This is a genomic window from Kitasatospora sp. NPDC048286 (genome assembly GCF_043201735.1).
GTDB lineage: Bacteria > Actinomycetota > Actinomycetes > Streptomycetales > Streptomycetaceae > Kitasatospora.
In genome coordinates this window covers 281,786-322,560 of sequence record NZ_JBICZE010000012.1, presented here as the reverse complement: position 1 = coordinate 322,560, position 40,775 = coordinate 281,786, and the positions used below count along the sequence as shown (strand labels likewise).

Sequence of the window (40,775 nt, the reverse complement as noted above, 5' to 3'; positions counted from 1 at the left end):
GCTTCCACGACGGTGTCCGGGCGCTGGAGGCCGCGGGCGTCACCCGTTTCGTGGAGCTGGGCCCCGACGCGGTGCTGACCGGGCTGGCCCGCGAGAGCGTCCAGGCGCCGGACACGGCGTTCGTCCCGCTCGGCCGCCGGCTCGGCTCGGAGAGCGTCACCCTGCTGACGGGGCTGGCCCAGCTCTACGTGGACGGCCTGGCTCCCGACTGGCAGGCGGTCTTCCCCGGTGCCGGGCGGGCGGAGCTGCCGACGTACGCCTTCCAGCACCAGCGGTACTGGCTGGCGGCGGACGTCCCGCTGGTCGTCGGCGCGCTCGACACCCCCGACCAGCAGGCCGGGGCGGGGGAGGTGGCGCCGCTGCGCGCGCGCCTCGCCGGGGTCGGCGAGTCCGAACAGCAGGAGCTGCTGGTCGAGTTGGTCCGCTCGCAGAGCGCCGCCATCCTCGGCCACTCCTCCGCGGAGGCGATCGAGCCGGAGGTCGGCTTCCTGGAGGCAGGGATGGACTCGGTCTCCGGCACCGAACTGCGCATCGCCCTCTCCGCGGCCACCGGGCTGGCCCTGTCCGCCGGCGTGGTCTTCGACCACCGCACCCCGGCCGACCTGGCCGCCCACCTGCGAACCGAGCTGGCCCACGGCGGGTCCGGGCTCGCCGGGGCCGGCGCCGACGGCGCTGTCGACGGCGGCGCCGAGGACGCTGCCGAGGACCTGGAGTCGATCAGCGGGCTGCTGCGCCGGGCCGCCGCCGAGGGCCGGATGACGAAGGGGATGGCGCTGCTCGACGCGGTCGCCGAGATCCTGCCCGACTTCTCCTCGGCGGCCGAACTGGAGCGTCTGGCCGAGCCGGTCCGCCTCGCCCAGGGGGAGCGGGGACCCAAGCTGATCTGCTTCCCCTCCCCGATGGCGCTCGGCGGCGCCCACCAGTACGCCCGGTTCGCCTCGCACTTCCGTGGCCGCCGCGAGGTGGTGGTGCCGCCGGTGCCGGGGTTCGGCCCCGGGGAGGCGCTGCCGCGCTCGGTGGACGCCGTGCTCGACGTCTTCGTCGAAGGCCTGCCGGCCATGGCGGCGGGGGAGCCCTTCGTCCTGGTCGGCTACTCGTCCGGCGGCCAGTTCGCGCACGCCACCGCCGAGGTGTTGGAGAAGGCGGGCACCCCGGCGGCCGGGGTCGTCCTGCTGGACACCTACCTGCCCGGCGGCGAGGGCCAGGACGAACTCTGGCCGCAGATGTTCCGGGGCATGCTGGACCGGGAGTCCTCCTTCGGCCGGTTCAGCGCCGCCAGGCTTGCCGCGATGAGCCGCTACAGCGACCTGATCGTGGACTGCCTGCCGGGAGCGCTGTCGGCCCCGGTGCTCTTCGTCCGCCCGGCGCAGTCCTTCACCGACGCGCCCGGCACCGAGGACTGGCGAGCCTCGTGGAGCGGCGAGCACCTGCTGCGGGAGGTGCCCGGCACCCACTTCACCATCCTGGAGGAGTCGGCGCCGGTGGTGGCAGAGGCGGTCGACGACTGGCTTTCGACGCTCGGAACCCTCGAAAGCTGACCGTTACTCGCCGGCCCTGCCGTCAGGGGCCCGGTGACCAGGGGCGCGGGCCATCGGTTCCGCGCCCTTGGTGTTCCCGGAAGCGGCTTGCGGTGGTGGTAGAACATCCGCCACCGAGGGGGAGAAAGTTCTACCTCGGATACGCCAAGCAATGCCAATGTGCCGAACCGCCGCCGCTTCTACCGTTGATACCAGTTCGCGTGAGGTGCGTGATTAACCGGGTGGGAGTTCCAGTGCAGACTCAGGAGAGCGGTCAGCAGGCAGTGGCCGTCCGGCTGGAAGCGGTCGAGAAGATCTACGGCAAAGGCGACAACGAGGTGGCCGCGCTCAAGAGACTGAGCATGACCTTCGACACCGGCAGCTTCACGGCCGTGATGGGCCCCTCGGGATCGGGCAAGAGCACCTTCCTGCACTGCGCCGCCGGTCTGGTCAAGCCCACTTCGGGCAAGGTGCTGGTCGGTGACACCAACCTCGCGGACCTGGACGAGGTGCGGCTCACCAAGCTGCGCCGCGACCGGATCGGCTTCATCTTCCAGTCGTTCAACCTGCTTCCGGCCCTGACGGTGATGCAGAACATCGTGCTGCCGCTCCAGCTGGCCGGCAAGCGTCCGAACAAGAGCCAGATCCTGATGGTGGTCAACCGGGTCGGTCTGGCCGACCGGCTCGACCACCTGCCCGGCCAGCTCTCCGGCGGCCAGCAGCAGCGCGTGGCGATCGCGCGAGCCCTGGTGACCCGGCCCGCCGTGGTCTTCGCCGACGAGCCGACCGGCGCCCTGGACACCCGTACCGCCGCGGCCGTGCTCGGCCTGCTGCGCGAGTCGGTGACCGCCGGCGGGCAGACCCTGGTCATGGTCACCCACGACCCGGTGGCCGCCTCCTACGCCGACCGCGTGGTCTTCCTCGCGGACGGCCGCTTCGTCGGCGAGCTGTACCAGCCGACCGCCGAGGCCGTCGCCGCGCGGATGACCCGGCTCGGCGCCTGGGACGACGAGAACTTCGAGCCCTCCTCCGCCCTGTCGGGGGGTGGCCGCTGATGCTGCTACTGGCCCTGCGCACACTGAAGTTCCGTAAGACCGGGTTCATCGCCACCTTCGTGGCGATGTTCCTGGGTGCCGCGATCGTGATGGCCTGCGGTGGCCTGATGGAGACCGGCGTCCGGATGGCGGCCCCGCCGCAGCGCCTGGCCGGGGTGCCGATCGTGGTGACCGGTCAGCAGACCTACGACGACACCGCGCTGACCGAGCGCAACCGGATCGACCCGAGTGTGCTCGACACGGTCAAGGCGGTTCCCGGCGTCGGCAGCGCGATCACCGACCTGTCCTTCCCCGCGACCGTGGTGGTGGGCGGCAAGGCGGTCGACGCCGGCTCGAAGGGCCACAACTGGTCCGGCGCCGGGTTGACCCCGTTCACGCTGACCCAGGGCGTGGCCCCGGGCAACGGCCAGGTGGTCCTCGACGCGAAGCTGTCGGCAGATTCGGGCGCCGGCGTCGGCTCCAGCGTGCAGCTGACCGTGCACGGCGCTGCCCGGACCTTCACGGTCTCCGGCATCGCCCACCAGACCACCGGCGAGACGATCCAGCCGAGCCTGTTCTTCTCCGATGCCCAGGCGCAGCAACTGGCCGACTCCAAGGGCAAGTTCGACTCCATCGGGGTGCAGCCGGCGGCCGGTGTCGACGTTGCTGCGCTGGAGCAGGCCGTGAGTTCGGCGGTCAGCGGCAAGGCGATGGTGCTCACCGGCGAGCGGCGCGGCCTGGCCGACCTGCCGGGCACGCTCTCCAGCCAGCGGACCGTGACCATCCTGGCGGCGATCTTCGGCAGCTGGGCGGTCCTGATCGTGATGTTCGGTGTCGCCTCCACGCTCGGGCTCTCGCTCCAGCAGCGGGCGCACGAGATGGCCCTGCTGCGGGCGATCGGCACCACCTCCCGGCAGGTGCGCCGGATGATCCTCGGTGAGACCGCCGTGCTGTCGGTGATCGCCACCGCCCTGGCGATCGCCCCCGGCCTCGTCGTCGGCAAGCTGCTGTACGGGCAGCTGACCGGCAACGGCGTGGTGTCCAAGGAGATCATCTTCCGCGAGGGCTGGATCCCGATCACGGTCGGCGCCTTCGCGGCGATCGCGGCCGCCATGGGCGCGGCGCTGTTCGCGGGGCGCAAGGCCGCGAAGACCGAGCCGGTCGCGGCGATGGCCGAGAGCACCCTGCAGACCAAGTGGCTCACCACCACCCGCCTGCTGCTGGCGCTGTTCTTCATGCTCAACGGCGTCACGCTGTCGGTCGTCACGGTCACGGTGATGACCGACGGTCCGACCCTGGCGAGCACCGCGGGACCGGCCTCGGTCCTGTTCGCGATCGGCGTGGCGCTGCTCGCCCCGGGGATCACCAAGGCGATCGTGGTGGCGCTCCGTTGGCCCGTCCGCGCGTTCTCCGGACTGTCCGGGTACATGGCGCTGCGCAACGCCACCACCAACAACGTCCGGATGGCGGGCGCGGTGGCTCCGATCATCCTGCTGATCGGCATCGCCAACGGCACCCTGTACATGCAGGCCACCGAGGACACCGTCTCCGCCAAGAGCTACGAGAGCAACGTGCTGGCCGACTACGTGCTCGACTCCTCGACCGGCGGCTTCGCGCCGGGCGTGGTCGGCTCGGTCAGCTCCATCCCGGGCGTGTCCGGCGTCTCCGAACTGGTCAGCTCCATCGGCTTCGTGGACGCCGCAGGCAGCGGCAACACCATGGACCTGCGTGGCGTCTCGGCCAACGGTGTCCAGCAGACCATCGCGCTCGACTCGCTGAACGGATCGATCGGCGACCTGAAGGGCAACACGGTTGCCCTGTCGGACAAGCAGGCGAAGGACTTCGGCGTCCGCATCGGGGACAACCTGAAGATCCACTTCGGTGACGGCACCGCCGCCGACCCCAAGGTCGTGGCCACCTACGCCGACAACCCCCAGGAGCAGTACCTGCTGCTGCCCTCCGACGTGCTGGCCCCGCACACCACCACCGGCCTGCCGACCAAGATCCTCGTCAAGGCGGACGGCAGCGCCGACCACGCCCAGATCCAGTCCCACCTCGACGGCGTGGCGGCCACGGTGCCCGGCACCGCGATCGCCGACCGTTCCACGCTGACCAGCTCCAACAACCAGATCCAGCAGATCCTGGTCTCCTCGAACTACACCATCGTCGCCATGATCGTCGGCTACGCGGCGATCACCGTGATCAACAGCCTGGTGGCGGTGACCCGCAAGCGCCAGGGCGAGTTCGGTCTCCAGCGTCTGACCGGCTCCACCAAGGCCCAGGTGCTGGGCATGCTGAGCGTCGAAGGCGCCCTGGTCGCCGTCATCGCGACCATCCTGGGCACCATCTCCTCGGCGACCACGATCGTCCCGTACAGCCTGGTGAAGGCCGACTCGATCCTGCCGAAGGGCTCGATCGGCATCTACCTCGCGATCATCGGCGGCGCGCTCGTCCTGATCTTCGGCGCGACCCTGTTCCCCTCCTGGAGGGGCATGCGGACGCCGCCGATCGAAACGGCCAGGTCCGCCTGACCGGCACGCCGGGGCCGCTCTTCCGTCACCCCCGGACGGAGGAGCGGCCCCACAGCCGTTTCCCGGCCGACCGCCGGTCGGTCAACTCGTCACGGCTCGTTGAGTTTTAGTAACGTGGCGCCGATCGAAAAAACCCGCGAGCACGACCGGTGGCTACGTCCTGTACGTACTTGTCGGACGGGCTCGCGGGATCACTGCTGTCACGGATGGACGATCGCTCAGGTGTACTTCGCTTACCGCCCTTCCTTCGACCCATCCATCGACCGAGCCGCGGATCCGGAGGCCTTGCCCATATCCCGCCGGGCCACATCCCTCTGCGCGGGCCTGAGCGAGACCTGGTGAACATCAGGAACGGCCTGCACGAGTTCCCCGCCCGACTCCGCCGGGCCGGCACCGACCTGGTGGTAGGGGTGCTGATCGCGCTGGGCGCCATGCTCTCGGTCTGCCTGTTCCTGATCACCGCCTATTTCGTGATCCTCTTCGTCATCGGTATCGGCGCGGTGATGCTGCCGATCGTGACCAAGTGGGTCCGCTGGCTGTGCAACGCCAACCGGCGGGTGGCCGCCCGATCGGGAATCGAGATCGCCGTTCCCTACCGGCCGGAGCCCCAGGAGTTCGAGAAGGACATCGTCGGCTGGATCCGCCGCTGCAAATGGATTCTGACCGATCCGGCCAGCTGGCGGGACCTGCTCTGGCTGCTGCTCAACTCGGTCGTCGGCATGATCGGTTTCCTGCCCGCCGTGGTGCTCTACTACGTCCTCGAGGGGTTTGCGCTGGCCTGCGGCCTGTGGCGGCCCATCCTGCGGGCGCAGGGCACCGGGCGCGAGTACTTCTTCGTCCCGATCCAGAGCCAACCCACCGCCGCCCTGGGCGCGCTGGCGGCAGCGGCGCTCTTCGTCGTCTGGGTGTGGTATAGCCCGGCCTTCCTCACCGCGCACGCGTACTTCACCCGCCTGCTGCTCGGCCCCACGGAGCGCTCCCGACTCACCGTCCGGGTCCTGCACCTGGCCGAGACCCGATCCGGTGCCCTGGACGCGGCCGCCGCCGAACTGCGCCGGATCGAACGCGACCTGCACGACGGTGCCCAGGCCAGGCTGGTCAGCCTCGGCATGACCCTCGGGGCGCTCGAACGCCATCTCGGCAGCGAATCGGACGAGGCCCGCAGGCTGCTGCGCGACGCCCGCACCTCCTCCATCTCGGCCCTGCGTGAGCTGCGCGACCTGGTGCGCGGCATCCACCCGCCGATCCTCGCCGAACGCGGCCTGGCCGACGCGCTGCGCGCCCTCGGCCTGGCCAGCCCGCTCCGGGTCGAGGTGACGGTGAGCATCCCGGGCGAGGTGCCGCCACCGCTCGAATCCGCCCTGTACTTCGCGGTGTCCGAGCTGCTGACCAACGCCCTGAAGTACTCCGGCGCCGAGCACGTCGAGGTCAGCGCCTGGCACGACGGCGCCGTGCTGCACGCCCGGGTCATCGACGACGGCCGCGGTGGTGCCGACGCCACCGCGGGAACCGGTCTGCACGGCATCCGCCGGCGGCTGGCCACCTTCGACGGAACCCTCGACATCAGTAGCCCGCTGGGTGGTCCGACCGCAATCAAGATGGAGATACCGTGCGTGTTGTCCTCGCTGAAGACCTCTTCCTCCTGAGGCAGGGGCTGATCCAACTCCTGGACGCCTACGGCTTCGAGACCGTGGCGGCCGTCGACAACGGTCCCGACCTGCTCGAAGCCGCCGCCAGGCATCGTCCCGACATCCTGATCGTCGACGTCCGGCTGCCGCCGACCTTCACCACCGAAGGCCTCAAGGCCGCCCTGCAGGCCAGGCGTGAGATCCCCAAACTCCCGATCCTCGTGCTCTCCCAGCACGTCGAGCAGATGTACGCCAGGGAGCTGCTCGCCGACGGCACCGGCGGCATCGGTTACCTGCTCAAGGACAGCGTCTTCGACAACGAGCAGTTCATCGACGCGATCCGCCGGGTCGCCGCCGGCGGTACCGCCATGGACCCCTCCGTGGTCTCCCAACTGATGGTGAGCCACGCACGCGACGAACCGCTCGCCGCACTCACGGTACGAGAGCGCAGCGTCCTGGAGCTGATGGCCGAGGGCTGCTCCAACACCGCCATCGCACAACGTCTCGTCATCACCGAGGGTGCGGCGGCCAAGCACATCTCGAGCATCTTCGTCAAGCTCATGCTGCCCCCGGACAGCGACAGCAACCGGCGCGTCCTGGCGGTCCTCGCCTACCTCAACGCCTGAGTGGACGCACGAGGCCCTGTCCGGCCGGTCGCGCCGGGAGGAAGCTGGAGTGGCCGCCGCTGCTCGGTCGCCGCTCACCGGCGTGGAGGCGATCGCCAACGGGATCGCGTCCGGACGCTCAGCACGGCGCGCTTCCGGCGGAAGCTGACGCGGGCCCGAACGGTGCGAACACTGATGGCCGGCGAGGGCTTGCTGCCCTCGCCGGCCATCGACGTCCGTGACGGTTACCGCGCGCCCCACTCCTGGTCGGTCGGCACGATCTCGCGGCCGAGCGGCATCAGCGAGACCGGGATCATCTTCAGGTTGGCCCACCCGAAGGGGATGCCGATGATCGACAGGAACAGCGGGATGCTCGTGATCAGGTGCCCGAGAGCCAGCCACCAGCCGGCGAACACCAGCCAGATGACGTTCCCCACGCAGGACGCCGGCCCCGCGTCGGGCCGCTCCACCGCCGTCCGCCCGAACGGCCACAGGATGAACCCGGCCAGCCGGAACGACGCGATGCCGAACGGGATCGTGATGATGAGTACGCAGCAGATGATTCCGGCGAGCACGTAGGCAAGAGCCATCCAAATGCCGCAGAAAATCAGCCAGATGACATTGAGGATGAACCTTATTGCACTCATGCTGGATACCTTCTCACGGCTGATGGCGTTGCACTACGACCGTGCCATGCCCGTCGGCGAGCGTGTCCACGCCCTTAGGGGCCGTTCCTCAGGGATCGGTCCGGGGCGTAGTCCCGGACAGAGACTCCGCTGGTCTCGGCGCTTGCCAAGGAGGGCCGGGTGTGCGGCGGCGACTGGTGTCGCGGTTCCCGGTGCTGCTGGTGCCGGAGCGCTTCGGGGCGGGGAAGTCAGCACCCGGGAGCTGATGGAGCTGACGGAGGAACAGGCGCTCGCCACGACCGCAGCACACGAGTTGGGGCACGCGCTGCTGTGGCTGGCGGGAGGGCTGCACATCTCCGGGTCAGCATCGTCCCGGACGCTCGGCGGGGTGGGCACGCCATGGCGCTGCCGACCGGGGTGGCATGGGAGGCGGAACACGCCAAGCCGGCGCTGGGAACCAAGGCTGTGGTCTACAGCGGCAGGGCCGTAATGCTGTACCCGGCGAAGGTGGCGTGGCAGGCGCGCCACACCGCGTGCGACCCCGACAGTACCGGGGACCTCGACTCGATCCCCACGAACCGATTGATGTGGGCCGACCTGGTCGAGTGGACCGGACACATGATGGAGAAACCCTGGCGCGCGCACACGGATTGGGCTCAGCTGATCCGTGATGTTGCGGCCGCCGAGTCGGAGCTCATCGTGCCGGTGAACAGGCCCACGTTGAACGCCTAGGTGGTGTGGCTGGCCACCTGTTCGGCGGCCGGCCGTGGGGTAATCTCCAATCCCGATATCGTCGATGAATGTTTCCCGGAATCCATCCTGTGCGAAGGCTCCCGGGCCGATAGCTCGGACGATCTCTTTCGCACCCCTTGCGGCAGCCAGCCACTCGCCAGCCCTCGGTATTGGGCTCCAGGGAGCCGGCGGCGATGGCGGGGTGGGTGTAGGTGCGCCAGGCGGCATTCGACAGGTGGCCGAGCGCGCGGGCCAAGCCCAGCAGGACGGAGGTGTCGGCCTCGGTCGGGAGGGCGGCTACCTGGGTGGTGAGCGAGCCTTCGCTTGTTGCCCAGGTGGTGAGCAGCTCGTGCCGGTCGGGGTGACTGCGAGAACTCTATTGGGGCAAGGCCAAGAGCGCACCTTGCCCCAATAGAGAGCCCAGAGAGGGGCTCGGTCCGTCCGTCCAGCAGTAGCTGTTGTAGAGAAAATCTACAAGCAGCCTATTGCATCAAGCCCCTCTGGCGGCCACTAAACGGCAATGGTGACTCGCGGTAAATGTGGGGCAAGATATATCAGGGTGAAGCTAGACAGTTAGGAGAATCATATGCCACAAGGATTTTTGAGACGATGCAACCTTGGGGTCATGCATTGCGATGAAATCGAAAAAATCTTGCAGGCAGGCGTGGCGTTCGATGCTGTCCTCGGCGTAAACGATTTGTGAGATTCGATACCATCGCCACGATGATTCAATGTAGCCCGCGATTGAAGAATTAATGAAATAGTCGACCGGAAACCAGTCGATCAGCGGCAGGCCCCAGACCTCTCCGGAGGGGCTTGCTGCTACCACTTCGAAGTTGGTGAAGGTTCCGAGACTGTAGTATTTTCGGCCGTCATCCAGCTCTTCTGGCTGGCCTCCCTCGTGAATATGAGAAACGAGGTGGTAATCTTCCAGTAGTGGCAACCCCCATTCCCGAAGGGCCTTGAGATCGGGCCTCGGAACGACCCACTTGTCCAGGGCTGTTGTGTCTTTGACCATCTCCTGGTCCGCCGAGGCAACGACCCTATCGAGGGGTAGTGCCAGGATCTCGCGTGTCCGGTCTCGCATGGTGCCCATGCTTGATTAGCTCCTTCTCTCCGGCTATGCCGTTCTTGCGCTTCCCTCTGGGGCGGCGTCTCTGGCGTCGCGCTAGCCACCTCTTTGTTTGTTCATGAAATCTAGCAGATCTACTGTGTTCTGCTCTGTGCTTCCGGTCAGGCTGTATGAAATTTTGGCGACTGGATAGTTTGCTCCGATGCCAGGCCTACAATTCGAGCAGGGGATCCTTTCTGAATAGATCGCCTTTATTGATTTTGGGTCAATTCCAGCCCCTTGCAGATATTTGTGGATCACTAGCTCTGAATGGTCGCTGCCGGATATATTTGGCGCCACCAGGTAGCCGGGACCCGCCCCGGTTTCATACTCAAAGACTGCGATGTTCTGGCTGGCAGAAATACTGTTCTTCATTCGATATGACGCTGCCATCTCGGCAAGCTCGTTTCCGGTGCCGAGAGCAACTCGACCACATGAACCATTGTGAACCAGCACCAGCGTGTCGCCAGCGACCACATAGTACGTGTGGAGGTTTGCGACGGTGAGGTTGTAGGCCAGCCGTGGGCTCGTGCGGTAGTTGCGGACCTGGAGGATGGAGGCGGTTTTGCCGTCCGGGGTTCGGAGAAGTTCTCCGATCCTCAGGTTGTTGGCGTTGGTCCAGTTTTGGGTGGTCTCGTTCCAGTAAGGGTGCTTCTGGGTGGATGTGATGGTGGAGGACTTGGACGAGTCGGAGGGGGCGGTAACCGTTACGTCGCTGAAGTCGCGGTCGTCCGATCCGACGATGATGTCGGTTACGGGTTCGGCACTTGTTGTGTCGGTTTCCGGGTCGGTGGCGACGACCTCGTCCCCAGATTGGACCTCGCTGATGGGTTTGACGGTTCCGTCAGCGAGAAGGACCGGTGTGTCGGGAGGGAAGCTGTTGCCTCCGCAGGCGAGCAAGCTAGCGGCTGTGGCGACTCCTGCACCGGCGAGGGCGGTGCTTCCTGCGGCGGCTTCACCGGATGCCAAATCCGCGATGGCTGCGCTGCAGGAAATGATTGCTGCGAGGCAGGTCGGGGCTGCTGCGCTGGCTACAGGAGCGGCGACAATCGCGAGGCTGACGATCGCGATCGCACCGACGAGGATCTTCTGCCAGGTTTCCAGCGGGCCTCTGTCGATCTTCATATAGGTCGACGGGTAGTTCGGGTTGCCCTTGGGTTCGGCTCTGTGGCAGCCGGGCCCTTCCCACGATCCCATGGCGTAGTAGCAATGGTTGTCAGGCTTCGGTGGCTTCGGTAGTGCGGTCCTGTCTTGGGCGATGACGGATTGAGAGGGGTCCTTGAAGTTGATGTACTGGGTGGTGGTGATGATCTCCGTGTCTGTCACCTGGCCGGCGATGTTGGCGTATTGCCAGTTGCCGGGACCACCCACCCAGATATCGACGCTGCCGTCGACATTGGCGCAGTCGCCGCTGCATTTGCCTTCGGGGCGCAGTCCGTTCGGGTCGCTGAGGTTGACGGGGTTGTTGTTGCTGTAGGCGTAGGCGTTCCACTGTTGTGGGTTGGTCTGGTCGAGGATGGGGTCGGGGCTGATGAAGCGGCCGGTGTTGGGTTGGTATTGGCGGGCGCCGAGGTTGGTGAGGCTGGTGGTGTCGTCCTTGGTACCGCCGACGTAGCCCTTGGTGCCGAGCCAGGTTCCGGGTGGGGGCTGGTTGCCGCGGGGGTTGCCGAACGGGTCGCTGGTGCGGCGGGTGGTGGCGGAGGTGGTGAGGTCGATGCTGGTGGTGCCGGTGCCGTGGTGGTCGGTGGCCTGGACGACGAAGGTTCCGGGTGCGGTGCCGGCGCCTTGGCGGACGATGGTGAGCCCGCCGGGGATGGGGTAGTAGCGGGTGCCGCTCTGGGCCTTGGTCGTGGTGTTGACGGTGAGTTCGTCGGCGCCGAGCGTGACGGTGTTCCGGCCGGGGTTGCGGCGGATGAGCTGGTTGCCGTCGGCGTCGTAGACGTAGGTGGTGGTGGTGTTGGGGACGGTCCACTTCTGCCCGGCCGGGACGGTGCTCGCGCAGGTGCCGAGGGCCAGGGCCGTGTTGATGGTGGTGACGTCGCCGGGGATGGCGAGGCACAGGTTGGACGCGGGGTTGTGGATGGTGCCGTCGGGGCGGGTGTTCCAGGTCTGTGCGGCGGAGTTGTCGCAGGCCTGGAGCTGGACGGCTGAGCCCGTGGTGGTGCCCATGGCCTGGACGCACTTGTCGAGAATCACGAGCTTGTTGTTGGCGACGGTGTAGAGCTGACTGCCGCTGTTGTTGCAGGTGTTGATCTGCAGGTTGGTGCCGTTGGCGTTGCTGCCCCCGGCGGTGGTGATGCACGTGCCGCCGTTGCCGGTGATCTGGGCGGGGGCGGTGTAGGCGGCGAGCTTGCCTTCGCTGTTCCAGGTCATGGCGGAGGTGCCGGTGCCGGGGACGCCGGTGCGGATGGCGGTGGTGTTGCCGGTCGCGTCGTACTGGGTGGCGCCGGAGGCGGTCGTGGTGGTGCCGGTCTTGACGGTGGATCCGAGCAGGGCGTGGGCGCCGCCGGTGCCGCCGCCGGTGTTGGCCGCGGTGGTCGGTGTGTTGACGGTTCCGGGGGCCGGGAACTGCTGGGTGGTGGTGACGTCCTTTGCGGGGTCGCCGTACTGGTCGTGCTGGATGAGGGAGGTGCGGTTGCCGGTCAGGTCGTGGGTGTACTCCTGCCAGTAGGGGGTGCTTCCGCCGACGGTGGTCTTGGCCGGGGCCACCGCGCCGCTGGTGGGTGTGGTGTTGGTGCAGGCGCCCTGGTCGAGGGTCTTGTGCTGGAGCGGGTCGGGGGTGGTGATGCCTCCAGTGTCGGTCCAGGCGGTGGTGAGGCGGCCGAGGTAGTCGTAGGTGAAGCACTGACGGTCGGTCGCGCTCGGGTTGTTGTCGGGGATGTCGGTGATCGAGGTGATCGCGCCGGCGGGGTTGTAGGTGTAGTTGGTCTGCTGGACGGCTCCGAGGGTGGAGGTCTGCTTGTCGAGGAACTGTCCGCGGACGCGGCCGGTGGCCTGGTCGTAGTCGCTGGTGGCGACGACCTGGCTGCCCCACGGGTTGACGGTCGAGCGCAGGGGCCTGCCGTAGGCGTCGTACTCGCTCTGGACGTCGTACGTGGTGGCACCGGCGTAGGAGAACATCTGGCCGTAGTCGTTGTACGAGAACGCCAGTCTGTCCTGGGGGAGACCGCCAGTGGCGGGCAGAGTGACCTGCTTGGGCTTGCCGGTGATCTGGTCGTAGGTGGTTGCGGTGGTGTAGGTGTACGTGCCGGAGTCCAGAGCGGCTTCGGTGCCGGGGATGGTCAGGGCGGTGCCCGTCGGGCGGTAGCCGTTGTCGTAGCCGGTGACGGCGGTGGTGTAGGCCTGGCCGCCGCCGTTGTTGCCGCCGATGTAGCGGGTGGAGGAGGAGGGCTTGCCCTTCATCACCGTGTCGAAGGTCCACCCGGCGAGCTGGGTGGCAGGGGTGGCCGTGCCTTGGTAGAGGCCGGTCTTCCGTCCGAGCAGGTCGTAGGTGTAGGTGAGGACCTGGCCCTTGGCGTCGGTAGAAGTCGACACGCGGGAGGCACTGTCGTAGGTGCGGCTCGTCGTTCCGGTGTCCGGGTCAGTGGTGCTGGTCTGGCGCCCGCGCAAGTCGTAGGCGTAGGTCCAGGTGTTGCCCGCGGCGTCGGTCATGCCGGCGATCTGGCCTGCCGGTGTGTAGGTGCGTCGGGTGACGGCGGCGTCGGAGGCCTGTCCCGTGGCGGTGGTGGTGCGGTACTGCCACGCCTCGGTGGTGCGGCCGCGGGTGTCCGTCAGGATGGTGCTGGGCCAGGCACCTGGTGGAGGAACGATGTCGGCGCGGCCGGCGTCGGGGTAGGCGGTGGTGGTCTGGTTCTGCAGGACGCCCAGTGACCAGAACGCCGAGGACACCGTCCGGCCGAGGCCGTCGAAGGTCAGGCGCGTCTGCGCTGGGATGTCGCTGCCCGGGGCGCTGACCAGCGTCGTCGAGGGGCCGGAAGCCTGGTTGTACCAGGGCGCACTGGCCGCCCAGGCCCGGCCTTGGGAGTCGTACTGGGTGTCGGTGATGAGCCGGCCGGTGTAGCCGGGGCCGGCAGGTGTGGACTGGGTCTGGCGGGGACGAGCGAAGCCGTCCGACAGGGTGATCTCCCGTGCGTAGACGGGGGGCTCGCTGTCGAAGGTGAGGGTGGACGTCGTGGTGGTCGAGGGGACGCCGGTGGTGTTGGAGACGTTGTAGCTGAACGTCAGGTTGGCGTTCGGATTAAGTGCCGGGGTGCGGCCGGGTGACCAGACCGCGGTCAGTCGGCCGAGGGCGTCGTAGGTCTCGGTGGCCGTCTTGCCGTTGGCGTCCTTGACCGTCAGCGGCAGGGATCGCCGGCTGTCGAAGCTGGTGACGGTGTCCCAGCTGCCGTTGACAGCACCCGGGATCGGCGTGGATACGGTGACGATGGTGGGGAGTTCGCCGGCTGAGGGAGCCGCGTAGGACGTTGTGTTCGTGGCACCGTTCGGGTGCTGGGCGTCGGTGCTGTTCGGGTCGGTGATCGAGACGGTTCTGCCGTATGTGTCGAACGCTGCGGCGCTGACGGCGTTGAACACGGGTGCGCCGGTGCTGTCGTAGCGGTCGAGTACCTGCTTGGCCGTTTGGTCGGCTGTCGCATCGGCTTGTTGGTAGGGCTTGCCGTCGTAGAAGATCCGTTGCCGGGAGACGGTGTTGCTCCCCGTGGCAGTGGTGGTGCAGGCAGCGTCTCCGGAGACAGTCAGGGTTTCGGCGATCTGATCGATGCGCTGAGGGTCTGGTCCGGTGGCATAGGCGGTGCGGGTGCACAGGTCGGGCAGGCCGTCGGCCTGGTCGAGTGAGGTGATCGGTCGGTTGCCGTGGTTTTCGTCGCCGGTGGTTGTTTTGGTGATGGCCCGCCAGGTGCCATCGGCCTTGCGAGTACGGCTGGTCGTGCTGCTGACCGTGGCCGGGTAGCGGGCGACGAGGTCCGGAAGCCCACTGCCGCGGGGCTGGGTCGCCGTAGTCGACTCCCGGCTCAGGCTATTGACGGTCTGAACCATCGTCTTGCCGGTTGTCAGATCAACTGTTTCGGTCTGCAGAATCTGCCCGGAGAGCCAGTCGACGTCGGTGACGCTGCGGCCGAGGGCGTCGGTGAGAGGGGGGACGGTGCGCTGGGTGCCGTTCTTGCGGACGTCGCCGTCCATGCCCGGCCGGTAGGTGGTGACGGTGCGGGTCTGGGGGCCGTCGTTGCCGCTGCCGACCGTCGCGGTCACCGTGGCGAACCCGCGGAAGTCGTTCCAGGTGCGGGTCTTGGGGTCGGTGAACTGGCTGTCGTCACGGTGCCAGGCCGCAGGACCGTACTCGTAGCTGGTGGTCTTCGCGGGCGCGCCGGTGGCGAAGTCGTTCTCGGCGAGCGTGCGGACGGTGTAGTGGTTGAACCAGTCGAGGACCGGATCGGCGCCCGCGATGGAGCCGGGCACGGACCAGCGCACCGGGAAGCAGGCGCGGGTGTTGTCGTCCTCGGCTGTCGGCATGACGTGGTTGACGCGGGAGCAGTCGCGGTCGTTGTAGTCGACGGTGAGGACACCGCCGGTCTCGTTGCGGATCTGCTGGATGCGCGGCCGGTTCATCCGCGGGGGTGCCGGGACGAGGTCCGATCCGTCGACCCGGTTCGCCAGCATGACCGCTGTGAACGACACCGCGGGCGTGCTGACGTTCGGCGTGGCGGTCTTGCCGGTGCGCTGCACGGAGTCGAGCCACAGGACGCGTTGGCTGAGGGCGTCCTTGGGGTCGCTGGTGACGTCCATGGGGTCGAGGAAGGAGTGCTTCAGCTCGTAGGAGTCGACGTCCTGCCAGGCGTTGTTGACCCGCGCCTGGGTGGCGATCGAGGTCAGCCGCTTGGTGGTGAAGTACGTCGGGCTCGGAACCGTGCACGTGCCGGTGTCCTTGCACTCCTGGTCCACCGGCACGTCGGGCCAGTTGTTCTTGTTCGCTACCGTGCGGTTCGCCGGGTCGCAGGCGGAGCCGGCGGCGAGGCAGCGCTCGGCGGTGGTGAAGGTGACCCGGGCCGCGGGCTGGAGTGTGCCCTTCGCCGCGACCTGGTCGGAGAGACGCTGGCCGTAGTCGATGCGCGAGAGCGTGTTCGCCCGGGTGTACGGCGTCAGCGTTCCGTTGCCGTTGTTCTGGCCTGCACCGCGGGAGTAGTAGTTCTTCTCCGGTGCCCAGGTGTAGGTGATCAGGTTTCCGTGGGCGTCCACGACGTAGTCGAGGGACAGGCGCTGCCACATCTGGCACCAGGAAGCCTTGCCCTTGGCGGCGTCGTAGCACGGGTCGCCGCTGTTGGGGGCGTAGACCGGCACGGTGGAGGCGGACTGGGTGGCGGGGTCACTCTTGTCGCCGCCGGGCAAATGGTTGAGCCCGAAGTAGTACGCCGTTCCGGAGGTGTCGGTGACCTTGGCATACGCACCGTTGTAGGTGCCGTTGCCGCGACCAGGATCCGCTCCGAACTCGACCCGGGTACCGTCGTCGTTCTTCAGCCGCCACACGCCGGTGGCGTCGTCGGACTTGGCGGCCGTGTTCGATACGCGCACCAGCGGTCCGGCGTGCGATCCGAGGGACAGGGTGGCGTTGAAGCCGCCCCAGCACAGGTCGCCGGAGTTGGTGATGCCGTCCTTGTCGCACGGGGTGTAACTGCGTTCGATGAAGCCGGGGTTGAAGTCCCAGCCGTCACCGATCCAGGACGCCTGGGCGTTGGTGGCCGAGGTCTTTCCGTCCACCGACGACGAGTTGTACCCGAGAGGGACCAGTGGTGCGGCGCCGCCGAGTGCGGGCGGGACCTCGATGTTGTAGTTGTAGGTGAGTGCGCCGGAGGAGTTGCCCGCGGCCCAGTTCGAGGAGCTCGACAGGCTGGTGGCCTGGTAGGTCCCTCCGCCGCCGGAAGCGCCCGTTTCCGCGCCGAGAAGGACAGCTCCGGTGCCGGCGGCTGTCGTCGAGGTGCTGGAGAGTGCGGCCTTGACCACTCCGCCGGCCGCCTGTGTGCCGGTGTGGTCCGCAGGAAGTGAGAGGTCGGCGACCAGGCGCTTCGACGTGGCATCGTAGGTGGTGGCGACCGGGGTGCGGACCAGGCAGGACGGCTCCTGCGGTGTGGTCAGCGCGCAGGCCGGCATGGTGACCAGGCGGCCGCGGGAGGCGAAATCGCCGACCGTTCCGCTCGCCGAATCCAGTGCCGCGACATCGACGGCGACCTTCACCGCCTTCTGCGCGCCGCCGTCTCCGGACGGTGTGCCGACCGCAGGCGTGGCGACGCTGAGGGAGAGCAGGAGGCCGTTCACCTGGGCGGCGTCCGCGGTCTTCGTATCGGCCTGCACGACCGTGACCGCGTCCGGAGCAGGACCCTGTTCAGGTGAACTGACCCAGACCGGAAGCATCCCGGCACGCGAGGGCGCGGCCGTCAGGTCCGCGGTCGCGCTCTTCTGCTCGACAGGGGTCCGGGCGGGTGCGGTGTTCGAGACCGCGGGTACGGGATAGTGCGGAGCGGTCTCGGACGGTTTCGGTGCCGCCACGGCGTTGACCGACGGGGTCCGCGACAGCGGGGTGTTGGGCGGCGACCACACCCGGGAGAAATCGGGCTCCGCCGCGATGGCCTGGGAGACGACAGGTCCCAGCAGGGATGAGGTCAGGGCCAGCACCACGGTGCAGGCTATGCGCCTGCTCACCGGTGGCGACCCGTTTCTTCTGCGAATTCGCATCGACGGTCCTTTAGCTGACTGTGAGTTAACTAAGGCCTGGCAAAGGGCTGGTGGATTCTATGGGCGCGGCCGGAAGTTGATCTCTTCGTATCAAGAACACGGTGCGTGACATGTGTCACCCTGCGATGGGTGGGGGTGTCTATGCCAGTCAATGCGGATATTTCGGAAAGAAAATCGTTGACGACCCGTCCGATTCGCTGAGACCGTCCGCCTGACCTCTGCGCGTCCGGCGCCGAGGGTTCAGACCAGGGAAAATGCCATGGGTGCTCCAGGTAGGGATATGACTGACCGTCGACCATCGCTCGAGCGCGCCGCCAGACCGCGACCCGCTCGACCCCGCTTCTCGTCACTGGCGGCCCTTCTGGCGCTCACGGTGACGCTGCCCGGCCTCGCCTCGCCTCCTGCCGCAGCCGACTCGGCCGCCGATCCGTGGCAGGCCGCGCAGGAAGCCGTCACCGCCGGGGACGCCAAGCACGCAGGGGAGTTGCTGGATCCCCGGCCCGCCGAGCTCGCGCTCGCCGAAGCGAAGAAGACCGGCAAGGACGTCCCCGTCCCGTCGCTGACGGACGCGTTCAGCACCACGGTCGCCACACCCTCCGGCAGGTTCCGCCAGGAGAGGCACCTGGACGCCCAGCGCGTGAAGCGTGCCGACGGATCATGGGCGGCGTTGGACGACACGCTGCTCAAGCGCGCCGACGGCACGCTCACTCCCGCGGCGGCGAGTGAGGACCTCGTCATCTCGGGTGGCGGCAGCGGCACGCTGGCGACCATGACGACCAAGGACGGCAAGCAATTCGCCGTCGGCTCCCCGTTCCCGGGTCCCCTGCCGGTCCCGACCGTGAACGGCAACAGCGCCTTGTACGCGTCGGTGGCACCGGACACGGACCTGCAGGTGACCGCGACCCGGTTCGGTGGCTACAGCACCGTACTGATCCTCCACACGCCCGCCGCCGCCGCGAACCCGGCGGTCCGCTCCCTCACTTTCCCCACCAGCACCAAGGGGGTGGAACTGTCCACGAACGAGGACGGGAGCCTGAAGGCGCTCAGCGACGGCAAGGAGGTCTTCACCGCCCCCAAGCCGCAGATGTGGTCGGCCGCGCCACCGGCGTCCGGGCTCACGCCGGAGAGCACCACACCGACGCCGGCCCCCACATCGGTGAAGGCGTTGTTCACCACCCAGGTCTCGGCGGCGGCACCCACTCCGACGAGCACGCCCACCGGAGGCGGGGGCTCGGGCGATGTCCGTCAGTCGCCGAACACCCCGAGTACGGCTGACGGCCCGGGGGCCGGGGCTACGGTCGCCGACATCCCCGTCACGACCGGAACGGGCACGAACGGCAGCAAGAGCATCGTCCTGTCACCCAGTCCGGAACTCCTGGACGGTCCGAACACCAGCTACCCGATCTACGTCGACCCGACGTGGTCGAACGACGCCCGGGGCAAGAGCCACCACGCCTGGGTCCAATCCGCCTACCTGGGGACCGGCAACTTCGACCGCACCGGTCCCGCTGACCTCGACCACCCGGGCGTCGGCTACCAGGGCTGGGAAACCACCAAGGGCATCGAACGGGCGCTGTACGAGTTCAACCTGAACGGCTACCTGCCCGACACCGCCATCAACTACGCCAACCTGCGCGTCTGGCAGCATGTGTCCGCCGCCAACTCGTGCACCATCACGTACCCGGTGAGCGCCTACCGGGCCGGCGCCTTCGACAGCAGCATCTCCTGGAACACCCACCACATCTTCGAATTCCTCGAAGGCAAGGACGTCCCCGGCAACGGAAGCGACGCCTGCAAGTCCGGCATCCCCGTCGACTTCAACGTCACCAGCGCGATGCGCAACGCCCTCGCCGACACCGGCACGCCCCTGGCGTTCGCCATCAGGGGCCCGGAAGGAACCGGCGACAGGGCGGCGTTCAAGCGCTTCGCCTACGACGCCGTCCTGTCCACCGAGTTCGACCACGTGCCGCTCCAGCCGGGCGACCCCCGTGCCCTGCCGGCCCCGCGCAGCGTCACTCGAGGCGAAGGCGATGCCTGCGGCGACGGGACAGTCTCCTCGTTCCGCTGGGTGACCGACACCACGGTCAACCTGACCTCCGTCGTCAGCAGCCACAACCAGGGAATACTCACCGAGTACGTCAGGCTCTGGGACAACGCCGCCGGCGGCTCACCCGAAGTCAGCAAGGGCTGGTCGGACTTCGTACCCAACGGCAGCCGCGCCGCCTACAACGTCCCCCGCTTCACCTTGCAGGACGGGCACTACTACAGCTGGGCCGCTCAGGGCGACGACAGCATCCTCCGTGGGCCGGAGACGGCTGCGTGCCACTTCGCCGTCGACACCACCCCGCCGGTCGCAGCGTTCGGCACCTTCACCGACCCGAACACCCAGTTCCCGCCGTCCGGCAACGGCCAGACCACCAACCTGCGCCTCGGCCAGGAAGGGTCCATCCCCTTCACCGCCTACGACCCCAACCCCTCCGGCCTGCTGGCCTCGGGCGTCGTCTGCGTCCGCTTCGGCTACGACCCGCAGCTTGCCGACTACACCCAGAACTGCGCTCCGGCCGGAAGCACCCTGAACGTCACCGAGATCAGGACCAAGCCCACCCACTGGGGCACCAACGTCCTGTACGCGCAGGTCTTCGACGACGCCGCGAACGCCTCGCAGACGATGTCGTACTCCTTCTACGTCCCCTGGGCCCCCGGCCCGGTCGCCTTCGGCGACACCACCGGCGACGCGAACCCCGACATCCTCGTCCCCGACAGCGCTGGCAACCTGGTCACCCACGGCCGCGCCACCGACCCGGGCAACACCAGCGTCCCCCCGACCGGCACCGCCGCCCCCGCCAACCAGGCCCCTGAGGCAGGCAGGACGTGGAAGGACTTCCACGTCACCCACCGAGGATCCCTGGACCCGGGAAAGAACACCGACGACCTGTTCGTCCACCGCGACGGCGGCAACTTCCTCTACTACTACGCCAACAAGGAGTCCGACCCCGGCCGGTTTACCCTCAACCTGAAGAGGGCCCTGGATCGTCCGAACTGCGTCGGCGGCGATTCGTCCTGCCCGGGCTACCACCAGGACGAGCAGTGGCGCTACACCAGCCAGATCACCCCGATCGGCTCGGCCACCGACACCCGCACCCCCAACCGCCAGGTCACGAACGCCACCGGCATCCTCGCCGTTGAGGCCGGCAACCTCTGGTACTACCCCGCCGACACCAACCACACCCTCCTCCCGCCCAACCTGGTCTCCACCGGCGGCTGGGACACCGTCGACCTGATGGTCCCCGGCAACACCCTCTCCGTCGATCCCGCCGGCACCACCCCGGTCACCCCGGCCCTGTGGGCACGTGCCCGCACCACCACGGGAAACCGGACCGCCGGAGACATCCTCCAGTACGCCCTCACCACCGAGACCCGCACCGACGGCCTCGGGGAGTACACCACCGTCACCGCCGTCACCCCCGCTGCCGCATCCAAGATCGGCACGGGCATCACCACCACCGACTTCCCGACCGTCGGCTCCGACGGAGACGTAACCGGCGACGGAGTGCCCGACCTGTGGGCCCTCGACAGCTCCGGCAACCTCCACGCCTGGCCCGGCAACGTGAGCGCCAAGACCGTGACCGGCTTCAACGGCGACCACTACCGCGGCAACACCCAGGCCCCGCAAGCCCAGTGGAAGCTCCAGGACGACACCACCGCCAACCCCGCAGGCTACAACGCCGTCCCGAGCAACCTCACCTTCACCGACGACACCGTCGACGGCCGCGCCACCAAGGTCGCCGTCTTCAACGGCACCACCTCCGCCGCCACCACCGACAAACCCGTCGTCGACACCCGCCAGAGCTTCACCATCAGCACCTGGGCCAAGTCCACCGGCACCGGCCAGATCATCGCCAGCCAGAACACCACCCACGCCAGCAACTTCATCCTCTGGAGCGAAGGCAACGGAGGCGCCTGGCGCTTCGCCCTCGCCTACGCCGACGACAACAACTGGCCCTACGACTACACCACCGCCACCAACAACGCCGCCCTCGTGAAGAGCGACACCTGGACCCAACTCACCGCCAGCTACAACGCCACGACCGGCCAGATGAGCCTCTACGTGAACGGCACACTCGCCGGCAGCGCCTACCACAACGCGGCCACCAGCCCCGCCCCCAGCGGCGGCCTGGTCCTCGGCCGCTTCCAGTACCAGGGCCAGCAGAGCACCAGCTTCAACGGCCGCGTCAGCAACTTCGCCGTCTACAACACCCCCGCCAACCCTCCCGCCACCACCATGGCCATCCGCCACGCCGCCAGCAGCAACTGCCTCGACGTCCCCGGCGACGACACCAGCCGCGGCATCGCCCTGTGGCCCTGCAACAACGGCCCCGCCCAGAACCTGACCGTCGACTCCACCAACGGCACGGTCGGCCTGCGCGGAATGTGCCTGGACATCACCGGGGCACGCACCAACAGTGGAGCCGGCGTCGGCCTCTGGACCTGCACCCCCGGCGCCTGGAACCAGGTCTGGCTCCCGCGAGCCGACGGCACCCTCTACAACCCCTTCTCCAACCACTGCCTTGACCTGCCCAACAACGACACCACCCCCGGCAACCGCCTCGCCGCCGTCACCTGCAACAACACTCCCGCCCAGACCTGGAGCTTCCCCGCTCTCAGGACCCCCGCCCTCCCCGTCAACCCCTGACCGATCACGCATGAGACTGGGCCCCAGCGCACCGCGTGCTGGGGCCCAGTCTCATGAGAGCGGAGTGACCGCGCGACAGGCAGGCAGGGCGGTACAAGCGACCATCACCTGCTGACATCTGTCCGCAGGGAGCGCATGCAGCGACGTCCAGGTCTGGACCGCCGTCCTGTCCCCGTCCGCCGTCTCCGCACTCAACACCAGCAAGCCCGTCCTGACCCAGCTCAGCTGAGCCGGCCGGCCGACCGCGGCCCCCGTCCGACGTCGTCGGGCGGGGGCCGTTCCGTACCGCATGACGGTGGCCGGCCGCGGGCGCCGGGGCGGGCTCCCGGCAGGGCGGAGGCGGTGCCTGGGCTCCCTGGGGGCGGTCGGCTTCTGCGACAATCGACCGGCCGGTGACCAGGACGAAGGGAGGCCCGCGTGGGTACGGACGGGGCGCGGTCGCGGATTCCGCAGCTGCGGCTGGACGAGCTGCTGGAGGAACTCCAGGCCCGGATCGACGCGGCCCGGGGCACCCGGGACCGGGTGCACAGCCTCCTGGAGGCGGTCCTGTCGGTCGGGCGCGAGCTGGACCTGACGCAGGTGCTGCGCAGGATCGTCGAAGCCGCGGCCCTGCTGGTGGACGCCCGGTACGCGGCGCTCGGCGTGATCGGGCCGGACGGCGAGACGCTCTCCGACTTCCTGACCGTGGGGCTGTCGCCGGAGGAGATCGCGAAGATCGGCCCGTACCCGACGGGCCGGGGGCTCCTGGGCGAGCTGATCCGCAACCCCGAGCCGCTGCGCCTGGAGGAGCTGTCGGAGCACCCGGCGTCGTACGGCTGCCCGGCGCACCACCCGGTGATGCGGACCTTCCTCGGTGTCCCGGTCCGGGTGCGCGACGAGGTGTTCGGCAACCTCTACCTGACCGACAGGCGGAGCGGTGAGGAGTTCGACGCCGACGACGAGTCCGTGATCGCCACCCTGGCCGTCGCGGCCGGCGTGGCGATCGACAACGCCCGCCTGTACGAGGAGGCCCAGCGCCAGCAGCGTTGGCTGAGCGCGAGCGCGGAGATCACCCGGAGCCTGCTGTCGGGCAGTTCCCGCTCCGAGGTGACGGAGCTGATCGCGCGGCGGGCCCAGGAGATCACCGGCGCCCGGCTGGCGGACGTGTCGGTACCCGTCCCCGGCACCGACACGGTCCGGGTGGAGCTGGCCCTCGGCGGCGACACGGCTGCCAGGCAGGGCCTGGTGGTGCCGCTGGACGGGACGCTGTCGGGGGAGGCGAGCGCACAGGGCTCTCCGGCGACCACGGTCGATCTGGCGGGTGATCCGCGGCTGTCCGGCGGCCCTCGGCGGTTCGAGGGACTCGGACCGGCGGTGGCGGTCCCCCTGGGCCGGACCGAGGGACCGGGCGAGGGCGTGCTGCTGCTGGCCAGGGAGGCCGGTGAGCCGGCGTTCACCGAGCGGGAGATCGGCCCGCTGCTCGGCTTCGCCGACCAGGCGGCACTGGCGCTGGAGCTGGCGGAGCGGCGTCGGGACGCCGAGCAGCTGGTGCTGCTGGAGGACCGCGACCGGATCGCCCGCGACCTGCACGACCTCGCCATCCAGCGGCTCTTCGCGACCGGGATGACGCTGCAGAGCGCGGCCCGGTTCATCGAACACCCGGGGGCGTCGGACCGGGTGCTCCGTGCGGTCGGCGACCTGGACGACACCATCAAGATCATCCGATCGACGATCTTCGGGCTCCGCGCGCGCGAGGAGCGCGGCGGACAGGGCCTGCGGGCCAGGGCCGTGCGGACGGTCGAACGGGCGCAGGCGGTCCTGGGCTTCCCACTCCGGCTGAGCATGGATGGCCTGCTGGACACCGACGTCCCGGCGGAGGTCGCGGAACACGTCGTGGCCGTCCTGGGGGAGGCGCTGAGCAACGCCGCCCGGCACGCGAAGGCGAACCGCGTGGAGGTCGCGCTGCACGCCACCGGGCAGCGGGTCGTGCTGACGGTGCAGGACAACGGTGTCGGCGTCCCCGAGCAGGGGCGGCGCAGCGGCCTGCGCAATCTCGCCGAGCGGGCGCACGGCCTCGGGGGCGCGTTCGAGGTGATCAGCCCGACCGAGGGAGGCACCCGGCTGACCTGGTCAGCCCCGGTGGTGTGAGGACCGGCCGGTCACGCCTTGCGGGGCCGGCCGCGCTCGCGGGGTCCCGCGGTGGCGGTCACGCCTCGCAGGGAGGTGAACCGGGCAGGGAACGCCCGGTCACCAGTTCCGGGCGGATGCGGATGGTCACGTGGCCGGCGGCCGGTTCCGCGGGTGTGGGCACGACGGCGGGAACGGGGCGGCCCTCCGGGACGTCGGAGGTGACGGCCGCCCGCCCGAGGACGGTGACGCTCCAGCCGCTGCCGTCGGCCTCGCTGAGTTCGCTCACCTCGAAGGCGACCACCGCGTCGGCGACCGCCCGGGCGATCTCGGAGTCGGCGTCGGCGCGGAACAGGACGCTGCCGTCCGCCGCGATCCGGTGACGGACCGGCATGACGGCCGGCAGCGCACCAACGGTGTAGACCAGTCGGCCGACGGCTGTCCCGCTGAGAAGCCTCAGGCACTGCAGCTCGTCCAGTGGTGTGAATTCGGCGGTCATGGCATCCATGCTCGGCGGGGGCACGTCCTTCCGCGAGGGGCTGATGGTCCCCCCGAAGGCCTCCGGGTGGACCCCGGACACCGGGTGCTTTCGGCCCGGGCGCGGGTGCCGCTCAGGCAGTCCGGCGGATCAGACGGTCCGGCGGGTCAGACGGTCCGGCGGGCCGACTGCGGGTCCTGGCCGGTCAGCACCTGGTTGGCGATGATCGCGGCCTGGACCCGGCGCTCCACACCGAGCTTGGCGAGCAGCCGGGAGATGTGGTTCTTGACGGTCTTCTCGGCGAGGTAGAGCCGCTGGCCGATTTGCCGGTTCGTCAGGCCCTCGCCGACCAGGGCGAGGATCTCCCGCTCGCGGTCGGTGAGCTGCGGGAAGTCGGACGGCTGCTGGGCCACGGCCTCACCGCGCAGCCGGGCCATCAGCCGGGTGGCGGCACCGGGATCGAGCATGGACTGCCCGGAGGCGACCGTGCGGACCGCGGAGACGAGGTCGGTGCCGCTGATCTGCTTGAGGACGTACCCGGCCGCGCCGGCCATGATCGAGTCGAGCAGGGCCTCCTCGTCGTCGAAGGACGTGAGGATCAGGCAGGCCAACTCCGGCATCCGGGAGCGCAGTTCGCGGCAGACGGTCACACCGTCGCCGTCGGGCAGGCGCATGTCCAGGATCGCGACGTCGGGGCGCAGGGCGGGAACACGGGTGAGTGCCTGCGTCATCGTGGAGGCCTCGCCGACCACCGTGAAGCCGGGCTCCGCGTCCAGCAGGTCGTGCACACCCCGCCGGACCACCTCGTGGTCGTCGAGGAGGAACACCTTCACCGGCTCGCCCGCGTCGGCCACCGTGTCGTCCGCCATCACCGCTCCGTGTTCAGCCCGCCCCCAGGGACAGGTCGTACAGATCTCACCGCAGTGTGCGGGACATCGGGGCGCGCCGGTAGGGCCGGACGGCCCTACCGCACGACCCAAGGCGCTGCCGACGGCGGCGGGACCGGGACCCAAGTCGCTGCCGACGGGACCTTCAGCCCTCGGCCCGGCGGGCCGGCGCGCGGCAGTCTGAAGCCCACCCGGAAAGGAACTCCGATGACCCGTCTGCAGAGCCGTCCCGCCACCGACGTCCTGGTGACGACCCGTGGTGAAGTCTCCCTGGCCGCACCCGAATACGCCCGGACCAAGCTGCTCGCCGTACTCGAACGTCTCGACGAGCCGGTCCTCTCCGCCCGGGTGAGGCTCACCCAGGAGCCCAACCACGCCGTGGCCAAGCCGTCGACCGCCCAGGCCACGCTCGACCTGAACGGCCGGCCCGTGCGCGCCCACGTCGCCGCCGCCACCATCCAGGAAGCCGTCGACCTGCTCCAGGACCGCCTGAACGCCAGGATCGCCCGCGTCCGGGCCCACCGGCACCAGCACCGCCACCACACCGGGCCGTCCGCCGCCACCGGGCGCGAACACAGGCCGCAGCGCCGGGTGTTGGGTGCCGAGGAGCGCCGCATCGTGCGGCACAAGAGCTACAGCCTCGCGCGTCAGACCACGTGGGCGGCCGTGTTCGAACTGGAGGCGATGGACTACGACTTCCACCTGTACACCGACGCGGTGACGGGCTGCGACAGCGTCGTCCACCACGACGGCGAGACGGGGGAGTACCGGATCGCCTCGGCCGGAGCGGCGCCCGAGACCGAGCCGGGCATCTCGGTGAGCACCCACGAGGCGCCCGAACTCACCGTCGCCGCCGCCGTCTCGCGGCTCGACCTCAGCGGCCTGCCCTTCGTCTTCTTCACCAACAGCGAGACCGGGCGCGGCAACGTGCTGTACCACCGGTACGACGGCCACTACGGCGTCATCACTCCCGCGCGGTAGCCGGCGCGAGCCGAACCGGCGGGGCCGTTCCCCGGCCGCCCCGGGTCGGTCCCGTCCCGGGTCGGCCCCGGCCCGATCGCCAACGGCCCGCTACCGAAGCCACGGTGGCGGGCCGTTGACGTGCGCCCGTGCGCCCGTGCGCCCGCGTGGCGTGCGGCGGCGGTCGCCGGCCGGAAGCCGCAAGCGGGAAGCCGAAAGCCGAAAGCCGGATGCCGCGCCCACCCGGGGGTGGACGCGGCATCCGGGCGTCGCGGGCTCAGCCGAAGGCGGTCTTCAGCGCCTGGAACGCCGTCTTCGGGTCGGACAGGGCGTGGTAGACGGGCGGAATCGGATTCTCGAGGCCGAGCAGCCGGTAGACGGCGTGCATGGCGCCGCGCACCGAGTACTCGACGGTGAAGACCACGTCCTCGGGGATCTCCACGAACTGGCCGAGGAAGGCGAAGTTCCGGGCGCCGTGCGGGATCACCAGCGGCCGGTCGTGGACACCGCGCCGGACGAACTGGCTGGTGATGTAGGGCATCATCACGGTGGTGACCGTGGTGGTGGCGCGCACCTCGTCGGCGATGTCGTCGAAGCCGAGCTGGCCGAGGAGTTCGTCCAGGATCTCCCGGCCGGTGGACTCGGCCATCGCCTTGCCGGTGTGCTCGCCGGGCGTGTCGATGAACAGGCCGTAGCCCCAGAGGGTGAGGACGTCCTCGGGCTGGCCCTCGAAGTGCGGCGGTCGCGGCACCACGACGGACATCAGCCAGGGCGAGTCCTTGAACGTCATCAGCGCACCGGTGCCGGGGGCGTTGCCGGAGAACTCCTCGATCCGCTTCAGCAGGGCCGGGCTGCGCATGGTCAACGTGAAGGACTGCCAGGCGGCTTCGGCGATGTTGCCGTTGAAGACGGCGGGCCGGCCGAAGTCGGGGGCCTTGCGGGAGAGCGTCTCCCACAGCGCCCAGCCGCCGTCGCGCTTGTCGCGGACCAGCTCGGCCACGGTGTCGTCCGAGCCGTAGGCGGCGTCCGCGGTCATCGAGCCGAGGGTGATGAACGCCAGGTCGGGATCGGCGAGTTCGACGGTCTCCGGGCGGCCGTCCCGGTCGAGGTGGAGGCGCTTGGCGCGGCGGATGCCGCGGTCCTCGGTGAAGTCGACGTCCCGCACCGTGACGCCGTGCTCGAAGCGCACCCCGCGCTCGGTCAGCCACCGGATGAGCGGCCGGACGATCGAGTCGTACTGGTTCAGCCGGGTGCGGCGGACCCCGGAGAGGGTGTGGATGCGCGGGAACTCCTGGACGAAGCGCAGAAAGTAGCGCTTGAGCTCGATGGCGCTGTGCCAGTTCTGGAAGGCGAAGGTGGTACGCCACATCGCCCAGAAGTTGGTGGCGAAGAAGTGTTCGGAGAAGAACTCGTCGATCCGCCGGGGGCCGATCACCGACTCGGGCAGGGCCAGCAGGCGGGCGAGTTCGGCCCGGTCACGGGTGTCCAGGCCGAGCTGCGAGGCGTCCAGGATGCGGTGGTCCCGGTCGATCAGGCGCGCCCTGGCGTCGGTGGGCCACTGTTCGTTGAAGGCGAGGATCTCCTGTCGGACCGTCCGGTCCGGGTCGTCCAGGGTGGGGATGGTCTCCAGGAGGTTCCACAGGCAGGTGTAGGCCTCGTCCTCCAGCATCCGCCCGCCGCGCGTCACGTAGCCCTGTTCGGCGGCTCCCCGGCCGTCCAGTGAGCCGCCGGCCAGGGGGAGTTCCTCCAGGACGTGGATGTTCTCACCCGGGAACTCGCCGTCCCGGATCAGGAAGGCCGCTGCGGCGAGGGAGGCGATGCCGCCGCCGACGAGGTAGGCCTTGGTCTCCCGCGAACTGTCGATCATGGTTTCTCCGGATGTGCGGGTCGGCGCCCCTGGGCACCCTGCGTCGGGTCGGCAGGCTGCCTCCAGCCTTCCGGCACCGGGGTGGTGGCCGCGAGGGCCGGGTGGTCCCGGCCGCGGGACCACTGGTCCCGGGCGGCCGAGCCGTGACCACCGAACGTCTCCGGGGCGGCCGCGCGGTACGCTGACGGGTTCCGGAGACTCGATCCGATCCGATCCGAACCTGTTCCGTCCTTCCGAAGGAGACACCTCTCGTGGCCAGCCCGACCCAGACGCTGGAGTTCCAGGCGGAGACCCGCCAGCTGTTGCAGCTGGTGATCCACTCGATCTACTCGAACAAGGACATCTTCCTGCGCGAGCTGATCTCCAACGCCTCCGACGCCCTCGACAAACTCCGCCTGGAGTCCCTCACCGACAGCGGCCTCGGGGTCGACACCTCCGACCTGCACATCAGGCTGGACGTCGACCGGGACGCCCGTACCCTGACGGTGCGGGACAACGGCATCGGCATGACCCGTGACGACGTCGTCGACCTGATCGGCACCATCGCCAAGTCCGGCACCGCGAGTCTGCTGGCCAAGATCAAGGAGGCCAAGGACGCGGAGGCGGCGCAGAGCCTGATCGGCCAGTTCGGGGTCGGCTTCTACTCGGCGTTCATGGTCGCGGACAAGGTCGCCCTGCACACCCGCCGGGCCGGCACCGAGCAGGGCACCGTGTGGGAGTCCGACGGTGAGGGCACCTACACGATCGCGGAGGCCGGCGATCTGCCGGTCGGCACGTCGGTCACGCTGCACCTCAAGCCCGCGGACGGCGAGGACGGGCTGGGCGACTACCTGGCCGCGTGGAAGATCCGCCAGATCGTCAAGCAGTACTCGGACTTCATCCGCTGGCCCATCCGGATGGCCGCCGAACCCGCGGGAACCGGCGCTGACTTCGGCACCGAGCCGGGCGCCGAGTCCGGCGCCGAGTCCGGCGCCGAGTCGGGCACCGAGGGCGAAGCCGCGGGTGAGCGCCGGGACGAGCTGGAGACGCTGAACTCGATGAAGGCGCTGTGGGCCCGTCCCCGCAGCGAGGTGACCGAGGCCGAGTACAACGACTTCTACCAGCAGATCAGCCATGACTGGCAGGCCCCGGCCGAGACCGTCCACATGCGCGCCGAGGGCACCTTCGAGTACGAGGCGCTGCTGTTCATCCCCTCGCACGCCCCGTTCGACCTGTTCTCCCGCGACACCAAGCGCGGCGTGCAGCTGTACGTCAAGCGGGTGTTCATCATGGACGACTGCGACGCGCTGATGCCGGACTACCTGCGGTTCGTCAAGGGCGTCGTCGACGCCCACGACCTGTCGCTGAACGTCTCCCGCGAGATCCTGCAGCACGACCGCCAGATCACCGCCGTGCGCCGGCGCCTCGTCAAGAAGGTCCTCGGCGCCCTCAAGGACATGCGGTCCGGCAGGTCCGACGCCTACGCCGCGCTGTGGGAGCAGTTCGGCCGGGTCCTCAAGGAGGGCCTGATCGAGGACCGCGACAACACCGACGCGCTGCTGGAACTGGTCCGCGCCGCCTCGACCGACGACGCGGAGAAGACGACCACGCTGCGTGAGTACGTCGAGCGGATGAAGGACGGCCAGGACACCATCTACTACCTGACCGGCGAGAACCGGGCCATGGTGGAGAACTCCCCGCACATGGAGGCCTTCACCGCCAAGGGCTACGAGGTCCTGATCCTCACCGACCCGGTCGACGAGGTCTGGACCGACCAGATCCCCGCCTTCGACGGCCACCGCTTCCAGTCCATCGCCAAGGGTCAGGTCGACCTCGACGGCGACGACGACGGCGACGCCGGCGACGAGGCGAAGGCCGAGAAGGCCCAGCGCGAGCAGGACTTCGCCGCCCTCCTCGGCTGGCTCCAGAACGCCCTGGCCGACCACGTCAAGCAGGTCCGCCTCTCCACCCGCCTGACCACCTCCGCCGCGTGCCTGGTCGGTGACGCGCACGACCTGACCCCCACCTTGGAGAAGATGTACCGGGCCATGGGTCAGGAACTTCCGCCCGTCAAGCGGATCCTGGAACTCAACCCCACCCACCCCCTCGTCACCGCCCTGCGCCAGGCACACGAGGCGAACGCCGACGACCCCGCGCTCGCGGACACCGCCGAACTCGTCCACGGCAGTGCCCTGCTCGCCGAAGGCGGCGACCTGCCCGACCCGGCCCGTTTCACCCGCCTGCTGACCGACCGCCTCACCCACACCCTGTAACCCCCGCCCGGGGTGCGGCCCGCCCACGCCGACCGGTCCGGCCACGCCGACCGGTCCGGTGGGCCGCACCCCGTGCGTGTGGGCAGCGGGCCCGGCGCGGGCCGGTGCGGTGGCTGGGGTAGCGTTCCTCTGTCCACCAACCGGCCAGCCCCGTCGGGCTCTTGAGCGGAAGCCCCGATGATCGAAGCCAGCTACTCGGCAGCCCCTGCCGTCTTACCCGTGTTCGTCGTCCTTGCCCTGCTGTGCTCGGCCGGAACCGCGTGGTGGGCCCGCCGGAGGGGGGTGCCCGTCGCGCCGGCGGTGCTGTGGGGGTTGAGCCTGGCGGGCGAGGTGGCGGTGACGCTGACGCCGACGGCCGCCGGGTACTCGGGGAGCCCGAGTTGCACGATCGGGCCCGGCAACTGGGTCGAGGCGACGGGCCGGCAGGGGCTGATGAACGTCGCGCTCTACGTCCCACTGGCCTTCTTCGGCGTGTTGCTCTTCCGCAGGCCGGTCACCGTGCTGGCCGGCTGTGCGGTGCTGTCGGCCGTCACCGAGGTCACCCAGACCCTGCTCGGGACCGGACGGGCCTGTGACGGCGCGGACTTCGTCGACAACGCGGCCGGTGCGCTGCTGGGGGCGCTCCTCGCCGCCGGCTGGCTGCTGGCGCGGCGGCGCGGGCTTCCCCGGCCGCGCCGGGACCTCGTCCACGGGCTGGCGCTGGGTGTCGTCGGGCTGGCGGCGGTCGGGCTGGTGGTCCACTTCGGCGTCCGGACGTACCGGGACGCGCCGGGCTTCGCCGCTCGGCCGTCCGACGACATCGTGACGGCGCAGCGGGTGGCGGAGGGCCTCTTCGGCCCGCGCACCCTGGTGAGCACCACCACGACGACCGCCGATCCCGGAGTGCTCCAGCAGATCATGGACGTCACCACCGACCGCGGCAGCTTCCGGATCGAGCAGCCCAGCGGCCGTCTGCTCGCCGCCACCGCGGCGGAGCCGTCCGCGGCCGACGCGCCCGCCCTCACCCCGGAGCAGGTCGTCGCCGCCGGTACAGCCTTCGCCGACACCTGGCTCGCCGACCGGATCGCGGGCCTGACCCCGACCGTCACCCCCGCCGGCCCGAACGGCCCTTCCCGGAAGCTCAGTTACCGCAGCGAGGGGGAGGCCTCCGGGCGGCCGCCGGTGCACGTCGAACTGACCGTGGCCGCCGACGGCCGCATCCTCACCGTCACGTCATAGCCCGCCGCAGGCTCGGTCCGGCCGCAGGCCCCGGTCCGGGCGGAGGCTCAGGCTGGCCGCAGGCTCAGGCCGGGCGCGGGAGGTAGGCCAGGCCGTGGGCGCCCGCCTCGGTGAGCTTGGGGACGGTCAGGCGGGAGACCGGGGTGAGGGTGGCCAGGTCGATGACGTCGACGGTGGAGGAGACGACGCAGGAGACGTAGGCGAGGCCGCCGTCCGGGGAGGAGGTGATGGTGAGCGGGAAGAGACCCACCTCGACGGACCCGATCCGGCGGTGGTCGTCGGCCGCGAACACCGTGAGGCGGCCGGGGCGTTGGCGGCCCAGGGCGGAGTCGGGGTCGGGGATCGTCCGGACCTCGCCGGCCAGCAGCAGGCCGGTCGAGGTGAGGTGGACCGGCAGGGCCGGGGACTCCGTCGGGAGGACCTCCTTGACGGCCGCGGTCGGGACGTCGATGACCCGGATGCCCGGGGCCGCGGCGAGGGACGGGGAGAAGTACGGGCCGGCGGCGTAGACCCGGGTGCCGTCGGGGGAGACGGCCAGGCCCTCGCTGCCGGGGACCTCGACCTTGGCGGTCAGAACGCCCCGTTCGAGGTCCACGACCGAGACGAAGGGCGCCTCCTTGTTGGTGGCGAAGCCGGTCCGGCCGTCCGGGGAGACGGCGAACCAGTGCGGGCCGGGGGCGTCGGTGTCGATCCGGCCGAGCGGGCGACGGGTCTCGGTGTCGATGACCACGACGCCGCCGGGGCGGTCCCGGCCGCCCTCCACACTGACGTAGAGGCGGTGCCGGGCGGCGTCCAACGCCAGTCCGTGCGGCCCGTGTTCGGGGGCGAGGTCGATCACGTCGACGATCCGGCGGGTGTCGGCGTCGATGACGGTCACCTCGGTGCGGCGGCCGCCGTTGGCGTGGTAGTAGCCCGAGTGGTACGCGCTGGTGCACCAGAGCAGCCGCTGGGTCGGGTCGAAGCACAACTCGTGCGGCTCGGCGAGGATCTGGACCGTGTCGAGGAGCCGGTCGGTGGCGGCGTCGAAGAACGACACGGTCGGTCCGCTCTGGCTGACGACGGCGAGGACGTCGCCGGCGCGGGCGGCACGGGAGAGCTGTGACATGAGGACTCCTCGGGAAGGGTGTTTCGCGGTCGGTTCCACCTTCGTCGGCGGCGGCGGGCGGAACAATGCAAGGATCGGCATCGGATAGTTGCCCGAAACGCAAAAACCCAGTTCAGGAGCGTGACATCGATGGATCTCAACCTGCTGAGGGCCCTGGACGCCCTGCTCCAGGAGAACAGTGTGACCCGCGCGGCCGAGCGCCTCGGCACTTCGCCGGCGGCGGTCAGCCGGATGCTGGCCCGGCTGCGCCGCGCCGTCGAGGACCCGCTGCTGGTGCGCGCCGGGCAGGGGCTCGTCCCGACCCCGCGGGCGCTCGAACTGCGGGAGGAGGTGGGCGCGTTGCTGCGCGGATGCGACAGCGTGCTGCGCCCCGGCGCCGGCTTCGACCCCGTGCACCTCGACCGCACCTTCACGGTGCAGGCCGGTGAGCTGATGCTGGCGCGGACGGCCGGCGGCCTCGTCGAACGGGTCCGGGCGCAAGCGCCGCGGGTGGACGTGGTGTTCCTGCCGGAGGCGCTGGAGGACGGACCGGCGCTGCGGCAGGGGCTGGTGGACGTCGAGTTGGGCGTGCTCGGACACGTGGACCCGGAGGTCCGCACCCGGCAGCTGCTGCGCGTTCCGCTGGTCGGCCTCGCCAGGGCGGGCCACCCGCTGTTCGACGGCCGCCGGATCACCGCCCGCCGCTTCGCCGCCGCCGACCACATCGGCGTCTCCCGGCGCGGCAAGCGCCTCGGCCCGATCGACACCGCGCTGACGGCGCTCGGGCTGCGGCGCCGGGTGGCGGTCGTCGTGCCCAGCCACACCGGGGCGATGCTGCTGGCCCGGGACAGCGACCTGGTCACCCTCGTCCCGGCGGACTGGCTGCCGGAGACCGTCGCCGCGCTGGGTCTGCGGACCTTCCCGATCCCGCTCGAACTCGCCCCGCTGGAGCTGGGGATGGCCTGGCACCCGCGCAACTCCGCCGATCCTGGCCACCGCTGGTTCCGCGAGCACGTGGCGGCCGCGGTACTGGGTGCGGGGCCGGGCGCGGACCCGCACGGCACGGCCTGAGCGGGAGGGCGCACGGCGCGCCCCGGCGCGGTCCGGGGCGTAAGGTCGGGATACCCTGCGGGGGTAACAAGAGGCGGTGCTGAGGACGGGAGGCGAAGGATGGCGCGGTCGCGGGCGTTCGGTCCGCCGGTGCCGTGGGCGCCGCGCCTGCTGCTGCTCGCCGCGCTGCTGCTCGGCATCGTGACCATGCACACCCTCGGCCATCCGAGCGGCGGGCACGGCGGCTCCGGTGGCTCCGGCGGGCACGAGGGCCCGGGGACGCACGCCTCCGCGATGCACCCGGCGGGCGCCGTCCACCACGGACCGGCCGCCGAGCCCGTCCGCGACGCCGAGCCCGTCCGCGACGCCGCGTCCGTGGCCGACGCGGCCTCCGCGGCCGACCCCGCCGCCCCCGGCGGCATGGACCCGATGACGGTCTGCCTCGCCGTCCTGGCCGGCTGGACCCTGGTGTTCCTCCTCGCCGGCTCGCTGCCGCGCCACAGCGGTGACGCCGCCGCCGACGTACGGGCCCGGCTGCTGCGGGCCGTACGCGCGCTGCCCCCGCCCGAAGGCGGGCGGATACTCCTCACCCGGCTTTCGGTGCTGCGTCAGTAGGCGCGCGCCCGCCGTTCCGTGCCCGCGCCCGCTCAGGGGCGCCCGCGCGCACATCAACGCGCCCGCTCGCACTCCCGAGCGCCCGCGCGCGGAACGGCCGACGCGACGTCCTGCACACCCACACACCGCACGAGGTGCACTCCGTCATGCGCACACCCACCCGCCGTACCGTCCTCGGCGCCGCGCTCGCCGCCGCCGGGACCGGTCTGCTCACCGCCTGCTCCTCCGACTCGATGAAGGGCATGGACCACGCGTCCATGGGCCACGGCCCCACGAGCGGAGCGACCGCGACCGCCGCCCCGGCCGGCTACCTCGCCCCGAACGGCCCCGAGGTCGCCGCCGCCGAGGCCGCGCGCAACCCGGGCCCGGAGCGCAAGGTCGCGCTCACCGCCACCGAGACCACCCTCGACCTGGGCGGCCGCACCGTCCGCAGCTGGGCGTACGGCGACCGGCTGCCCGGCCAGGAGGTGCGCGCCACCCTCGGCGACACCCTCGCCGTCACCCTGGCCAACCACCTGCCGCAGGCCACCTCGCTGCACTGGCACGGCCTCGCGCTGCGCAACGACATGGACGGCGTCCCGGGCCTGACCCAGGCCGACGTCAGGCCCGGCGCCTCCTTCGAGTACCGCTTCGCGCTCAGCCACCCGGGCACGTACTGGTTCCACCCGCACTCCGGCGTCCAGCAGGACCGCGGCCTGTACGCCCCGCTGATCGTCGAGGACCCGAGGGAGCCGCTCGCGTACGACAGGGAGTGGGTCGTCGTCCTGGACGACTGGGTGGACGGCGTCGACGGCAGCACCCCGGACGCCGTCCTCGCCGAACTCGCCAAGGGCATGGGTGGGATGGAGGGGATGGAGGGCATGGACCACTCGGGCGGCATGGACCACGCGGGCGGCTCCGGGCACGACATGTCCGGGATGCCGGGCACGAACACGGGCGGCGCAGTCGGCACACCCGGCCCGGCCGCCGGCCCGACCCGGATGCTGATGGGTGCCCGGAGCCCGCTGCTGGGCGGCGACGCCGGCGACGTCGCGTATCCGTTCCACCTGGTCAACGGCAGGCTCGCCACCGCGCCCGAGACCTTCACCGCCAAGCCCGGTGACCGGATCCGGATCCGCCTGGTCAACGCCGGCGGCGACACCGCCTACCGGGTCGCCCTCGGCGGCCACGAGCTGACCGTCACCCACACCGACGGCTTCCCGGTCGAACCCGCCACCACCCAGGCGCTGCTGCTCGGCATGGGCGAGCGCTACGACGTGCTGGTCACCGCCAAGGACGGCGCCTTCCCGCTGACCGCGCTGGCCGAGGGCAAGAACGCCACCGCCCTGGCCGTGCTGCGCACCGGCGGCGGCGCCGCGCCCGACGCCGCCGTCCGCCCGGCCGAGCTGGACGGCCGGCTGGTCACCGCCGGGCAGCTCAGGGCCGCCCCGGGCGTCCGGCTGCCCGCCAAGGCGCCGGACCGGACGGTGAAGCTGGAGCTCACCGGCGGGATGGCGAAGGCCGACTGGGCGTTCGACGGCCGCTCGTACGACCCGGCGCGGCGCCACCCGGTGGCGGCGGGCGAGCGGGTGCGGCTGGAGTTCCGCAACAGCACCACCATGTGGCACCCCGTCCACCTGCACGGCCACAGCTTCGCGCTGCCCGGCGACGGCCCGCGCAAGGACACCGCGATCGTGCTGCCGGGCGCCACCCTGGCCGTCGAGTTCGACGCCGACAACCCGGGCCTGTGGATGGTGCACTGCCACAACGTCTACCACGCGGAGACGGGCATGATGACCGTCCTCGGCTACCGGGCCTGACCCTCAAGCTCTCCCCCCCCCGCGGAAATGGTCCCGGGTTTCACCCCGGGAGTGGCCCCGAACCGGCGCAACGGTTCGGGGCCACTCCGTTCGCGGCACCCGACCCACCGCGCCGTGCCACCCCGCCGACCTGCGTGGCCATGACGTTTTCTTAACGCGGGCCGGTAGCGGATTCTTAACGCCCGTCGCATAGCGTGTCGCTCTGCCGTCGCCCGACGGCGTTTTTACGGGGTCTTTAAACAAGAGGTGCAAGGTGGTTTCGTCGGGTTCGACGGAGACGGCGGAGTCGGATGCGCCGTCGGCGCGAATACGCCTCCGCAGCTGGCTGCTGGAGGACGTGACCGCGGAGAAGCCCGCGCAGAACTCCTCGGCGCAGGGCGCCCCCGAGGCGTCGGACGGGGCCGCGGCGGCGGGGGACTCCGCCGCGCCCGCCGCGCAGGGCGGACACGTCGGCCAGCGCTGGTGGCGGGTGATGTGCCTGACCGGCCTGGACTACTTCTCGACGCTCGGCTACCAGCCGGGCATCGCCGCCCTCGCCGCGGGCGTGCTGTCGCCGATCGCCACCATCGTGCTGGTGGTGGTCACCCTGCTGGGCGCGCTGCCGGTCTACCGGCGGGTGGCCAAGGAGAGCCCGCGCGGCGAGGGCTCGATCGCGATGCTGGAGCGGCTGCTGTCGTTCTGGAAGGGCAAGCTGTTCGTCCTCGCGCTGCTCGGCTTCGCGGCCACGGACTTCCTGATCACCATCACGCTGTCCGCCGCCGACGCGAGCGCGCACCTGGTGGAGAACCCCCACCTGACGGGCTTCCTCGGCGGCAAGCAGGTGCTGATCACGCTGGTCCTGGTGGCCCTGCTCGGCGCGGTCTTCCTCAAGGGCTTCAGCGAGGCGATCGGCCTGGCGGTGTTCCTGGTCGGGACGTACCTGGTGCTGAACGTGGTCGTGGTGGCCGTCGGCCTCTGGAAGATCATCGAGGCGCCGCACGTGGTCACCGACTGGACGGACGCGCTGACCGCCCAGCACGGCAACCCGATCGTCATGGTCGGCGTCGCCCTGGTGACCTTCCCGAAGCTGGCGCTCGGCCTGTCCGGCTTCGAGACGGGCGTCGCCGTGATGCCGCACATCAAGGGGGACCCGACCGACACCGAGGCCGACCCGGTCGGCCGGATCCGCGGTACCCGCAAGCTGCTGACCACCGCCGCCGTGATCATGAGCTGCTTCCTGATCACCACCAGCTTCATCACCACGCTGCTCATCCCGGCCGACCAGTTCAAGGCCGGCGGCGACGCCAACGGCCGCGCCCTGGCGTACCTGGCGCACGAGTACCTGGGCGGCGCCTTCGGCAGCGTCTACGACCTCTCCACCATCGCGATCCTCTGGTTCGCCGGCGCCTCCGCGATGGCGGGCATGCTCAACCTGCTGCCCCGCTACCTGCCGCGCTACGGCATGGCCCCGCACTGGGCCCGCGCGGTGCGGCCGATGGTGATCGTGCTGACCCTGATCGGCTTCCTGGTCACCTGGATCTTCGACGCGGACGTGGACGCCCAGGGCGGCGCGTACGCGACCGGCGTGCTGGTGCTGATCAGCTCCGCCGCCATCGCGGTGACCATCGCCGCGTACCGCAAGCGCGAGCGCGGCTGGACCATCGCCTTCGCGGTCATCGCGGCGATCTTCCTCTACACCACCGTGCTGAACGTGCTGGAGCGGCCGGACGGTCTGAAGATCGGCGCCTGCTTCATCGCCGGGATCATCCTGGTCTCGCTGCTCTCCCGGCTGCGCCGCGCCTTCGAGCTGCGCGTCACCAGCGTGGCCATGGACGATGTGGCGGAACGATTCATCAGGGACTACGCGCACCGACCGCTGCGCCTGATCGCCAACGAGCCGAGCCACCGCGACATCGCCGAGTACCGCGACAAGATCCGCCAGATCCGCGCCGACAACGACATCCCCGGCGAGGACGACCTGGTCTTCGTCGAGGTGACCGTCCGCGACGCCTCCGACTTCGAGGCCGAGCTGACCGTGCGCGGCGAGGTGCTGCACGGCCGCTACCGGGTGCTCACCCTGGAGAGCTCCAGCATCCCGAACGCGCTCGCCGCCCTGGCGCTGAACATCCGGGACCGCACCGGGCAGCAGCCGCACCTCTACTTCGAGTGGACCGAGGGCAGCCCCTTCGCCCAGTTCCTGCGGTTCTTCCTGTTCGGACAGGGCGAGGTCGCGCCGGTCACCCGCGAGGTGCTGCGCGAGGCCGAGCCGGACCGCTCGCGCCGCCCGCGCGTCCACGTCGGCTGACGTCCGTCCGGAGGCCGGTCGCACGACGGCCCGTCCGCTCCGAGTGAGCGGGCGGGCCGTCGGCGTTCCCCCGGGGGGCAACAGGGCGCCGCCCGCGCCGGGGCGGGCGCGGGCGGCGGGTCGGTGGGGTCGGGTGGTCGGTGGGGTCGGGTAGGGGTCGACGGATTCAGGAGGGGGTCAGGAAGGGAGGTCGAGGACCATGCCGGGCTGGATGAGGTCCGGGTCCTCGCCGATGGTGTCGCGGTTGAGTTCGAAGAGCGCGGGCCAGCCGCCGGGGACGTCCAGGTTCTCGGCGAGTTCGCCGAGGGTGTCGTACCGGCGGACGGTCCAGGTGCCGTCCTCCGACACGGTCGAGGTCCGGGCGGCCGCCGGGGGCGGCTTGACGGCCTCGTGGCCCTGGCCGCGGGGGGCGCGGGGGACACGGGCGCCGCAGACGGGCCAGGGGGAGAGGCCGCGGCGGTCGGCGAGGTGCTGGGCGACGGCGATCTGCTGCTCGCGGGTGGCGAGGTCGGCACGCGGTGCGTAGGCGAGGCCGCCGTTCTCCCGCCACGTGGGCTGGTCGAACTGGAGGCCGCCGTAGTAGCCGTTGCCGGTGTTGATGCGCCAGTTGCCGTTGCTCTCGCAGGACGCCACGCGGTCCCAGTCGTACGAGCCGCCGCCCGACTTCCCGGGGTCGGACCCGGTGTCGCGGCCCGGTGGCGCGGCGTGGGCCGCTGGGGCGGCGAGGGCCACGGAGAGGGCGCAGAGCGCGGTCGGGACGATACGGCGTAGACGGGCGGTGGGAGGCATGCGCGGCTCACAGACTCGGGGACAAGGACCCGCACCGTCCGCGGACGGCGCACTCCCACCCATGCACGCCGGACGGGGTGTTCCGGCGCCGACACGTCCGACAGGTCACCCGCACGGCCGCCCTGGACCACCCCGGCGGCCCGCGGCTGATCGGCCGTCACCCTCGCGGTCCGCCACCGACCCGCAGTGGCCCGGACGTTCTCGAAGAAGGGTGCGGACGATGACGATCGATCAGGGCGCCGCGCGGGCCGGGTCGGGCGTGATCGGCGGCTCGGGGCTGTAGGCGCCGCTGGACCACGTCACCGAGCCGCGGGTCACCCACGCGGAGGTGCCGGAGGTCTTCGCGGGGAACGTCGACCGGCTGCGCGCGGTGCTGTTCAAGGCGCTGGAGAGCCCGCCCGCCGAGCGGGACCGCGTCTGCTCGCACGCCCTGGACGGAGTCTCCACCGGCCTGCCGGGCGTCCGCCGAGGACTCCCCGACGGCGTCCCCCGGCCGGCGGCCACCGTTCAGGTGCTGATGGCGACTGTTCAGGTGCCGACGGCCACCGGCAGCTCGGCGAGGCGCCACTCCAGCATGCCGTCGTTGAGCCGGACCGCCCGCAGGCCGCGGGCGGTGAGCAGGCGGACGGCGTCGTAGGCCAGCACGCAGTACTCGCCGCGGCAGTAGACGACGACCTCGGTGTCCGCGGGCAGCTCGTCCAGCCGTTCGGCCAGCTCGTCGACCGGGATGGAGAGCGCGCCGGGGATGTGCCCGGCCAGGTACTCCTCGGCCGGGCGGACGTCCAGCACGACCACCTCGCCGGTCTCGGCGCGGGCGCGCAGCTCCTCGGTGTCGACCTCCCGCGCGCCGTCCTCGCCGAGGTAGGCGTCCAGCGCGGGCGGCACCGCGGCCTGGTGGCGCTCGGCGACCCTGCGCAGCAGGGCGAGCAGCTCGCCGACGTCCGGGCCGGAGAGCCGGTAGTGGATCCGGACGCCCTCGCGGCGGGTGGCGACGAAACCGGCCTGCTTGAGCGCCTGGAGGTGGGCGGAGGCGGTGGTCAGGTTCAGCCCGGCCGCCTTGGCCAGCGCGTCCACGGTGCGCTCGCCCTGGGCGAGCAGGTCGAGCAGCTCCAGGCGCTTTCCGCTGGCCAGGGCCTTGCCGCTGGCCGCGAACGCGTCGTACAGCTGTGCCTTCGCCTCGCTCTTGG

Annotated in this window: 25 protein-coding genes (1 of these 25 cut by a window edge); 15 read left to right on the top strand and 10 right to left on the bottom strand. The window is 70.4% G+C overall.

Going from position 1 to position 40,775, the window contains the following annotated elements; all coding sequences use genetic code 11:
* From ACGF13_RS28355 to ACGF13_RS28335, 5 genes are all read left to right on the top strand, one after another.
* A partial coding sequence (locus ACGF13_RS28355; protein ID WP_392880281.1) for an alpha/beta fold hydrolase occupies positions 1-1,538 on the top strand: 1,538 nt, incomplete at its 5' end.
* A 233-nt stretch (positions 1,539-1,771) separates the two neighbouring features.
* Positions 1,772-2,572 (top strand): ABC transporter ATP-binding protein, encoded by an 801-nt coding sequence (locus tag ACGF13_RS28350; protein ID WP_380452069.1) that lies wholly within the window; start codon positions 1,772-1,774, stop codon positions 2,570-2,572.
* Entirely contained in the window at positions 2,572-5,082 is a 2,511-nt protein-coding gene (locus ACGF13_RS28345) for an ABC transporter permease (protein ID WP_392880278.1), read from the top strand. The genes ACGF13_RS28350 and ACGF13_RS28345 overlap by 1 nt, the downstream gene beginning before the upstream one ends.
* Positions 5,083-5,420: 338 nt before the next feature.
* Positions 5,421-6,728, top strand: coding sequence for a sensor histidine kinase (locus ACGF13_RS28340; RefSeq protein ID WP_392880275.1), 1,308 nt, complete (start codon positions 5,421-5,423; stop codon positions 6,726-6,728).
* Positions 6,692-7,336, top strand: a complete 645-nt coding sequence (locus tag ACGF13_RS28335) for a response regulator (protein ID WP_380452078.1) — start codon at positions 6,692-6,694, stop codon at positions 7,334-7,336. Before ACGF13_RS28340 ends, ACGF13_RS28335 begins: the two co-directional genes overlap by 37 nt.
* Before the next feature lie 224 nt (positions 7,337-7,560).
* Here ACGF13_RS28335 and ACGF13_RS28330 read toward each other — a convergent pair whose 3' ends face one another.
* Positions 7,561-7,962 carry a YccF domain-containing protein gene (locus ACGF13_RS28330; protein WP_392880272.1) on the bottom strand — a complete coding sequence of 134 codons (402 nt, stop codon included), beginning with the start codon at positions 7,960-7,962 and terminating at the stop codon, positions 7,561-7,563.
* Between the two features lie 378 nt (positions 7,963-8,340).
* Here ACGF13_RS28330 and ACGF13_RS28325 point away from each other — a divergent pair, with 378 nt between their 5' ends.
* The gene (locus ACGF13_RS28325) at positions 8,341-8,673 is read left to right on the top strand and encodes a hypothetical protein (RefSeq protein WP_392880270.1); all 333 of its coding nucleotides are present in this window, start codon (positions 8,341-8,343) and stop codon (positions 8,671-8,673) included.
* A 565-nt stretch (positions 8,674-9,238) separates the two neighbouring features.
* Here the strand turns inward: ACGF13_RS28325 and ACGF13_RS28320 are convergent.
* Positions 9,239-9,769 carry an SUKH-4 family immunity protein gene (locus ACGF13_RS28320; RefSeq protein ID WP_392880268.1) on the bottom strand — a complete coding sequence of 177 codons (531 nt, stop codon included), beginning with the start codon at positions 9,767-9,769 and terminating at the stop codon, positions 9,239-9,241.
* Positions 9,770-9,841: 72 nt separating this feature from the next.
* Positions 9,842-17,473 (bottom strand): RHS repeat-associated core domain-containing protein, encoded by a 7,632-nt coding sequence (locus ACGF13_RS28315; RefSeq protein WP_392880266.1) that lies wholly within the window; start codon positions 17,471-17,473, stop codon positions 9,842-9,844.
* A 406-nt stretch (positions 17,474-17,879) separates the two neighbouring features.
* Here ACGF13_RS28315 and ACGF13_RS28310 point away from each other — a divergent pair, with 406 nt between their 5' ends.
* The gene (locus ACGF13_RS28310; RefSeq protein ID WP_392880263.1) at positions 17,880-22,199 is read left to right on the top strand and encodes a ricin-type beta-trefoil lectin domain protein; all 4,320 of its coding nucleotides are present in this window, start codon (positions 17,880-17,882) and stop codon (positions 22,197-22,199) included.
* A gap of 417 nt (positions 22,200-22,616) precedes the next feature.
* Entirely contained in the window at positions 22,617-24,326 is a 1,710-nt protein-coding gene (locus tag ACGF13_RS28305) for a GAF domain-containing protein (RefSeq protein ID WP_392880261.1), read from the top strand.
* 58 nt (positions 24,327-24,384) lie between these two features.
* On the opposite strand, the gene ACGF13_RS28300 is transcribed toward ACGF13_RS28305, so the two are convergent.
* Both ACGF13_RS28300 and ACGF13_RS28295 read right to left on the bottom strand, forming a co-directional pair.
* Positions 24,385-24,804, bottom strand: coding sequence for a pyridoxamine 5'-phosphate oxidase family protein (locus ACGF13_RS28300; RefSeq protein WP_392880258.1), 420 nt, complete (start codon positions 24,802-24,804; stop codon positions 24,385-24,387).
* A gap of 146 nt (positions 24,805-24,950) precedes the next feature.
* Positions 24,951-25,652: a response regulator gene (locus ACGF13_RS28295; protein ID WP_392880256.1), complete on the bottom strand. Its 702-nt coding sequence runs from the start codon at positions 25,650-25,652 to the stop codon at positions 24,951-24,953.
* 225 nt (positions 25,653-25,877) lie between these two features.
* On the opposite strand from ACGF13_RS28295, the gene ACGF13_RS28290 reads away from it, so the two are divergent.
* Positions 25,878-26,651 (top strand): HPF/RaiA family ribosome-associated protein, encoded by a 774-nt coding sequence (locus ACGF13_RS28290; protein ID WP_392880253.1) that lies wholly within the window; start codon positions 25,878-25,880, stop codon positions 26,649-26,651.
* Positions 26,652-26,907: 256 nt separating this feature from the next.
* Here the strand turns inward: ACGF13_RS28290 and ACGF13_RS28285 are convergent, their stop codons facing one another.
* Complete coding sequence (locus ACGF13_RS28285; RefSeq protein ID WP_392880250.1) at positions 26,908-28,497, bottom strand: oleate hydratase; 1,590 nt, start codon at positions 28,495-28,497, stop codon at positions 26,908-26,910.
* A gap of 251 nt (positions 28,498-28,748) precedes the next feature.
* Between ACGF13_RS28285 and htpG the strand changes: the two genes are divergently transcribed.
* Positions 28,749-30,749, top strand: coding sequence for a molecular chaperone HtpG (htpG, locus tag ACGF13_RS28280; RefSeq protein WP_392880248.1), 2,001 nt, complete (start codon positions 28,749-28,751; stop codon positions 30,747-30,749).
* Between the two features lie 282 nt (positions 30,750-31,031).
* Positions 31,032-31,967: a VanZ family protein gene (locus tag ACGF13_RS28275; protein WP_392880246.1), complete on the top strand. Its 936-nt coding sequence runs from the start codon at positions 31,032-31,034 to the stop codon at positions 31,965-31,967.
* 64 nt (positions 31,968-32,031) lie between these two features.
* Here ACGF13_RS28275 and ACGF13_RS28270 read toward each other — a convergent pair whose 3' ends face one another.
* Positions 32,032-33,072, bottom strand: a complete 1,041-nt coding sequence (locus ACGF13_RS28270; protein ID WP_392880244.1) for a YncE family protein — start codon at positions 33,070-33,072, stop codon at positions 32,032-32,034.
* Between the two features lie 129 nt (positions 33,073-33,201).
* Here ACGF13_RS28270 and ACGF13_RS28265 point away from each other — a divergent pair, with 129 nt between their 5' ends.
* From ACGF13_RS28265 to ACGF13_RS28250, 4 genes are all read left to right on the top strand, one after another.
* Positions 33,202-34,122 carry a LysR family transcriptional regulator gene (locus tag ACGF13_RS28265; RefSeq protein WP_392880242.1) on the top strand — a complete coding sequence of 307 codons (921 nt, stop codon included), beginning with the start codon at positions 33,202-33,204 and terminating at the stop codon, positions 34,120-34,122.
* A gap of 99 nt (positions 34,123-34,221) precedes the next feature.
* The gene (locus ACGF13_RS28260; RefSeq protein WP_392880239.1) at positions 34,222-34,716 is read left to right on the top strand and encodes a hypothetical protein; all 495 of its coding nucleotides are present in this window, start codon (positions 34,222-34,224) and stop codon (positions 34,714-34,716) included.
* Positions 34,717-34,862: 146 nt separating this feature from the next.
* Positions 34,863-36,515 (top strand): multicopper oxidase family protein, encoded by a 1,653-nt coding sequence (locus tag ACGF13_RS28255; protein ID WP_392880237.1) that lies wholly within the window; start codon positions 34,863-34,865, stop codon positions 36,513-36,515.
* 472 nt (positions 36,516-36,987) lie between these two features.
* Positions 36,988-38,799, top strand: coding sequence for an amino acid transporter (locus ACGF13_RS28250; RefSeq protein WP_392880297.1), 1,812 nt, complete (start codon positions 36,988-36,990; stop codon positions 38,797-38,799).
* Positions 38,800-38,976: 177 nt separating this feature from the next.
* On the opposite strand, the gene ACGF13_RS28245 is transcribed toward ACGF13_RS28250, so the two are convergent.
* The 3 genes from ACGF13_RS28245 to ACGF13_RS28235 form a co-directional block, all read right to left on the bottom strand.
* Positions 38,977-39,588 carry a transglycosylase family protein gene (locus ACGF13_RS28245; RefSeq protein ID WP_392880234.1) on the bottom strand — a complete coding sequence of 204 codons (612 nt, stop codon included), beginning with the start codon at positions 39,586-39,588 and terminating at the stop codon, positions 38,977-38,979.
* A 231-nt stretch (positions 39,589-39,819) separates the two neighbouring features.
* A complete protein-coding gene (locus tag ACGF13_RS28240; protein WP_392880231.1) occupies positions 39,820-39,969 on the bottom strand; it encodes a hypothetical protein in 150 nt (49 codons plus the stop codon).
* Positions 39,970-40,116: 147 nt separating this feature from the next.
* Positions 40,117-40,775: the 3' portion of an ArsR/SmtB family transcription factor gene (locus ACGF13_RS28235; RefSeq protein WP_392880295.1), read on the bottom strand. 4 nt of this gene lie beyond the right edge of the window; 659 of the gene's 663 nt are visible here — the last part of the coding sequence; its start codon lies off the right edge, out of view — the gene reads right to left on this strand; it ends in the stop codon at positions 40,117-40,119.

What these genes read in the sequence shown, in the direction of transcription:
- ACGF13_RS28345 (WP_392880278.1), top strand. Translation starts at nt 2,572, where the DNA reads ATGCTGCTACTGGCCCTGCGCACACTGAAGTTCCGTAAGACCGGGTTC.
- ACGF13_RS28330 (WP_392880272.1), bottom strand. Translation starts at nt 7,962, where the DNA reads ATGAGTGCAATAAGGTTCATCCTCAATGTCATCTGGCTGATTTTCTGC.
- ACGF13_RS28325 (WP_392880270.1), top strand. Translation starts at nt 8,341, where the DNA reads ATGGCGCTGCCGACCGGGGTGGCATGGGAGGCGGAACACGCCAAGCCG.
- ACGF13_RS28320 (WP_392880268.1), bottom strand. Translation starts at nt 9,769, where the DNA reads ATGGGCACCATGCGAGACCGGACACGCGAGATCCTGGCACTACCCCTC.
- ACGF13_RS28300 (WP_392880258.1), bottom strand. Translation starts at nt 24,804, where the DNA reads ATGACCGCCGAATTCACACCACTGGACGAGCTGCAGTGCCTGAGGCTT.
- ACGF13_RS28295 (WP_392880256.1), bottom strand. Translation starts at nt 25,652, where the DNA reads ATGGCGGACGACACGGTGGCCGACGCGGGCGAGCCGGTGAAGGTGTTC.
- ACGF13_RS28290 (WP_392880253.1), top strand. Translation starts at nt 25,878, where the DNA reads ATGACCCGTCTGCAGAGCCGTCCCGCCACCGACGTCCTGGTGACGACC.
- ACGF13_RS28285 (WP_392880250.1), bottom strand. Translation starts at nt 28,497, where the DNA reads ATGATCGACAGTTCGCGGGAGACCAAGGCCTACCTCGTCGGCGGCGGC.
- ACGF13_RS28270 (WP_392880244.1), bottom strand. Translation starts at nt 33,072, where the DNA reads ATGTCACAGCTCTCCCGTGCCGCCCGCGCCGGCGACGTCCTCGCCGTC.
- ACGF13_RS28265 (WP_392880242.1), top strand. Translation starts at nt 33,202, where the DNA reads ATGGATCTCAACCTGCTGAGGGCCCTGGACGCCCTGCTCCAGGAGAAC.
- ACGF13_RS28260 (WP_392880239.1), top strand. Translation starts at nt 34,222, where the DNA reads ATGGCGCGGTCGCGGGCGTTCGGTCCGCCGGTGCCGTGGGCGCCGCGC.
- ACGF13_RS28255 (WP_392880237.1), top strand. Translation starts at nt 34,863, where the DNA reads ATGCGCACACCCACCCGCCGTACCGTCCTCGGCGCCGCGCTCGCCGCC.
- ACGF13_RS28250 (WP_392880297.1), top strand. Translation starts at nt 36,988, where the DNA reads ATGTGCCTGACCGGCCTGGACTACTTCTCGACGCTCGGCTACCAGCCG.
- ACGF13_RS28245 (WP_392880234.1), bottom strand. Translation starts at nt 39,588, where the DNA reads ATGCCTCCCACCGCCCGTCTACGCCGTATCGTCCCGACCGCGCTCTGC.